51 protein-coding genes and 1 pseudogene (1 of these 52 only partly in view) are annotated in these 56,157 nt (G+C 72.2%); 24 read left to right on the forward strand and 28 right to left on the reverse strand.

Going from position 1 to position 56,157, the window contains the following annotated elements; genetic code table 11:
• Window positions 1–130: 130 nt before the first annotated feature.
• The 6 genes from AB0F18_RS02520 to AB0F18_RS02545 form a co-directional block, all read right to left on the reverse strand.
• Window positions 131–670 carry a bacterial proteasome activator family protein gene (locus AB0F18_RS02520; RefSeq protein ID WP_362053993.1) on the reverse strand — a complete coding sequence of 180 codons (540 nt, stop codon included), beginning with the start codon at window positions 668–670 and terminating at the stop codon, window positions 131–133.
• Between the two features lie 82 nt (window positions 671–752).
• Window positions 753–3,509: an ABC transporter permease gene (locus tag AB0F18_RS02525; protein WP_362054379.1), complete on the reverse strand. Its 2,757-nt coding sequence runs from the start codon at window positions 3,507–3,509 to the stop codon at window positions 753–755.
• 101 nt (window positions 3,510–3,610) lie between these two features.
• A complete protein-coding gene (locus tag AB0F18_RS02530; protein ID WP_362053996.1) occupies window positions 3,611–4,393 on the reverse strand; it encodes an ABC transporter ATP-binding protein in 783 nt (260 codons plus the stop codon).
• 26 nt (window positions 4,394–4,419) lie between these two features.
• On the reverse strand, window positions 4,420–5,085 hold the full coding sequence (locus tag AB0F18_RS02535) for a PadR family transcriptional regulator (protein ID WP_362054000.1): 666 nt from the start codon (window positions 5,083–5,085) through the stop codon (window positions 4,420–4,422).
• A gap of 95 nt (window positions 5,086–5,180) precedes the next feature.
• A complete protein-coding gene (locus AB0F18_RS02540; RefSeq protein ID WP_362054003.1) occupies window positions 5,181–5,678 on the reverse strand; it encodes a hypothetical protein in 498 nt (165 codons plus the stop codon).
• 141 nt (window positions 5,679–5,819) lie between these two features.
• Complete coding sequence (locus AB0F18_RS02545) at window positions 5,820–7,475, reverse strand: protein kinase (RefSeq protein WP_362054006.1); 1,656 nt, start codon at window positions 7,473–7,475, stop codon at window positions 5,820–5,822.
• 226 nt (window positions 7,476–7,701) lie between these two features.
• On the opposite strand from AB0F18_RS02545, the gene AB0F18_RS02550 reads away from it, so the two are divergent.
• Window positions 7,702–9,321, forward strand: a complete 1,620-nt coding sequence (locus AB0F18_RS02550; RefSeq protein ID WP_362054009.1) for a protein kinase — start codon at window positions 7,702–7,704, stop codon at window positions 9,319–9,321.
• 3 nt (window positions 9,322–9,324) lie between these two features.
• Here the strand turns inward: AB0F18_RS02550 and AB0F18_RS02555 are convergent, their stop codons facing one another.
• Together AB0F18_RS02555 and AB0F18_RS02560 are read right to left on the reverse strand one after the other, a co-directional pair.
• Entirely contained in the window at window positions 9,325–9,744 is a 420-nt protein-coding gene (locus tag AB0F18_RS02555) for a pyridoxamine 5'-phosphate oxidase family protein (protein ID WP_362054012.1), read from the reverse strand.
• A gap of 164 nt (window positions 9,745–9,908) precedes the next feature.
• Complete coding sequence (locus tag AB0F18_RS02560) at window positions 9,909–10,568, reverse strand: response regulator transcription factor (RefSeq protein ID WP_362054015.1); 660 nt, start codon at window positions 10,566–10,568, stop codon at window positions 9,909–9,911.
• A gap of 325 nt (window positions 10,569–10,893) precedes the next feature.
• Between AB0F18_RS02560 and pdhA the strand changes: the two genes are divergently transcribed.
• The 6 genes from pdhA to AB0F18_RS02590 all read left to right on the forward strand — a co-directional run bounded on the left by pdhA (window position 10,894) and on the right by AB0F18_RS02590 (window position 16,996).
• Window positions 10,894–12,108, forward strand: a complete 1,215-nt coding sequence (pdhA, locus tag AB0F18_RS02565; RefSeq protein WP_362054018.1) for a pyruvate dehydrogenase (acetyl-transferring) E1 component subunit alpha — start codon at window positions 10,894–10,896, stop codon at window positions 12,106–12,108.
• A complete protein-coding gene (locus AB0F18_RS02570) occupies window positions 12,108–13,088 on the forward strand; it encodes an alpha-ketoacid dehydrogenase subunit beta (RefSeq protein ID WP_362054021.1) in 981 nt (326 codons plus the stop codon). The genes pdhA and AB0F18_RS02570 overlap by 1 nt, the downstream gene beginning before the upstream one ends.
• Before the next feature lie 13 nt (window positions 13,089–13,101).
• Window positions 13,102–14,556 (forward strand): dihydrolipoamide acetyltransferase family protein, encoded by a 1,455-nt coding sequence (locus AB0F18_RS02575; RefSeq protein WP_362054024.1) that lies wholly within the window; start codon window positions 13,102–13,104, stop codon window positions 14,554–14,556.
• 116 nt (window positions 14,557–14,672) lie between these two features.
• Window positions 14,673–15,638 (forward strand): GNAT family N-acetyltransferase, encoded by a 966-nt coding sequence (locus AB0F18_RS02580; protein ID WP_362054027.1) that lies wholly within the window; start codon window positions 14,673–14,675, stop codon window positions 15,636–15,638.
• A gap of 18 nt (window positions 15,639–15,656) precedes the next feature.
• Window positions 15,657–16,421, forward strand: a complete 765-nt coding sequence (locus AB0F18_RS02585) for a hypothetical protein (protein ID WP_362054029.1) — start codon at window positions 15,657–15,659, stop codon at window positions 16,419–16,421.
• Between the two features lie 41 nt (window positions 16,422–16,462).
• Window positions 16,463–16,996, forward strand: coding sequence for a YcxB family protein (locus AB0F18_RS02590; RefSeq protein WP_362054032.1), 534 nt, complete (start codon window positions 16,463–16,465; stop codon window positions 16,994–16,996).
• Between the two features lie 7 nt (window positions 16,997–17,003).
• On the opposite strand, the gene AB0F18_RS02595 is transcribed toward AB0F18_RS02590, so the two are convergent.
• Window positions 17,004–17,693 carry a TetR/AcrR family transcriptional regulator gene (locus tag AB0F18_RS02595; protein ID WP_362054035.1) on the reverse strand — a complete coding sequence of 230 codons (690 nt, stop codon included), beginning with the start codon at window positions 17,691–17,693 and terminating at the stop codon, window positions 17,004–17,006.
• Window positions 17,694–17,818: 125 nt separating this feature from the next.
• Here AB0F18_RS02595 and AB0F18_RS02600 point away from each other — a divergent pair, with 125 nt between their 5' ends.
• Window positions 17,819–18,430 (forward strand): NAD(P)H-dependent oxidoreductase, encoded by a 612-nt coding sequence (locus tag AB0F18_RS02600; RefSeq protein ID WP_362054038.1) that lies wholly within the window; start codon window positions 17,819–17,821, stop codon window positions 18,428–18,430.
• Between the two features lie 94 nt (window positions 18,431–18,524).
• Complete coding sequence (locus tag AB0F18_RS02605) at window positions 18,525–19,865, forward strand: DHA2 family efflux MFS transporter permease subunit (RefSeq protein ID WP_362054041.1); 1,341 nt, start codon at window positions 18,525–18,527, stop codon at window positions 19,863–19,865.
• A gap of 57 nt (window positions 19,866–19,922) precedes the next feature.
• Here the strand turns inward: AB0F18_RS02605 and AB0F18_RS02610 are convergent, their stop codons facing one another.
• From AB0F18_RS02610 to AB0F18_RS02640, 7 genes are all read right to left on the reverse strand, one after another.
• Entirely contained in the window at window positions 19,923–21,356 is a 1,434-nt protein-coding gene (locus tag AB0F18_RS02610; protein ID WP_362054044.1) for a hypothetical protein, read from the reverse strand.
• 68 nt (window positions 21,357–21,424) lie between these two features.
• Window positions 21,425–21,574, reverse strand: a complete 150-nt coding sequence (locus AB0F18_RS02615) for a hypothetical protein (protein ID WP_362054047.1) — start codon at window positions 21,572–21,574, stop codon at window positions 21,425–21,427.
• Window positions 21,575–21,933: 359 nt separating this feature from the next.
• Entirely contained in the window at window positions 21,934–22,347 is a 414-nt protein-coding gene (locus tag AB0F18_RS02620; RefSeq protein ID WP_362054049.1) for a PPOX class F420-dependent oxidoreductase, read from the reverse strand.
• A 74-nt stretch (window positions 22,348–22,421) separates the two neighbouring features.
• Window positions 22,422–23,624: a DUF1266 domain-containing protein gene (locus AB0F18_RS02625; RefSeq protein WP_362054052.1), complete on the reverse strand. Its 1,203-nt coding sequence runs from the start codon at window positions 23,622–23,624 to the stop codon at window positions 22,422–22,424.
• Between the two features lie 144 nt (window positions 23,625–23,768).
• Complete coding sequence (locus AB0F18_RS02630; RefSeq protein WP_362054055.1) at window positions 23,769–25,010, reverse strand: MFS transporter; 1,242 nt, start codon at window positions 25,008–25,010, stop codon at window positions 23,769–23,771.
• A gap of 52 nt (window positions 25,011–25,062) precedes the next feature.
• On the reverse strand, window positions 25,063–25,749 hold the full coding sequence (locus AB0F18_RS02635) for a hypothetical protein (protein ID WP_362054058.1): 687 nt from the start codon (window positions 25,747–25,749) through the stop codon (window positions 25,063–25,065).
• A gap of 24 nt (window positions 25,750–25,773) precedes the next feature.
• Window positions 25,774–26,085: a hypothetical protein gene (locus AB0F18_RS02640; protein ID WP_362054061.1), complete on the reverse strand. Its 312-nt coding sequence runs from the start codon at window positions 26,083–26,085 to the stop codon at window positions 25,774–25,776.
• A 146-nt stretch (window positions 26,086–26,231) separates the two neighbouring features.
• Here AB0F18_RS02640 and AB0F18_RS02645 point away from each other — a divergent pair, with 146 nt between their 5' ends.
• Window positions 26,232–27,446 (forward strand): FAD-dependent monooxygenase, encoded by a 1,215-nt coding sequence (locus tag AB0F18_RS02645; protein WP_362054064.1) that lies wholly within the window; start codon window positions 26,232–26,234, stop codon window positions 27,444–27,446.
• Window positions 27,447–27,463: 17 nt separating this feature from the next.
• Here the strand turns inward: AB0F18_RS02645 and AB0F18_RS02650 are convergent, their stop codons facing one another.
• Window positions 27,464–28,504, reverse strand: a complete 1,041-nt coding sequence (locus AB0F18_RS02650) for a hypothetical protein (RefSeq protein WP_362054067.1) — start codon at window positions 28,502–28,504, stop codon at window positions 27,464–27,466.
• A gap of 111 nt (window positions 28,505–28,615) precedes the next feature.
• On the opposite strand from AB0F18_RS02650, the gene AB0F18_RS02655 reads away from it, so the two are divergent.
• Together AB0F18_RS02655 and AB0F18_RS02660 are read left to right on the forward strand one after the other, a co-directional pair.
• Window positions 28,616–30,499, forward strand: coding sequence for a C1 family peptidase (locus AB0F18_RS02655; protein ID WP_362054070.1), 1,884 nt, complete (start codon window positions 28,616–28,618; stop codon window positions 30,497–30,499).
• A gap of 16 nt (window positions 30,500–30,515) precedes the next feature.
• Entirely contained in the window at window positions 30,516–30,668 is a 153-nt protein-coding gene (locus AB0F18_RS02660) for a hypothetical protein (RefSeq protein ID WP_362054073.1), read from the forward strand.
• Here AB0F18_RS02660 and AB0F18_RS02665 read toward each other — a convergent pair.
• On the reverse strand, window positions 30,652–31,827 hold the full coding sequence (locus AB0F18_RS02665; RefSeq protein ID WP_362054076.1) for a DUF418 domain-containing protein: 1,176 nt from the start codon (window positions 31,825–31,827) through the stop codon (window positions 30,652–30,654). The genes AB0F18_RS02660 and AB0F18_RS02665 overlap by 17 nt on opposite strands.
• Window positions 31,828–31,973: 146 nt before the next feature.
• On the opposite strand from AB0F18_RS02665, the gene AB0F18_RS02670 reads away from it, so the two are divergent.
• Together AB0F18_RS02670 and AB0F18_RS02675 are read left to right on the forward strand one after the other, a co-directional pair.
• On the forward strand, window positions 31,974–32,627 hold the full coding sequence (locus AB0F18_RS02670; protein WP_362054079.1) for a GntR family transcriptional regulator: 654 nt from the start codon (window positions 31,974–31,976) through the stop codon (window positions 32,625–32,627).
• A complete protein-coding gene (locus tag AB0F18_RS02675; protein ID WP_362054082.1) occupies window positions 32,624–33,967 on the forward strand; it encodes an MFS transporter in 1,344 nt (447 codons plus the stop codon). Before AB0F18_RS02670 ends, AB0F18_RS02675 begins: the two co-directional genes overlap by 4 nt.
• Here the strand turns inward: AB0F18_RS02675 and AB0F18_RS02680 are convergent.
• Window positions 33,909–34,952 (reverse strand): helix-turn-helix domain-containing protein, encoded by a 1,044-nt coding sequence (locus AB0F18_RS02680; RefSeq protein ID WP_362054085.1) that lies wholly within the window; start codon window positions 34,950–34,952, stop codon window positions 33,909–33,911. The genes AB0F18_RS02675 and AB0F18_RS02680 overlap by 59 nt on opposite strands.
• A 103-nt stretch (window positions 34,953–35,055) precedes the next feature.
• Window positions 35,056–35,883, reverse strand: a complete 828-nt coding sequence (locus AB0F18_RS02685; RefSeq protein ID WP_362054088.1) for a maleylpyruvate isomerase family mycothiol-dependent enzyme — start codon at window positions 35,881–35,883, stop codon at window positions 35,056–35,058.
• 139 nt (window positions 35,884–36,022) lie between these two features.
• Here AB0F18_RS02685 and AB0F18_RS02690 point away from each other — a divergent pair, with 139 nt between their 5' ends.
• Window positions 36,023–36,808, forward strand: coding sequence for a carbon-nitrogen family hydrolase (locus AB0F18_RS02690; RefSeq protein ID WP_362054091.1), 786 nt, complete (start codon window positions 36,023–36,025; stop codon window positions 36,806–36,808).
• Window positions 36,809–36,870: 62 nt separating this feature from the next.
• On the opposite strand, the gene AB0F18_RS02695 is transcribed toward AB0F18_RS02690, so the two are convergent.
• Window positions 36,871–37,398 (reverse strand): LURP-one-related family protein, encoded by a 528-nt coding sequence (locus tag AB0F18_RS02695; protein ID WP_362054094.1) that lies wholly within the window; start codon window positions 37,396–37,398, stop codon window positions 36,871–36,873.
• 31 nt (window positions 37,399–37,429) lie between these two features.
• Here AB0F18_RS02695 and AB0F18_RS02700 point away from each other — a divergent pair, with 31 nt between their 5' ends.
• The 5 genes from AB0F18_RS02700 to AB0F18_RS02720 all read left to right on the forward strand — a co-directional run bounded on the left by AB0F18_RS02700 (window position 37,430) and on the right by AB0F18_RS02720 (window position 42,408).
• On the forward strand, window positions 37,430–38,236 hold the full coding sequence (locus tag AB0F18_RS02700) for a hypothetical protein (protein ID WP_362054097.1): 807 nt from the start codon (window positions 37,430–37,432) through the stop codon (window positions 38,234–38,236).
• Window positions 38,237–38,314: 78 nt separating this feature from the next.
• Entirely contained in the window at window positions 38,315–38,461 is a 147-nt protein-coding gene (locus AB0F18_RS02705) for a hypothetical protein (protein WP_362054100.1), read from the forward strand.
• Between the two features lie 57 nt (window positions 38,462–38,518).
• Window positions 38,519–40,066 carry a recombinase family protein gene (locus tag AB0F18_RS02710; RefSeq protein WP_362054103.1) on the forward strand — a complete coding sequence of 516 codons (1,548 nt, stop codon included), beginning with the start codon at window positions 38,519–38,521 and terminating at the stop codon, window positions 40,064–40,066.
• 333 nt (window positions 40,067–40,399) lie between these two features.
• Complete coding sequence (locus tag AB0F18_RS02715) at window positions 40,400–40,546, forward strand: hypothetical protein (RefSeq protein ID WP_362054106.1); 147 nt, start codon at window positions 40,400–40,402, stop codon at window positions 40,544–40,546.
• Entirely contained in the window at window positions 40,543–42,408 is a 1,866-nt protein-coding gene (locus tag AB0F18_RS02720; RefSeq protein ID WP_362054109.1) for an NHL domain-containing thioredoxin family protein, read from the forward strand. The genes AB0F18_RS02715 and AB0F18_RS02720 overlap by 4 nt, the downstream gene beginning before the upstream one ends.
• 33 nt (window positions 42,409–42,441) lie before the next feature.
• Here AB0F18_RS02720 and AB0F18_RS02725 read toward each other — a convergent pair whose 3' ends face one another.
• From AB0F18_RS02725 to AB0F18_RS02735, 3 genes are all read right to left on the reverse strand, one after another.
• Window positions 42,442–44,700, reverse strand: a complete 2,259-nt coding sequence (locus tag AB0F18_RS02725; protein WP_362054112.1) for a hypothetical protein — start codon at window positions 44,698–44,700, stop codon at window positions 42,442–42,444.
• A 241-nt stretch (window positions 44,701–44,941) separates the two neighbouring features.
• Complete coding sequence (locus AB0F18_RS02730; protein WP_362054115.1) at window positions 44,942–45,283, reverse strand: hypothetical protein; 342 nt, start codon at window positions 45,281–45,283, stop codon at window positions 44,942–44,944.
• A gap of 98 nt (window positions 45,284–45,381) precedes the next feature.
• Window positions 45,382–46,677: a M18 family aminopeptidase gene (locus tag AB0F18_RS02735; protein WP_362054118.1), complete on the reverse strand. Its 1,296-nt coding sequence runs from the start codon at window positions 46,675–46,677 to the stop codon at window positions 45,382–45,384.
• Window positions 46,678–46,916: 239 nt separating this feature from the next.
• Here AB0F18_RS02735 and AB0F18_RS02740 point away from each other — a divergent pair.
• Window positions 46,917–47,141 (forward strand): annotated as a pseudogene (locus AB0F18_RS02740) (zinc ribbon domain-containing protein); the annotation flags it as partial.
• 169 nt (window positions 47,142–47,310) lie between these two features.
• Here AB0F18_RS02740 and AB0F18_RS02745 read toward each other — a convergent pair.
• Both AB0F18_RS02745 and AB0F18_RS02750 read right to left on the reverse strand, forming a co-directional pair.
• A complete protein-coding gene (locus tag AB0F18_RS02745; RefSeq protein ID WP_362054121.1) occupies window positions 47,311–48,048 on the reverse strand; it encodes a hypothetical protein in 738 nt (245 codons plus the stop codon).
• A 137-nt stretch (window positions 48,049–48,185) separates the two neighbouring features.
• Entirely contained in the window at window positions 48,186–50,012 is a 1,827-nt protein-coding gene (locus AB0F18_RS02750; protein WP_362054382.1) for an acyl-CoA dehydrogenase, read from the reverse strand.
• A 176-nt stretch (window positions 50,013–50,188) separates the two neighbouring features.
• Here AB0F18_RS02750 and AB0F18_RS02755 point away from each other — a divergent pair, with 176 nt between their 5' ends.
• Together AB0F18_RS02755 and AB0F18_RS02760 are read left to right on the forward strand one after the other, a co-directional pair.
• Window positions 50,189–50,650, forward strand: a complete 462-nt coding sequence (locus AB0F18_RS02755; RefSeq protein WP_042815576.1) for an SseB family protein — start codon at window positions 50,189–50,191, stop codon at window positions 50,648–50,650.
• Between the two features lie 119 nt (window positions 50,651–50,769).
• On the forward strand, window positions 50,770–51,777 hold the full coding sequence (locus tag AB0F18_RS02760; RefSeq protein ID WP_362054124.1) for a pirin family protein: 1,008 nt from the start codon (window positions 50,770–50,772) through the stop codon (window positions 51,775–51,777).
• Window positions 51,778–51,781: 4 nt separating this feature from the next.
• Here AB0F18_RS02760 and AB0F18_RS02765 read toward each other — a convergent pair whose 3' ends face one another.
• Window positions 51,782–52,870: an AI-2E family transporter gene (locus AB0F18_RS02765; protein WP_362054127.1), complete on the reverse strand. Its 1,089-nt coding sequence runs from the start codon at window positions 52,868–52,870 to the stop codon at window positions 51,782–51,784.
• 78 nt (window positions 52,871–52,948) lie between these two features.
• The gene (locus AB0F18_RS02770; protein WP_362054385.1) at window positions 52,949–55,153 is read right to left on the reverse strand and encodes a SpoIIE family protein phosphatase; all 2,205 of its coding nucleotides are present in this window, start codon (window positions 55,151–55,153) and stop codon (window positions 52,949–52,951) included.
• Window positions 55,154–55,300: 147 nt separating this feature from the next.
• Between AB0F18_RS02770 and aspS the strand changes: the two genes are divergently transcribed.
• A protein-coding gene (gene aspS, locus AB0F18_RS02775; RefSeq protein WP_362054130.1) for an aspartate--tRNA ligase crosses the window boundary here: on the forward strand, window positions 55,301–56,157 show its 5' portion. 961 nt of this gene lie beyond the right edge of the window; 857 of the gene's 1,818 nt are visible here — the first part of the coding sequence; the start codon lies at window positions 55,301–55,303; the stop codon falls past the right edge of the window.

Genomic DNA, 56,157 nt, shown 5'->3' on the forward strand with positions numbered 1-56,157 from the left:
CCCCGCCATTTCACCGCTCCCGCCCCCCCCGCGGGGGGGGCTTTAATCCCCCGGGGCCTCCCCCCACGACCCCCCCCAAAAACCGCGGGCGGGGCTGGAATGTGCTGCGCACATCCAGCCCCGCCGGGTGTTACAGGTACGGGCCCGAGCGGATGGCGCCGTGGGGGCCGTCTTCCTCGTCGTCGTGGGGGCCGCCCGGGGGCAATGCGCGGCGCATCTGCTCCAGTTGGGCTCGCGCCGCCATCTGCTGGGCGAACAGGGCCGTCTGGATGCCGTGGAAGAGGCCCTCCAGCCAGCCCACCAACTGTGCCTGTGCGATGCGCAGTTCGGCCTCGGACGGGACGGTCTCCTCCGTGAACGGGAGGGACAGGCGCTCCAGTTCCTCGACCAGCTCGGGGGCCAGGCCGTCTTCGAGCTCCTTCACCGACGCCGCGTGGATGTCCTTGAGACGGACCCGGCTGGCCTCGTCCAGAGGTGCGGCGCGGACCTCTTCCAGAAGTTGCTTGATCATGCTGCCGATCCGCATGACCTTGGCGGGCTGTTCGACCATCTCCGTCACCGGGACCTCGCGCGACTCGTCATCGGCGCCGCCGACCGCCTTCCCGTCCTGTCCCACGATCAGGACGTGCGGGGGACTGTCCTGCGACCGTTCACTCCTCGGCATCTCCATGCCGTCATTCTCTCGCACACCTTCGTTCTCACACGGTGTGCCCCCGCACGGGCGTGATCCACCCTGTGCGGGGGCGGCAACGTCAGCCCGCTGCCCGCCGGGCCAGGGCACCGCTCGATTTCGTGACCAGAGCGGCCAGGAGCGCCGCGCCCAGCGGGACGAGGACCAGGAGGCCGGCCAGGGTGTCCCAGGGAATGGCGATCGGGACGTAGAGGGTCTCGTCCGGCGAGGAGTAGCCCCTCTCGACGGCGTGCAGCAGCAGGCTCCGCTGCTCGCGTTCCTGCGTGAGGCGCAGGCCGACCGCCGGCAGGATGCCCGCCGCCGAGCCGAGGACGACGCCCATCAGGGCGACCACCCCGCACTGGAAGCCGCTGAGGGTGCGCCGCACGCGCGGGGCCGCGCCGACCGCCGCCAGGGTCTTCAGGTCGGCTTCCGAGTCCGCCTGGGCCAGGCCGGTCGCGATGCCGGCCGCGCCGATGGTGACCAGGCCCGCGAAGACGGTGAGGGCCAGCATCCCGATGGTGCTCTCGCTCTGGTAGCCGCGTTCGATCCGGACGCGGACGTCGGCGCCCATCCGGTCGATCTCCCCGTCGAGCCGCTGCCGCTGCTCGGTGGTGGCGGCCGACTCCAGGCTGAAGTACGAGCCCAGCGGGGCCGTGGCGATGCCGGCGGCCTTCGCGGCGGAGGGCGGCAGGACCACCCCCACACCCCAGGACTCGACGCCCGCGGGCGCCTGGTGGACGGCCAGGACCTTGTCCTGGCCGGGCAGTTCGGCGTGGATGGCGGCGGCCTTGTCGGCGGCGACCGTGTCGGTGACGAGCCGGAGGGTGATCTTCCCGTCCTTCACGGGCCGGCGGTCGAAGGCCACCGGCTGACCCGCCCGCAGAGCCGCCGCGGAGCCCGGGTCCGTGATCGCCAGGACCTTGAGGAGCTTCTCGTCCGCCACGAGGGTGTCGAAGGAGTCCATCCTGTGCGGCGTGAGGCAGCGCGGGTCCCGGCGCAGCTTCTTCGCCTCCTCGGGGGCGAAGTCGGCGGGCCCGTGCTCCGACTCCCAGAGCGGGCAGCGCTGTTCCTTCGGGACGATGAGCTCGACCCGTCCGCAGCCCGGGGCCGTGGAGTACGCATCGCAGTTGGGGTTGCCGAGCACCAGGCGGTCGACGTCGGCCCGGACCGCCACCGGGAGGGTCTTGGCGAGGGTCTCGCGCACGGCCGCCACGTCCTTGTGGGCGCTGTTGTCGTTGACGCTCAGCAGTCCAGCGTCGGCCGGGAGTTCGGCGACGTAGTCGTGCCGCGCCTGGACGTCCTGGCTGTGCTGGTACGTGGACACCGCCACGGTTCCGGCGACGGCGGCCAGGACGGCGGCCACGGCGGGCGCCGTACGCCCCCGGTTGCGGACGGCGTCGCGCAGCGCGAGCCGGGGCGACAGCGGCAGCCACCGGCCCAGCCGCCCGAACAGGCCGACCAGCACCGGGGTGAGGGCGACCACGCCCAGCTCGGCGAGGGCGCTGCCGCCCATGACGATGGTCGGGCTGATCCGGTAGTGGGTCCCGTACAGGGCGATGGCGGCCCCGCCGGCGACGGCGAGCAGTCCGACCAGCGGCAGGATCCGGTTGGCGCGGCGGATACCGCGGCGGCCGGTGAGGGAGGCCAGCACGGTCTGCCGGGAGGCGGTGACGGCGGGGACGAGCGCGGCCAGCAGGCCGGTCAGCACGGCGAGCAGGGCGATGCCGAGGAGTTCCAGGGGGCGGAAGTCGAGGGCGCCGAAGCGGCCGCCGATCTTCTCCTCCAGGAGGGGGCGCAGTGCGACGGTGAGGGAGATGCCGACCGCGCAGCCGATGACGGCGGCCACGGCGCCGATGACCAGGCCCCCGGACAGGACGATGGCCCGGATGTGGCGGCGGTCTCCGCCGTTGGCGCCGACCAGCCCCAGCTGGCGGCGCGAGCGCCGGGCGCCGACCGCGAAGGCGGGTCCGGCGAGCAGGCAGACCTCCAGCAGGGCGAGGCCCACGACGGTGGCCACGACGGCCTTCTCGGTGAGCCGGCCGCCGTTCAGGCCCAGCTTGCCGAACTGTGTCTTGGGCTCCTGCGCGTACAGCGGCACCTGGGAGTCGGCGGGCGGGTGCGCCACGACGGCCCGGGAGAGGACGAGGGCGCCCTTGGCGTTGGCCTCCTTGACCATGTTCCACGTGAAACCATCGCCGCCGACCTTCACGAGGAAGGCGTCGGTGACGTTGAGTCCGGGCGCCCCGGTGGCCGACAGCGCCTTGTCGAGCGGGGCGAGCAGGGTGCCGGGCAGGGCGAGCAGTTCGTCGCGTGCCAGCTCGGAGGGCAGCTCGTACGACCCCACGATCTCGTACGGGGCGCCGGTGCCGCGCGGGGTCACGGCGGAGCCGACGTACAGCCCCGAGTGCTTCAGGAAGGCGGCGGTGGCGATGACCTCGCCGGGCCCCTGGGGCAGCCGGCCGCGCAGGGGGGTGAAGATCCCCCGGGAGAACGGGTGGTGCACGTCCAGCTCGCGCAGCTGGGTGTCGAGCAGGCCGTGCCGGGTGTGGACCTTCACACCGGACGAGCTCATCTGGACGGCTTCGGCACCGGCCGGGACCGCGGACTTGAGCGGGGGGCGCTTCTTCTCCGGGTCGGGCCGGTACTTCTCGTAGCCGCCGACGGGCGCGTAGCTCTGCCCGTCGGGGCGCTGGTAGAGCGGGCCGTCCAGGCCCGTCCAGTCGATCCGGGCGTCGGCCGCGCCGATCTGACGGGACAGCGACTGCTGGGGGGTGAGTTCGCCGCTGCGCAGGGTCAGGTCGATGGCGCTGGCCCCGACGACCGGCAGGGCGATCATCGCGAGGACCAGGGCGCTGCGGCCCTTGGCGCGCCAGGCGTCGCGGCGGGCGATGCGCAGGGCCGCGATCCAGGAGTGGTACCAGGAGGCGAGCGGGAAGGTCACAGGCCGGCCGCCCGCCCGGAGAGCAGCGAGTCGGCGTGGCTGCGCAGGGTTTCGTCGACGACGGTGCCGTCCCGCAGGAACACGACCCGGTCCGCCCAGGCGGCGAAGCGGGGTTCGTGCGTGACCAGGACGCCGGCCGCGCCCGCGTCGCAGCGCAGGCGCAGCAGCGCGAGCACGGACTCGCCGGTCTCGGAGTCGAGGGCGCCGGTGGGTTCGTCGGCCAGGACCAGGCGGCGGTCGCCGACCAGGGCGCGGGCGATGGCCACGCGCTGCTGCTGGCCGCCGGACATCTCGTCGGGGAAGCGGTCGGCGAGGGCGCGCAGGCCGATCTCCTCCAGGGCGGCCAGGGCGGCGGCGCGGGCCTTGCGGGCGGAGGTCCCGTCGAGTTCGAGCGGCAGGGCCACGTTCTCGGCCGCGGTGAGGGCCGGTATGAGGTTGTAGTCCTGGAAGACGTAGCCGATGCTGCGGCGGCGCAGCGCGGCCAGGGTGCGGCGGCCGGCGGTGGTGATGTCGACGCCCTCGACCACGACCCGGCCGCTGCTGGGGGTGTCGAGCCCGCCCGCGAGGGTGAGCAGGGTGGACTTGCCGGAGCCGGAGGGGCCCATCACGGCGACGAGTTCGCCGGGGTGGACGGCGAGGTCGATCCCGCGCAGGGCGTGCACCTCGGTGGCGCCGCTGCCGTGCGTGCGGACGAGGTTCTCCAGCCGGAGCACGGGCTGGGAGGAAGAAGAGGGCCGGGCCGGGCCGGCCGGGTGGGAGCTGTGCTGCTGGTCGGGCATGAAGGGTCCCCCTTGGGAAGGGCTGTTCAGCCCCGCCGCGTGCGGGCGGCGGTGCCGGCGGTGCCGTTGGTCGGGCCGGTGGCGGTCGCCTGGGGTGGCGGGGGCCCGGCGGCGGACGAGGAGGCCGGAGCGCCGCCCGCCGTACCGAGCGCGGCCAGCCGGACGAGCCGGGCCTCGCAGTGGTCGAGCCAGCGGGCCTCGGCCTCGGTCTGGAAGATCAGCTGCTCCAGCACCAGCAGCCAGGCCACGTCGTCGCGTTCGTGGGCCCGTCCGCTCTCGATGGCGGCGAGGGCCTGGGCCTTGAGCCGGGTGTAGTCCTGCATCGCCCCGATCGTGGCGTGCCGCTGGGACTGGATGACGGCGCGGATGTCCACGCCGGGGGCGCCGACGGCCATGGCGAGCTTGATGGCCAGCTCGTCGCGGGGCGGGTTGGTGCGGTCCACCGGGCGCTCGTACCACTCGCGCAGTTCGGCGCGCCCGCCGTCGGTGATGGCGTAGAGGGTGTGCCCGGCGGCGTCCTCCCCGTCGGGGGCGACGAGGCCGTCGCGCTCCAGGCGGGCCAGGGTGGTGTACACCTGCCCGACGTTGAGGGGCCAGGTGGCTCCGGTGCGGGATTCGAACTCGGTGCGCAGCTGGGAGCCGTATCGGGGGCCCCGTTCCAGTAGCGCGAGAAGGCCGTGACGGATCGACATACTCAGTATGTATACACGGGCATGCTCGGTATGTATACCGAGTATGCCCGGCCTGGGGGCTCACCAGGAGCCCGCCGGCAGCCCGCCCCAGGTCCCTAACGCCCCCGCCGCAGCCGCGCGCCCATGTACCCCAGCCCGACCCCCATCAGCGCCAGCCCGGTGCCCAGTGGCAGCAGGTGTGCGGCCAGGTCGGCGACCCGCTCGTTGGGCTCGGTGCCCAGTGCGGAGATCGGCGCGGAGCGGCTCGGCGAAGGGCTCGGCGTCGCGGCGGGCCGCTGGTGTTCGGTGCGTTCGCGGCGCTCCTGGCGCGGGGCCGGCCGGACCGGGTGCACCGGCCGGGAGACGGTGGTGACCTCGGGGTCGGCCGGTTCGTTCGCGGGCCGCCCGGGGTGCTCCCGCCCGACCCCTCCGGCGCTTCCGGCGAGTTCCTCGTAGGCCTCTTCGGGTACGGGGTCCCCCGCTTCCGAGTCGGCCCGCACGGCGGCGGCGGGCGTGCGGGGGGAGGTCGCGCTCGCGGGCGCGGTGGCCAGCAGCGCGGCGGCCGCCAGTGCGGCTCCGGCCGTCCAGCGCGGAGCGCGCGGGCGTCGGTCCACGGGTGCCCCTCCCGTTCCGTGCTGCGGCCGGGACCCCGGGGGCCCGGGGTGCACTCAGATTGACACAGGGGGGCAAAACGGGCATCCCGGGACACCCGTCAGGGTGCCCCGGGATGCCCGGGTGTCAGTCGCGCGTGCGCGCTACGACGGGTTGCCCGTCGAGACGATCAGCGTGAACTCCGTGCCGTCCTTGGCCACGTCGGTCCCGGCCTCGGGCAGCTGCTCCAGCACGGTGTCCTGGCCGTAGACGGTCTCGTCGCGTTCCGTGATCTTGTACCGCCAGCCGGCCGCCTGGATGCACTGCTTGATCGACAGCAGGTTCTTGTACCGGAAGTCCGGAGCCACGACCTTCGTCGCGTCCTTGAAGGACTTCGACGGGCTCTTGCACTTCTCCGCCTCGATCGTGCGCGAGGGGTCCGGCCCCTTGTGCCCCGCCTTGGCCGAGGCGGACGCGGACGAGGAGGCGGCCGGGCTCGCGGTCTTCTTGTCGTCGTCCTCGCCCGAGTTCAGGACGGCGATCAGCCCGCCGATGGCCAGCAGGGCCACCGCGATCGCGCCGACCACCACCGGCATGTTCTTCTTCCCGCCGCCCGAGGAGGCCGCCGGGGCGGGCGCCGAAGCGGGCGAGATGGTGAACGGCGGCGGGGTCTGGGGCGCGTACTGCTGCTGCGGGGCCTGCGCCGTGTGCGGGTACGCGTAGCCGCCCTGCTGCCGCGTCGGGGCCGGCTGCGCGTACGGGGACGGCGGCGGGGTCTGCGGGGCCTGGTACGGCTGCTGCAGCGACTGCGGCGGCGGCGCCTGGAAGCCGGCGTCCACCGGCGGGAACACGGTCGAGCCCACGCCCGCCCCGCTGCCGCCCGTGGCCGCGCCCGGCACGATGGCCGGGGCGCCGGTGTGGCCGGCCGACATGACCCGCATGATCTCGTCCCGCATGGCCGCGGCCGTGGGGTAGCGCTCGTTCGGGTTCTTCTTCAGCGCCCGCGCCACCAGCGCGTCCATCGCCGGCGTGATCGACCGGTTGATGGAGGACGGGGCCACCGGCTCCTCCTGGACGTGCGCGTACGCGATCGCCAGCGGGGAGTCGGCCTCGAAGGGGATGCGGCCCGTCAGCAGCTGGAACAGCATGATGCCGACCGAATACAGGTCGGAACGGGCGTCCACGCCGCGCCCCAGCGCCTGCTCCGGCGACAGGTACTGCGGGGTGCCGACGACCATGCCGGTCTGCGTCATCGAGGTGACCCCCGACTGCATGGCCCGGGCGATGCCGAAGTCCATGACCTTGACCACGCCGCGCTTGGTCATCATCACGTTGCCGGGCTTGATGTCGCGGTGGACCAGGCCCATCTCGTGGCTGGTCTCCAGCGCGGCCAGCACGTCGGCCGTCACCTTCAGCGCCTTGTCCGCCGGCATGGCCCCGTACTGGCGCACGTCCGCGTCGAGGACCGAGCCCAGCGGCTGGCCCTCCACGTACTCCATGACGATGTACGGCATGACCGCCTCGTCGCCTCCGCCGGCGCCGAAGGTGACGGTTCCCTCGCCCGTGTCGAAGACCGAGACGATGTTGGTGTGCGACAGTTTCGCAACAGCCTGCGCCTCGCGCCGGAAGCGCTCGCGGAAGGACGCCTCGCGCCCCAGTTCACTGTGCAGCGTCTTGATGGCGACCTGGCGGTCGAGTGCGGAGTCGTACGCGAGGTAGACCGAGGCCATGCCCCCCTCGCCCAGCAAATCCCTTAGCTGGTAACGGCCACCGGCCAGGGAGCCGCCTGCGTACCGGCCCTGTGTGCCGTCCTGGCTCATGACTGTTGCTTCCCCTCGGGCTGTGTTGCTACGCGTCTGGCTGAGCGCATGTCGCGCCCAGTCTGCCGGAGGGCAAGCACACGTCAAGCCGGTGCCCGCTGCGTGACCACGGGCCTACGCGGTGTCTGTAGCCGAACGGTGACCGGTTCGGAGGCTGTAGCGTTCACCGGAGCACCCGAAGAGGCCCCACCGCTAGAGCGGACGAGAGAGACGACGGCGAGGACTGATGGCACCCGAACCCGAGGGAAACGGCGCCGGGATGACCGACGGTCCTGAGCACTGGGGCGCGGGCGGCCTCGTGGGGGACGGCCGTTACCGGCTGACCCACCGCCTGGGCCGCGGCGGCATGGCCGAGGTCTTCGCGGCCGAGGACGTCCGGCTGGGCCGCACCGTGGCCGTGAAGCTGCTGCGCGCCGACCTGGCCGAGGACCCGGTGTCCAAGGCCCGCTTCACCCGTGAGGCACAGTCGGTCGCCGGGCTCAACCACCACGCCGTCGTCGCCGTGTACGACTCCGGCGAGGACCGGGTCGGCCCGAACGTCGTCCCGTACATCGTGATGGAGCTGGTCGAGGGCCGCACCATCCGCGAGCTGCTGCTCAGCGCGGAGGCCCCGGGGCCCGACCAGGCGCTCATCATCGTCTCGGGCGTGCTCGAAGCGCTCGCGTACTCGCACCAGCACGGCATCGTGCACCGTGACATCAAGCCCGCCAACGTCATCATCACCAACGCGGGCGCGGTGAAGGTGATGGACTTCGGCATCGCCCGCGCCCTGCACGGCGCGCAGTCCACCATGACCCAGACCGGCATGGTGATGGGCACCCCGCAGTACCTGTCGCCGGAACAGGCCCTCGGCAAGGCCGTGGACCACCGCAGCGACCTGTACGCGACCGGCTGCCTGCTGTACGAACTGCTCGCGCTGCGTCCCCCCTTCACCGGCGAGACCCCGCTGTCGGTGGTCTACCAGCACGTCCAGGACGCCCCGGTGCCTCCCTCGCAGCTGCCCGAGGGACACCACATCCCGCAGGAGCTCGACGGCCTCGTCATGCGGTCGCTCGCCAAGGACCCGGACGACCGGTTCCAGAGCGCCGAGGAGATGCGCGGGCTCGTCCAGTACGCCCTCCAGATGCTCCAGGACCAGGGCCCGAACACCGGCACCTGGAACACCGGCCCGGTCGCGATGGCGCTCCCGCACGGCCAGCCGGGCGGCGCGCAGACCTCGGTGATGCCGGCGGGCCCGGGCGGCGGCCCCCGGCCCGGATACCCCTCGCACGCCACGACCTCGCAGTTCCAGCAGCCGATGGTGCCCCCGCTGAACCCGGACGACGGCACGGCCTTCCCCGGCGGCGGCCACGGCCGCCCCGGCGGTCCGGGCGGCCACGGCGGGTACGACGGCTACGACGGGTACGACGGGTACGAGAGCCGGCCCAGCGGGAAGTGGAAGGTCTGGCTCTTCGCGCTGCTCGCGGTGCTGGCCATCGCCGGCGGTGTCGCGTACGCGGTCAAGTCCGGCAGTCTCGCCGGTGGCGGCGGCAACAAGCCGAAGACCAGCGTGAGCACCCCGGGCACCGCGCAGAGCAGTCCGGGCTCGCAGGACAGCCCGGCGGCCTCGCCGAGCCCGGAGTCGAGCCGCTCGCACGACGAGGACACCTTCACGCCCGCCCCGAGCCGCAGCAAGTTCACCCAGAGCCCCAGCCCGTCGTTCTCCTCGGGCAGCTCGCCGTCGGCGGAGACCAAGAACCCGACGACCCCGCCGCCGAAGACCACCCCGCCGACCGAGCCGTCCACGAAGCCGACCCCGCCCAGCGGGAGCGGCGGCAGCCCGGCGGGCGCCGAGGGCAGTGACTAGGTGTCAGAGCGCGTGCCGGCACAGCCGGTCCGGATCGTCGGACCCGAGGGTGTGCACGGTGACGAGCTGGGGTTCGATGCGCATGTAGACGGGGTCGAACACGGCCCCGTCCACGAAATGCGGCCCCGGACCGAATAGTTCCAGTTCCGTGGTGGTGGGCTCGGTGAGTTCCGCCGTACCGGTGACCTGCACCGACCAGAGCGCCGGTTCCCCGGAATTGAAGTTGTCGGCCCCGTAGGAGACCACGCTGCCGTTGCAGGCCTGGTGGTAGCCGAAACCGGCGTGCATTCTCAGTACGACCCGGCCGTCCGGCACGATGTGCCGGGCGACGGCGAGGAAGGGGAGCGCACGCATGCTGGTGGCGACCCGGCCGTAGGGCACGCGGCGCAGCAATTCGACGGCCTGGATTTCCTCTGGGGACATGCGGGACATGCGCCCACTTTCGGGCACCGGCACGGGGTCGGGAAAGAGGATCCCGCCCCTCTGTCCGAGGACGTTGGTCCCGAATCGAACCGTGCGCGACGGGGCATCGCGCGACCACGCGGCGTCACGCTCGCGAGCCGCTCAAAACCCCGTCCACAGCCGGTCTAGCGGCGCTCCGCCTGGAGCCGGGCGACGTACGCGGCGGCCTGGGAGCGGCGCTCCATGCCCAGCTTCGAGAGCAGGCTGGAGACGTAGTTCTTGATGGTCTTCTCGGCCAGGTGGAGCCGCTCGCCGATCACCCGGTTGGTCAGGCCCTCGCCGATCAGGTCGAGGATCTTGCGCTCCTGCTCGGTGAGGTTCGCGAGGCGGTCGTCGCCCTTGCCGTTCTTGCCGTCGCGCAGCCGCTCCAGCACCCGCGCGGTCGCCACCGGGTCCAGCAGCGACTTGCCGGCCGCCACGTCACGCACCGCGCTGAGCAGCTCGTTCCCGCGGATCGCCTTGAGGACGTAGCCCGAGGCGCCCGCCATGATGGCGTCGAACAGCGCCTCGTCGTCGGCGAACGAGGTCAGCATCAGGCATTTGATGTCCTCGTTCAGGGAGCGGACCTCGCGGCACACCTCGACGCCGCTGCCGTCCGGCAGGCGCACGTCGAGGACGGCCACGTCGGGGCGGGTCGCCGGGATGCGCACCAGGGCGTCCGCGGCGGTACCGGCTTCGCCGACGATCTCGATGTCCTCTTCGACCGACAAAAGCTCATGAACGCCCCGACGTACTACTTCGTGGTCGTCCAGGAGAAATACTTTGATTTTTCCGTTTTCGCGCACAAGCTCATCTTCACACACTCACCTCTTCCCTGCCGGAGTTACCCGGGATAACGTGCCGTTGTTCCGGCCCCCTGCAAGGCTGTGACCAGTGGTTGTTCCCGCTGCGCTCGATTTACTTGGATATCCAAGCAAAATCGCAGGTCAAACGGGGTTTCGCAGTTATGCGTCGCACTGGGTAACGTGCTGTGCGCAGGGCACTCGCCGGGGCACCTGTCACGCCTGAATCCCATACATGCCGTGCACCCACCCCGTGTGCGGGTACGGATACAGGTGAGCCGCACTGGTCCCCGGAGAACCCGGGTGCCGGACCGACGGAGGAGCACACGTGACCGTGGAGAGCACTGCCGCGCGCAAGCCGCGACGCAGCAGCGGCACCAAGCGGGCGGCAGGCGCGGCGAGCGCCCGCAAGACCGCCGCTGCCACCGCACAGCCGCACGACGCCGAGCCTCAGCTCGTACAACTGCTGACGCCCGAGGGTGAACGGGTCGAGGTCAAGGACAACACCGACGTCGCGGAATTCGCGCCGTTCGTGGAGGACATCACCACCGAGGACCTGCGCGGGCTCTACCGCGACATGGTCCTGACCCGTCGCTTCGACGGTGAGGCGACCGCCCTCCAGCGCCAGGGCGAGCTGGGCCTGTGGGCCTCGCTGCTGGGCCAGGAGGCCGCCCAGATCGGCTCCGGCCGGGCACTCCGCGACGACGACTACGTCTTCCCGACCTACCGCGAGCACGGCGTGGCCTGGTGCCGCGGCGTCGACCCGACGAACCTGCTCGGCATGTTCCGCGGCGTGAACCACGGCGGCTGGGACCCGAACAGCAACAACTTCCACCTGTACACGATCGTCATCGGCTCGCAGACGCTGCACGCCACCGGCTACGCCATGGGCGTGGCCAAGGACGGCGCGGACTCCGCGGTCATCGCCTACTTCGGCGACGGCGCGTCCAGCCAGGGCGACGTGATGGAGGCGTTCAACTTCTCCGCCGTCTACAACTCCCCCGTGGTGTTCTTCTGCCAGAACAACCAGTGGGCGATCTCCGAGCCGACCGAGCGCCAGATGCGCGTGCCGCTCTACCAGCGCGCCCAGGGCTTCGGCTTCCCGGGCATCCGCGTCGACGGCAACGACGTCCTGGCCTGCCTCGCGGTCACCCGCTGGGCCCTGGACCGCGCCCGCCGCGGCGAGGGTCCGGCCCTGATCGAGGCGTTCACGTACCGCATGGGCGCCCACACCACCTCCGACGACCCGACCAAGTACCGCCTGGACGAGGAGACGGCCTCCTGGGAGGCGAAGGACCCGATCCTGCGCCTGAAGGCCCACCTGCTGGCCTCCGGGGGCGCCGACGAGGCGTTCTTCGAGGAGCTGGAGGCGGAGAGCGAGGCCCTCGGCAAGCGGGTCCGCGAGGTCGTGCGCGCCATGCCCGACCCCGACACCATGGCGATCTTCGAGAACGTCTACGCGGACGGGCACGCGCTCGTCGACGAGGAGCGCGCCCAGTTCGCCGCCTACCTCGCATCCTTCGAGGCCGAGGAGGGTCACTGATGGCTGTCGAGAAGATGTCGATCGCGAAGGCGCTCAACGAGTCGCTCCGCAAGGCCATGGAGACCGACCCCAAGGTCCTGATCATGGGCGAGGACGTCGGCAAGCTCGGTGGTGTCTTCCGCATCACCGACGGGCTCCAGAAGGACTTCGGCGAGGAGCGGGTCATCGACACCCCGCTCGCCGAGTCGGGCATCGTCGGCACCGCCATCGGCCTGGCCCTGCGCGGCTACCGGCCGGTCGTGGAGATCCAGTTCGACGGGTTCGTCTTCCCCGCGTACGACCAGATCGTCACGCAGCTCGCGAAGATGCACGCGCGTGCCCTCGGCAAGATCAAGCTCCCGGTCGTCGTCCGCATCCCGTACGGCGGCGCGATCGGCGCGGTCGAGCACCACAGTGAGTCCCCCGAGACGCTCTTCGCGCACGTCGCGGGCCTGAAGGTGGTCTCCCCGTCGAACGCCAGCGACGCTTACTGGATGCTCCAGCAGGCCATCCTCAGCGACGACCCGGTGATCTTCTTCGAGCCGAAGCGCCGCTACTGGGACAAGGGCGAGGTCGACGTCGAGGCCATCCCCGGCGAGCTGCACAAGTCGCGGGTGGTCCGCGAGGGCGCCGACCTCACGCTGGCCGCCTACGGCCCGATGGTGAAGGTCTGCCTGGAGGCGGCCGCCGCGGCCGCCGAGGAGGGCAAGTCGATCGAGGTCCTGGACCTGCGCTCGATGTCGCCGATCGACTTCGACGGGATCCAGGCGTCGGTGGAGAAGACCCGCCGCCTGGTCGTCGTCCACGAGGCCCCGGTCTTCCTGGGCACGGGTTCCGAGATCGCCGCTCGCATCACGGAGCGGTGCTTCTACCACCTGGAGGCCCCGGTGCTGCGCGTCGGCGGCTTCCACGCCCCGTACCCGCCGGCCCGCCTGGAGGACGAGTACCTGCCGGGCCTGGACCGCGTGCTCGACGCCGTCGACCGCTCGCTGGCGTTCTGAGGAGAACCGCGCCATGACGATCCGCGAATTCAAGATGCCCGACGTGGGCGAGGGCCTGACCGAGGCCGAGATCCTCAAGTGGTACGTCCAGCCGGGTGACACGGTCACCGACGGTCAGGTCGTCTGCGAGGTCGAGACGGCGAAGGCGGCCGTGGAGCTGCCGATCCCCTTCGACGGGGTGGTGCACGCGCTGCTCTTCGAGGAGGGCGTGACGGTCGACGTCGGCCAGGTCATCATCTCCGTCGAGACCGGCGGGGCCGGTGCCGCCGAGGCCCCGGCCGTCGCCGCTGCCCCCGCCGCCGCCCCGGCGGGCTCGGAGGCCGCCGAGGAGCCGGCGCCCGAGGGCCGCCAGCCCGTGCTGGTGGGCTACGGGGTGTCCCAGGCCTCGACCAAGCGCCGCCCCCGCAAGGCGGTGGCGGGTGCCCCCGTCGCGGCCGCCCCCGCCCCCGTCGTGCCGGCGCCCGCCGCGCCCGCCCCGGCGGCGCAGAACGGCACCGCGTACGCCAACGGCAACGGTGCGGCCACCGCCGAGCGTCCGCTCGCCAAGCCGCCCGTGCGCAAGCTCGCCAAGGACCTCGGCATCGACCTGGCCTCGGTGGTCCCCACCGGTGAGGGCGGGGTCGTGACCCGCGAGGACGTGCACGCCGCCGCCGCGGCCGCGCTCGCCCCGCAGGCTCCCGTCCAGGCCCCGGCGGCTCCGGCGGCCGCGCCCGTCCAGGCCGCCGCCCCCGTCGAGGCGGTCCCGGCCGTCGCCGCGGTGCCGGGCGCGCGGGAGACCCGTATCCCGGTCAAGGGCGTCCGCAAGGTCACCGCCCAGGCCATGGTCGGCTCCGCCTTCACCGCGCCGCACGTCACCGAGTTCATCACCCTCGACGTGACGCGCACGATGAAGCTGGTCCAGGAGCTCAAGGACGACCCGGACCTCGCGGGGCTCCGGATCAACCCGCTGCTGCTGATCGCCAAGGCGGTCCTCGTGGCCATCCGCCGCAACCCGGACGTCAACGCGTCCTGGGACGAGGCGGCCCAGGAGATCGTGCTCAAGCACTACGTCAACCTGGGCATCGCGGCGGCCACCCCGCGCGGCCTGATCGTCCCGAACATCAAGGACGCCCACGCCAAGACGCTGGCCGAGCTGTCGACCTCGCTGTCGGACCTGGTGGGCACCGCCCGCGAGGGCAAGACCTCTCCGGCCGACATGCAGAACGGCACGATCACCATCACCAACGTCGGCGTCTTCGGCGTCGACACCGGTACGCCCATCCTGAACCCCGGCGAGTCCGCGATCCTCGCGGTCGGTGCGATCAAGCTCCAGCCGTGGGTCCACAAGGGCAAGGTGAAGCCGCGCCAGGTCACCACCCTGGCCCTGTCGTTCGACCACCGCCTCATCGACGGCGAGCTGGGCTCCAAGTTCCTCGCGGACATCGCGGCGGTCCTGGAGCACCCGCGCCGGCTGGTCACCTGGTCGTAGCGGCCCCCGCAGCACCGCCCGATGGCCGGTCCCCCCTTCCGGGAGGGGCCGGCCATCGGCGTTCCCCGGGGGAAAACCCCTGGCCGGCGCCGGCTCTCGGGGTGATCATCGGCCTGATGAGATTCCGTGCCGCCTTCGCAGACCCCGCCGGCCTCGACCGCGCCCTGGCCTGGCAGGCCGAGGGCCCCGTCGCGCCGCTTCCCGCCGACCGCGTCCGCGAGGAGTTCGCCGCCCGGCGCATGCGCCCCGAGTGGACCTGGTTCGCCGAGGACGGGGACGGGCGGGTGCTGGCCCGCGCGCTGTGGTGGGGCCGCGCCGACAGCGAGCGGCCGATCGCGCTCGACTGCCTCCAGGTCGGCTCCCGCGTGGCCGACCCGGCCGCCCTGGCCGCCGCCCTGCTGGGGGCCGGCCATGCCGCCTTCGGCAAGCGCCCCGGCTACAACCTCTCCCTGCCCCGGGGCTGGCGCGAGGACGGCGCCCTCGCCGGGGCGGTCGCCTGGCGCCGGGAGGCCGCCTCGCGGGCCGGCCTGACCCGCGAGATCGAGCGCCTGCGCTACGAGTGGACGCCCCCGCAGCCACCGCCGGGGACACCCCCGGCCGCCGGCACCCCCGCCCCCCAGGGGACGCTCGTCTTCCGCGAGGGCACCGACGAGGAGTTCCTCGACGCCTTCGCCCGCCTCTCGCGCGGCAGCCTCGACCTCGCCACCCGGCACGAGCTGGACTCGATGTCCGAGGAGGAACTCGCCCGTGAGGACCTTGCGTTCTACCGCGACTGCCCGGGCGAACGCTCCTGGTGGCGCCTCGCCCACCTCCCCGACGGCACCCTCGCGGGCATGGCGATCCCCTCGGCGACCCCGTACCACCGCAACGTCGGCTACCTGGGCGTGGTCCCCGAGCTGCGCGGCAGGGGCCTGATCGACGAGATCCTCGCCGAGATCACCCGATTCCACGCCTCCGAGGGCGCCGTGCGGATCACGGCGACCACCGATACCGTCAACGTCCCGATGGCCGCCGCCTTCGACCGGGCCGGCTACGAGGTCACCGAGATCCGCCTCGTCCTGGAGGCCCCGCCGGCCGTGTGAGGCGGTAGCCTCCCCGCCATGCCCATCGCCGAGTTGCAGGTGTATTCCGTGGAGGAGGCCGATGTCACCGGCGGGGTGTGCCGCGTCAGGTGCGTCGGCGGCACGGCCCGGGCCGGGCAGGTGTACGCGGCCGGGGAGTCGCGCGTCTGGCTGCGCGGCATAGAGCGGTACGGGCGCACCGTCGACTCCTTCGACGCCGGCCACGCCGCCCGGGTCCGCCTCGCCGGGGCGGTGGTCGCGCTGCTCAGCCGGGGTCAGCTGCTGACCTCCGTACCGCCCGACGGGCACGGCCTCGCGGAACTGGAGGCCTGGCTGGCCACCGGGCCCCCGCTCTCGGACGAGCCCCTGCCGCGGACCCTGCGCGCCCTGGCCGTCGGCGGGATGCAGGACGAGCGGCTGCCGGACGGGGTGCGGCTGCGCTGGGGCCGGGTGGCGCAGGCGGCGGCGTACCGCTGCGCGGCGGCCGAGGGGGCGTCGGACCTGGTGCGGGGGATCGAGCTGGCCTTCGTACGGGCCTACCTGCTGCGGGAGTTCGGCCCCGGGCGGGGCGGCGACCCGGCCGTCCTGTGCCGGGAGTCCCTCGCGCTGATCGACCTCACGCCGGCCCAGGCGGCCGCGCGGGCCCTGGCCTGGCGCGAGCTGCCCCGGGAGCGGATCGTGCACCTGAGGCTGATCAGGAACCTGCTGCGCTGGACGGGCGCGGCCAGGCCGTACCTGGCCCCCGGGGACCCGCTGGCCGCGGCCGTCGACGCCTGGTCACAGGTCGGCAGACGACTGCCCTGAGATCTTTTCCGGCCGCTGTGGCTGATATACGCTCCGCTGCCATGCAGACAGGCGGGGACACCAGCGGCACCACCACCATCGAGTTCGTGTACGACCCCACCCCGGAGGACTACCGGACGGCGTTCCGGCGCTTCACGTACGGGACCTGGCCGGGCCGCGGCACCGTCCTGCTGACCGGGCCCCTCGTGGGCCTCGGGCTGGGTGGTTCGATCTCCTGGCTGAGGGGGTTCTCGCCGAACCAGACGCTGTTCGTGCTGGTCGCGGTGACCCTCGCGCTGTGCGTGATGCTCCCGCGCGTCAACGCCCGCAAGGCGCGCGAGCAGTACGAGCACATGGAGGCGTACGGCACCTGCCGGACGGCGGTCGGCGAGGACGGCCTGACCACCACCGGCGGGGAGCTGAGCAGCACCGTCGACTGGCACGGCTTCCCCCGGTACTTCGAGACCGACCAGCTGTTCGTGCTCACGACCAAGCGCACCGGGATGTTCTTCGCCCTGCCCAAGCGGGGCGCCCAGGACCCGGCCGACGTCGACCGGGTGCGCGCGGTCCTCGACCGGCACCTGAAGCGGCTGTGACGGGACCTCAGCCGGCCCGGTAGGCGCGCAGGAAGGCCGCCACACCGCCCCGGACGAGGCGGTCGGTCTCCGCCTCCGGCAGGGGCAGGACCCCGTAGTGGGAGAGCTGGACGACGGAGTTCAGGGACAGCGCCGTGAAGTGGGAGCCCGCCAGTGCCGCGTCCCCGTGCACGTCGAGCAGCCCGGCGTCGGCGAGGCCCGCCAGGGCGCCGGCGAGCGCTTCGGCCACCGGGCCGGGGCCCGCGGCCTTCCAGGCGGCCAGCACGTCGGGCGGCACGTGGTCGGCCTCGGCGTGGACGTGGCGGACCAGTGCGAAGTGGTCGGGGTGCTTGGCCATCGCGTCGATCAACGCGTGGGCCAGGGCGGCCAGATCGCGTTCCAGGTCGTCCGGGTGCGGCGGGCGCGCGGGGTCCAGCAGGGCGCGCACGGTGGCCACGTGGGCGTCCCGCACCTCGCCCGAGCTCCAGGTGACGACGGCCCGGAAGAGCTCCGCCTTGCCGCCGGGGAAGTGGTTGTAGAGCGTCCGCGTGGAGACGCCGGCCGCGTCGGCCAGGGCGTCCACGGAGGCGCGCGCGTACCCCTCGCGGCCGAACACCCCGCAGGTGGCGCGCACGAGGGCGAGCCGTTTCGCCAGCTTCCGGGGCGGGAGCGCGTCCTGCGCCGTCCCGCCGGACGTCCCCTCCGGGGCCTCCTCCATCACTCCTCCAGCATTCCTTGAGTCATCCTCGACAATGATCGTTGTGGTTTTTACAACGCTCGTTGTAGTTTACCGGAGGGCCGGGAGCACGGGCCCACCGAGTCACCGCCCAGAGGGGGATACCCATGTCCGTCACCGAAGCCGCCGCAGAGACGCCGCTGCGCGTCGCCGTCATCATCGGCAGCGTCCGCGAGAACCGCCGCGGGCCCGCCGTCACCGAATGGTTCCTGCGCGCCGCCGAGGGCCACACGGGCCTGGAGTTCGACGTCATCGACCTCGCCGACTTCCCCCTCCCGCTGACCCTGCCCGACTGGGGCAACTCCCCGGACGCCGCGACCGCCGCCGTCCTGGAGCGGGTCACCCCGCGCCTCGCCGACGCCGACGCGTACATCGTGGTCACCCCCGAGTACAACCACAGCTACCCGGCCGCGCTGAAGAACCTCATCGACTGGCACCGCCCGCAGTGGCAGGCCAAGCCGGTCGGCTTCGTCTCGTACGGCGGCGTCAGCGGCGGCCTGCGCGCCGTCGAGCAGCTGCGGCTGGTCTTCGCCGAGATGCACGCCGTGACCGTCCGCGACTCCGTCAGCCTGCACGGCCCGTGGAACGGGCTCGGCCCGGACGGCGAGCCGCTGGAGACGGTGGTGCTGGAAAGCGTCACCAAGAACCTCCTCGGCCAGCTCGACTGGTGGGGCCGGGCCCTGCGCACCGCCCGCACGGTCCACCCGTACGAGGTCTGAGGGCCGGCGCGCGATGGCGACCGCACACACCGCCGAGGACGCACCGCCGGCGTTAGGGGCCGCGTCCGGAGCACTCGGGCGCATCCTCACCGTCGTGATCACCGGCGCTGTCATGTCGGTCCTCGACATGACCATCGTCAACGTGGCGCTCGACCGGCTCTCCGCGTCCTTCGGGTCGCCGCTGGAGACCATCCAGTGGACCGCCACCGCCTACACCCTGGCCCTGGCGGCCGTCATCCCGACGGCGGCTTGGGCGATGAGCCGGATCGGCGCGAAGCGCACGTACCTCACGGCCCTGACCCTCTTCACCCTCGGCTCCCTGCTCGCCGCGTGCGCGTGGAGCGCCGGCAGCCTGATCGCCTTCCGCGCCGTCCAGGGGCTGGGCGGCGGGCTGCTGATGCCGGTCGGCATGACCATGGTGATGCGGGCCGCCGACCGCGAGCGGCTCGGGCGGGCCATGGCCCTGCTGGGGCTGCCCGTGCTGGTCGGCCCGGTGGCCGGGCCGATGCTCGGCGGCTGGCTGATCGACACCGCCTCCTGGCGGTGGATCTTCCTGGTGAACCTGCCCGTCGGAGCGGTCGCCCTGATACTCGCGGCGAAGCTGCTGCGCCCGGATTCCCCCCCGGGCGCGGCGGCTTCGCCGCGGCTCGACGTCCCGGGGCTGCTGAGCCTCTCCCCGGGCCTCGCACTGCTGCTCTACGGGCTGTCGCGGGGCGGTGAGGGCGGCGACTTCGGCTCCGCCGGGGTGCTGCTGCCCCTGCTGGGCGGCGCCGTCCTCGTCGCGGCCTTCGTACGGCGCGCGCTGCGCGTGCCGGAGCCGCTGCTCGACCTGCGGCTGCTGCGCGACCGCACCTTCGCCGCCGCCGTCGGCACCCTCGCCCCGTTCACCTGCGGCTACTTCGGCTCGATGCTGCTGGCGCCGGTGTACTGGCAGCAGGCGCGCGGGCTGAGCGCGAGCGCGGCGGGGCTGCTGGTGGCGCCCGTCGGCATCGCCGTCGGGGTGACCATGCAGATCGCCTCCCGGCGCGTGGACACGGTCGCCCCGCGCCGGCTGATCCCGGCGGGCGTGGTGATCGCGGCCCTCGGGATGCTGCTCAGCGGCCTGCGGGCCGGCACCGAGGGGGTGCCGGGCTGGCAGGTGGTGGGCTCGCTGATGGTGATGGGCGTCGGCGCCGGGATGGTGCTGATGCCGACGATGACCACCGCGAGCCGTGACCTGCCCGCCGCGCGCATGGCGGCGGCGAGCACGGCCCTCAGCATCAACTCACAGCTGTGCGCCTCGGTCGGGACGGCCCTGACCTCCGTGGTCCTGGGCGCCTCGGGCACCGGCCCGGCCGGCTTCCGCACCGCCTACGCGGTGGCGGCGGGGCTGATCGCCCTGTCCCTCCTGGCCGCCCTCCGGCTGCCGGGGCGGCGCCGGATGCCGAAGGGTTAGCGGTGGGGCTTGCGCCCGCCCCTAGTAGGCGGGCGCACGGTGGCGGCGGTGGAGGGACTACTTCTCCGAGGAGAGGAGCCGGTCTGATTCACCCTTGATCCGGCCTTGTTGAAGCAGGTAATCCAGTACGTCTTCCACGTGGTCGGTCTGCTGGACTCCGCGACCGCCGAGCAGGGCACCGGCGAGGTGGACGATATCGTCAGGCGTGACGTCTTGGCAGGTGCGTACGACCTCGTAGATCATCTCCGCGTCGAAGGTGATCTTGATGTTCTCCGGGAACGGATATCGCACCGGCGCCTGTCGGGTGGCCCAGATCGATGCATCGCTGGGCAGTGGCTTGCCGTCGCTGCCCAGCGTAAGTTCCGTCCGGCTGATGACCTGCACTACGAAGTTTTCCAGGCCGCGCCAGTCGTACTTGTCCTTGGGCAGATCATCCCCGTTGCGTCGGGGGAAGTGGTCCGGGGCTTTCTGGCGGGTGGCGGTGACTGCCTGCCGGGCCAGTGCGCGCACGGTGAGTACAGGGGATTCGGTGCGGCCGTTGAGGGCGGCCACATCGGCGATTTCCTCGTAGAGGATGTGCCGCACTTCGGGGTATGGGCCGAGCCTTCGCTGCCGCAGAACATCCGCGAATTCCCAGGAGCGTGAGGGTGTCGTGCTGACACGGGTGAGTTCCGGGACTGGCTTGGAAGAGTGCGCTTGCGCCGGAACATTGATGGTGACCGCCGCTGTAGCGGAGGGTGCCACCGCTGGCGCTGGTACGGGTGCCACGGCCTGGATGGCAAACTCTTCTGGCTGCGGTACGGAGGCAGGACGCGCGGCGGTGGAAGGGCCAACACTTTCGCCGAGGGCGATGCTGATCTGAGGCTCGCGCCCGAACTGCCGGATCATCCCGCGCTCCTGTGCCTCGTGCAGCAGGATCGAGATGAGCCGAGGAGTCCCCGCCAAGGGGTACATGTCCTTGTCAAACCGCGGTTCGACCATCGTCAGCAGGGTGCGAAGCTCGGTTTTGAGGACGGCGCGTCGATGCCCGGGGCGCTCCTGGCCTCGTCGGAGCGCCTTTTCGAGGGCGTCCAAGGCGTCCTCAAGCGGCATGAGTTGCGTGGGCCAGGCAGAATTCGACTGTCCAGCTCGTTGGGGAACATGCTCGCGGAGGCTCCGTGTAACGATCAATTGTCCGAGCTGGGCGAGGTCGCCGTCTTTCGCGAGCACTCGCCGATGGAATGAGTAGACAATAAAAGCGACATCGGGTAGTTCGGCTGAAATTCCCCGAATGAACTCCGCTACGGCTGCGGCGGCATCCAGGTCGCCGGGGAGTCCGGGCAGGGATTTTACTGCGGCATCGGAAGGCAGTTGGTCGAGCTCCCCATCCTGGTCCGCCCGTGTCACGAAGGCCAGTCGCTCGGGATTCGGGAAGCTGGCGAGTACCGAATTTGTGATGTCGGCTGCCGTTCCGTTGATGGCGCGCGTCGTGTCGACGATCAGGACATCCAATGAAGCCCCCCGGGGGAATGGCTAGGTTGGGTGGTACGGGGCCGCCGCAGAGCGGCGGCCCCGTAGCGCTATCGGTCGATGTTGTTAGACATGAGGTGCTTCACGCAGACCTCGGTGACCACAGCGCAGACGATGCCCAGGCCGAACTCGGCGGACAGCGCGAATGAAATGGAAATCATCAGCACAAGGGTGCAGATGGCGATCCACTTGTCGCTCATGGCTTACTCCAATTTTTAGAAGAATGTCGTTATTTGGAGTGCGGATGCCATGGATGTCTGCTGTGGGATGCGAAAGATGGCGTGATGTTTTTACGCTGATGGACGTGATACCCGACGGAATTTTTCGCAAGGATGTGCGACGAGGATTTGCTGCTGGATGGAGGGTGGGGAGATGAAAGATGAGGCGGAAAGTCCGCCGAAGTGGAGCTTAGGGGTCCATCGCGGAGGCAACAAGCGGATGTCCCAACGAGCGTGAATTTGTATCAAGCTCTGGGTGAATTCCGGACATCGTGGCCGATATCTGCGGTCCGGGTTGAGGCTGGCGGGGCAAGCCTGTCGAACTTGAACTGGGTTTGCTCTCAGTCCTTGGTGGCGTTGCCGAGCACCTTGGACGGGGTGATGCGCACGACGACGCGCACCGCCCCGTCGGAGGCGTCCCCGTATTCCTTGCCGGCGCCCGGACCCAGGTACTCCTCGGCGATGCGCACGGCCACGGCCCGGCCGGTGTCCTCGCTGATGGTGGCGGTGCCGCGGATCTCGGCGTAGAGGTAGGGGTTGGCGAGGTCGAACACGGTCAGTCCGACCCGCCCGTCCCGGACCATGTTCCGCTCCTTGCGGCGGCCGCGCTCGGTGGAGACGAGGACGTCGTCGCCGTCGCGGGTCACCCAGACCACGGAACTCTGCGGGCTCCCGTCCGGGTTGAGGGTGGAGAGCACGGCGGGGTGGGGAGAGTCGAGCAGCTGCCGCACGGTGTCGTTGAGTGCAATCGTCATACGGGAGAGGCTAGTTGTCTCCCGGCTCGGCCGCCCCGGCGCCCCGGCGGCAGCCGGGGACTACCCGAAGTCGGTCATTCCCAGGGGATGTTGAGGAAGGGGCTGGCCGGGTCGGTGGTCAGGGTCAGGTGGGTGGCGAGGGAGGACGCGTACCAGCTCCCGAACTCCTCCTCGTCGAAGTGCAGGCACCGCGCGAGCGCGTACCCGGCGGAGAACTCCGCCCACGACCGGTACGTCCCCTGCACCTGCTCGCCCGCGCGGAGCACGGCGCGCTCGGCGTCCTGGACGGTGCCGTAGCGGGCGGCGACGCCCCAGCGGGCCATCTGCGAGGCGCGCCCGTGGTCCCACCCCTCGACGGAACGCACCCAGCCCTCCTCGGGCAGCAGCCCGTCGGCACGGAACCGCTGCTCGTAGCGGTGGATCCGGCCGATGAGCCGCCGGACCCCGGCGATCTCGCCCTCGACCTCGGCGGCGGGGCGCGGCTGGGCGACGGTGACCCCGTCGGGGGTCAGACGAGGCTGGGCGGCCTGCTCGGCGCTGTGCCGCAGCCCGGTCTCGGCGGCGTGCCGCCAGTGCTCGACGTCGACCGGCCCGGCGAAGTCGGAGGCGAGGACGCGGCGCACGCGGAGCGCGAACTCCCAGACGGGGCTGACGATGTCGGCGTCCAGCATCCGCTGGAGGAGGTCGAACCAGCCGACGGCGTCGGTGACGTCCCACATCTTGCGCAGGCGCTCGCGCTCACGGGTGTAGCCGTCGCCGTGGTAGGCGAGGGCGTTCCAGAACTCCCCGTTGGAGACGGCGAGGTGCGCCCCGACGGCCAGCCCGCGGGCCACGGGCCCGTGCAGCGGGCCGCCGGAGTGGAGGGCGTGCACGGCGCCGGGGGCCAGCCCCCAGGAGGGGGCCGCGTCCCAGTGCGCCCGCCAGCGGGCGAGGTCGGCGGGGGTGGTGGTGAGGTACGCCTCGACGGGGCTGCCGGGGTTCACCGCGAGGTGGGAGGGGTCCCGGTGGTCCCAGGCGTTCGCGAACCAGGCGAGGCTCTGGCGGAGGAAGACGGTGTGGGCGTCGGGGGCGGGCAGCATGCCCCGGGTGTAGACGGCGAGGGTGTCGTGGACGGGGTGGAAGCGGGCCCTGCCGGGGTCGGCGTCGACCTGTGCGCGGGGCTGCGGCAGGAACAGCTCGGCCCGGGCGAGCGCGTCCATGTACCCGTTCCAGTCCCCGCGCGTCTTCGCCTCGTACAGCTCCCGCTCGATCACACTCGGCGGCGTCCAGTCATCCACACGGGGACCCTATACGGGGCCCCGGCCGCCCTGGACGGGCCCCGCAAGGGCGCACTCGGCCCAGGCGCCCCCCACCGCTGCGGGCGGCGGCCGGCGCCGCGGGGAGGCCCCGTCACCCGGTCGCCGCCCCCGCCTGGGCGGAGTTCACGAGGACCTGCTGACCGGCATCCGGTTGACGCGGTACACGTCCGGGACGCAGAGGTTGACGGCGGCCGCGGCGGCGATCAGGGCGGCGCAGGTCAGGAGGACGGCGCGGCCGTCCCAGGCGTGCGCCGCCAGGGCGGTGATCAGGTAGCCGAGCGGGATGGCCAGGCGTTCGCCGACGCCGTTGAAGGCGCTCATGCGGCCCTGCTCCGCCTGCGGCACGTGCTGCTGGAACGCCGTGCTCCAGGCGACGATCGCGACGTCGAGCCCGATCCCCGCCAGCAGGGCGGCCGCCAGCACCAGGGCCAGCGGCAGGCCGGCGGCCATGGCGGCCAGGGGGAGCGCCAGGGCGGCGGACGTGGCCACCGCGACCGCCAGCAGCCGGTACGGCTTCCAGCGCAGGCAGACCAGGGTTCCCGCGAGGAGGCCGCAGGAGAACGCCGCCTGGATCAGGCCCCAGTCGCGCGCCCCGGCGTAGTGCCGCGCGGCGACCAGGGGGCCCAGGAGCTGGAAGCCCGCCAGCCAGGCCGCGACGAGGACCGTACCGGCGGCCGTGTAGGTCCACAGCCAGGTACGGGACCGGAAGCCCGCCCAACCGGCCCGCAGGTCCGCGAGGACGCCCTCGGTCCGGGCGGGCGGGGCGTCCAGGCGCAGACCGAGGAGAAGGACGGCGGCGACGGCGAACGTGCACGCGTCCCAGGCCAGCGCCCAGGCCGCGTCGCTCGCGGCGACGACGAACCCGCCGGCCACGGGGGCGAGCACCTTGACCGCGTTGCCGGGCAGCCTGAGCAGCGCGTTGGCCCGCTGGAGCTGCTCCTCGGGAACGATCTGCGCCACGGCCCCCTGCATCGCCGGGACGATGAACGACGCCGCCGTTCCGGAGACGAGCCCGCAGGCGGCGATGGACGCCGTCGTCGCGTGTCCCGTGGCCACGGTGATGGCGAGCGCCCCCTGTGCGCCGGCGGCGACGAGGTTCCCGAGGAAGAGGATCCGGCTCCGGGAGAGGCGGTCCGCGTAGATGCCGCCCACGAGGAGGAAGACGACCGTGGGGAGGGTGTTCGTGGCGAGGACCAGGCCGAGGGAGCCGGCTCCTCCGCCCTGCTCGATGACGGAGTAGGCCAGCGCGAGCGGGGCCATCGCCGAGCCCGCCGTCGAGATGAGGTTGGCCGAAACGAACCGCCGGAAGGCCGCGATCCTCCAGGGTGTACCAGCAGTCTGTGGTGGCTCGGTCGCGGTTTTCACGGTCCCCCTCGGTTTCGGCGCAGCGAGCACCCTAATGCAGCGGTGCCGGGCGTCAGCGGCCGATGGTGGTGCACCAGGCCAGGGTGGAGACGAGCTCGGCGCTGAACGTCTCGCAGAGCGCGAGCGCCTCCCGGCCGGCGGCGGTGCCGGGCAGGCCCGCGCCCGGCGGCAGGGCGGCGGTGAGGTCGCGGCAGGCGGCCTCGACGGCGCGGTTGCGGGCCTCGTGGTAGCCGGATCCGGCCGGCGCGGTCGCGAGGTGGCGGGCGTGGGCGTGCGCGGCCGGGTGGTCCCACGGGGAGTCCTCGGTGATGCGGTCGAGGGTCCGGGACAGCTCCCGGGGGAGGCGGATGATCCGCTCGGTCTCCTCGGGGCCGAGCCCGCCCGCGTTCCGCCAGGCCGCCAGCTCCGCCAGGGTCTCCAGCCGCACCTCCGCGAGGGCCCCGTCCGGCTCCCCCTCCTCGGGGTCGGTGAAGAACGGCGTACCGAGCAGCTCCGCGACCGCGTCCGCGTCCTCCCCCGCACGGCCGGCTTCCTCGCCCGGGGTGAGGAGCACCGCCCGGAAGACGGCCTCCAGGAGCGTGCGGTGCAGCCCCTGGCGGGGGTCGGGCGGGAGCATCAGCAGCGGTGCCCGCAGCCGCCACAGCGCCAGTGCGGCCGCATGCCGCCGCAGGCCGGGGGCCATGCCGCGGCACAGCTCCGCGAGCGCTTCGTCCTCGTCGAGCCCACCGGGTGCATCCATGGCCCCGACCCTATGGCGCCGCCCTCAGTCCGGGCCCACCTGGGCGGTGAGGTGGACCGCGACCTCGAAGACCGCCAGGGCGGGCTCGGCGCCCACGTCACGGAAGAGGCGGGGCGCCGGGGCGCCGCCCGGGGCCGCGCGTACGGCCTCCAGGGCGGCCCGGTCCCGCCAGAGCGTCTGGATGCGCCACTGGCCGTCCGGGCCGGACAGCAGCTCCGTCCGTACCAGCCCGTCGGGCAGCGGACGGGCCACGAGCTCGCGGTACGCCGTGACGAGGTCGGCCTCGCGCCCGGCGGCGACGACCCCGCTGACCTCGCTCAGCACCTGTCCGGTCATGCGCCTCATCTCCTCGCCCCCTTCCACGCTACGCGCGGGGCGACGGGTCGGCGCGGGCGGCCGGATCCGTCGCGTTGCCCCGGGGCGGGGCGACCGCGTCAGTAGGCTGGCCGGTCAGGGCAACTCGGCGGCGGGTGGAGGGCGTTATGCGGGGCGGGAAGGTCGCGGTGGTCGGCGGGAGCATCGCCGGGTGTGCGTTCGCTTCGGCCGCGGTGCGGGCGGGGGCCGGGGAGGTCGTCGTACTGGAGCGGACCGGTGGGCGGCTGGAGGACCGGGGGGTCGGGCTGTGCGTCCACGACGACCGGGCCGCCGAGCTGGTGGCGGCCGGGGCGCTGCCCCCGGGGATCGCCGCGCACCGGCTGGAGCGGCGGCGGTGGGTGGTCCGGGACCCCGCGGCGGGGGCCGGGGGGCGGCTGTTCTGGGAGCAGCCGTTCCCGTTCCACTCGTACCACTGGGGGCTGCTGTGGCGGGGGCTGCGGGCGGCGGTGCCGGGGGCGGTGGACTACCGGCAGGGCGTGGCCGTAGCGGGAGTGGAGGGGGCCGGCGACGGGGCCGGCGTGCGGTTCGCGGGCGGGGCCGCCGAGCGGTACGACCTCGTCGTGGGGGCCGACGGGTACCGGTCGGTGGTGCGGGAGGCGGTGTCGCCGGGGGCGAGCCCGCAGTACGCCGGGTACGTGTGCTGGCGGGGGAACTTCGACGCCGGGCTGCTGGAGGGGCTGGAGGGGGCGGAGTCGCATCCCGGGGCGGTGACCACCGTCTGCTTCCCCGGCGGGAGTTGTGTGATCTACCGGATCCCCGGGCCGCAGGGGCTGCGGGTGAACTGGGTGCTGTACGCGGCGCCGCCGCGGGGGGCGGGCCTGCGGTTCGACGATCCGACGAGCTTTCCGCCCGGGGCGCTCGGGGAGGAGCTGGCGGGACATCTGCGGGCCCTGCTGGAGCGGGAGTTCCCGGAGTACTGGGGGCGGGCGCTGGCGCTGACCGCGCCCGGGGACAGGTTCGTGCAGCCCATCTACGACCTGGTGACGGAGCCCACGGCGGCGGGCCGGATGCTGCTGGCCGGGGACGCGGCGACCGTGGTGCGGCCGCACAACACCAGTGGGGCGGCGAAGGCGTTGCAGGACGCGACCGCCTTCGGTGCCGCCTGGGGGCGGGCGGGGTCCTGGGAGGACCTCGTCGCCGGCTACCAGGCGGCGCGGGGGCCGGCCGGGCGGGATCTCGTCGGACTGGCACGCCGGTTGGGGCGGGCGCAGGTGGAGGAGACCCCGGTGTGGAGGGAGATGAGCGCCGCGGATGTCGCCGGGTGGTGGGAACGGCAGCTGGCCGGGGCCGCGGGGATCGGGGGCCAGGCCATGTCCTCGTAGGGACGGGCCGGGGCGGCTCAGTCGTCGGCCGCCACCAGGAGGGTCAGGTGGCCCCGTACCCGGTCGATCAGGACCAGTTCGTGGAACTCGCCGTGTACGCCGCCCCAGTCGTGGAAGTCGTCCACCCCGACCCCCGTCAGGTGGTGGACCGTCGTGGCCGAGGTCAGGCGGGCGAACACCTCCCGCCGCAGGTCCGCCTCCAGATCGGCGGGGACCGGGTCGTACTGGTCCGCCCAGGTGCGCAGGAGGTGTGCCGCGTCGTCCGGGGTGATCGGCTCGTACGCGGCCGGGGTGATCAGCCTGCGCCAGAACGAGCCGTGGCGTCTGCCCAGGGGGAGGACGCCGCTGCCCGCGTAGTCGTCCCGGAACTGTTCGTGGGAGATGAGGGCGGCCAGGAGGGCCGTGTCCCCGGGCGGGGCGGCCGGCAGGCGGAAGTACTTGGCGTCCAGCCAGCGGAAGCAGTGGGACCAGCCGTCCCCGGGGCCGTAACTGCCGAAGTTCAGGAAGGCGTCGCCCTCGTGGACGAGGGTCTCGTCCGTGGCGTTCAGCGCCGCCAGGGCCGCCTCCAGGCGGGCCACGTCCACCGCGTCCTTCTCGCGGCGCGGGCGTTCCGGGACCCACACCGGCATCATCCGCTTGATCTCGATCTGGGCCTCCGGTGACGCCACCGGGCACTCCAGTCCGCGCAGGCGCCCCGGCTCGACCCCGTCCAGGATCCCCGCCGGCCACGGCGTCCCCGCCCAGGGGCCGCCCGCGACGAGGACCCGGCCGTCCGCCCGGCGCCGGGTGACGAACGCGAAGCTGTGCTCCTCGCCGTCACGTACGAGGTCCAGCTGCTGGTCGTCCGCGTGCCGGACCTCGTACCCGCGGGCCGTCAGCAGCTCCCGCAGCCGCTCCGCGTCCTCGGCCCAGGCGAACCAGTCGACGTCCTCGTGCTCGCGGGTGATCTCGCCCAGCCAGAAGTCCATCGCCCAGCCGCCCCGCAGCCAGACCTCCGGCCCGAGGGCGCAGACCTCCTCGATCATCGAGAGCTGGCGTTCGGTGCGCTGTGCGTCCATCCCGTCACCGTACGACCCCCGTGCGACCGCGCGACCGCGCGGCCCCCCTTGACGGGGGTCGGTGGCGGGGAGACGCTCCCGGGGCTTGCACACGAGGGCTGGGGGGCCGGGATGCCGGAGGAGTCTGTCCAGACGGTGGGGGAGCTGCGGGCGCAGCTCGCGGAGCACGGGGCGCGGTGGTCGGTCAGCGAGCACCTCGCCGACGAGGACCCCGTCCCGAGGCCCTCGCTCGGTCTGGAGCCGGGGCTGAACCTGACGCCCGCCGCCGAGGCGGGGACGGTCGACCTGCGGGCGCTCGTGGGGCGCGAGAGCGGGAACCCGCACCTGACGCGGCGGCGGGCCGCCCACGGGCTGATCGAGGGGACGGTGCGCGGCGCCGGGCGGCCCGTGGCCGTGGACTGGCGCGGCCGCTGGGGGTGGCCGTGGCTGACGAAGGTCAAGGACCAGAACCCGTGCGGGTCCTGCTGGGCCTTCGGGGCGGCCGGGCTCGTCGAGTCGATGGCCCGCATCGAGCACGACGTGTGGGCGGTGCGCTCCGAGGGGGACGTCCACGACGGGCTCAAGTCCGCCTGCGGACAGGGCGGCAACCCGGAGACCGCCCTCGACTGGATCAAGGAGAACGGCGGCCTCGCCGACCCCGGCTGCCGGCCGTACAGCACCCCGCCGCCCGGGCTGCCCGCCGAGCGGCGCGACGCCTGGCGGGCCGAGTACACGCCCAGCTGGGACCGCTCGGGCCGGACGGTCCGGATCACCGACTACGTACGTCTCGGCGACGTCGAGCAGCAGAAGGTCTGGCTGGACACGGTCGGGCCGCTGACCGCCTGTTTCGACGTGTACGACGACTTCTTCGGGCTCGGCGCCGGGGTGTACCACCGCACCAGCGACCGGCTCGCCGGCGGGCACTGCGTGCTGGTGGTGGGCTACGACGACGCGGCCGGCTGCTGGCTGTTCAAGAACTCCTGGGGGACCGGCTACCACGTCGGCGGCTACGGCCGGATCGCCTACGGCGAGGTCAACATCGACTACTGGGCCAAGTGCGGCCTGCGCGGCACCAACATCGACCCCTGGAGCAAGCGCCGCCTGCACGCGGGCAGCGTCTACGAGAGCGGCAACGGCCGGGCCCACCGCAACTTCGAGATGGCCGCGACCGCCGGCGGCGGCCGGCTCCAGCACTGGTGGCGCGAGGGCGACGCCCCCTTCGGCTGGACCCGCGCCGAGACCTTCGCCGCCGACGCCTCCGGCCAGCCCGCCTTCACCGGCACCACCTACAACCGGAACATGGAGTCCCTGCACGTCACCACCGGCGGCCGGCTCCGCCACTGGTACTACGAGCAGGCCGTCGGCGTCTGGCGCGACGGCGGCGCCTTCGGGCCGGGGGACGCGGCCATCGGCTCGACCCCGGCGTTCATCCAGAGCGACTACGGTCAGCCGGGCAACTTCGAGGTGGTCGTCCGCACCGCCGACGGCCACCTCAACCACTGGTGGCGGATCAACGGCGCCCCCTGGACCTGGAACGACGGCGGCCGCTTCGGCTCCGGCATCGCCCACTACGGCCCCGCCCTCGTCCAGACCCGCGCCCGCACCCTCGACCTGGTCGCCGCCCGCACCGACGGCCGCATGCAGCTGTGGTGGCGGGACGACCCGAACGGCTTCGCCTGGCGGGCCGGGGAGGTCTTCGGCAGCGGGGCGACCTCCGCGCCCTGCCTGATCGAGGGGCAGTACGGGGCCGTGGACGAGGACACCGCCGGGAACTACGAGCTGTGCGTGGCCGTCGCCGGCGGGCGGATCGAGCACTGGTGGCGGGGGAACGCCGTCGGCGCCCCCTGGACCCGCGGCGCCGTCTTCGGGCACGACGCGCTCAGCGTCACCGGGATGCTCCAGGGCAGCTTCGGGTTCAATCTGGAAGTCGTCGTCCTGCGCACCGACCGCCTGCTCCAGCACTACTGGCGCGACGGCGCGGGCTGGCACGAGGGGGCGGTCATCGGCCCGGCGTGAACCAGGAGGTCCCACGGTGGAGGTGCGCCGGATCGTCCTCGGCGCCGGGGAGTCGTACGAGCTGCGGCTGACCGGGCGCGGGGCGCGCGGGTACGTGTGGACCTGGCAGGTGTCCGGGAACGCCGACGAGTTCGTGCTGGACGTGGAGGTGGTCACCGGCGGGGCCTGAGCGCCCAGTGCTGCACGGCCTCCAGCGGCCCCCGCTCGAAGCGGCGCAGCCAGAGCCGGGACGCGGCGACCAGGGTCAGGCTCACCGCCGCCCACAGGCCCATCACCCACCAGGGGCCGGACCCGGCGAACCGGTCGGCGAGCCCGAGGCCGATCCCGTAGCAGAGCAGGACGCACAGCAGGTTCTGGCCGACGTAGCAGGACAGGGCGGTGCGGCCGACGGAGCCGAGCGCGCGGGCCGCGGGGCCGGCGCAGCGGTCCAGGGCCCAGCCGATCAGCCCGGCGTACCCGAGGGCGATCAGCGGGGCGATGCCGTAGCGGCCGAGGACGAAGAAGTCGTGGCCGCCGAGCGTGGCGGCGGCGCCCAGCGGCAGGCCGAGGCCGAGCCCCCAGGCGGCCATCCGGCCCCGGATCCGGCGCCCGGCTTCGGTCGGGGCGAAGGCGCCGGCGCGGTGGAGGCGGACACCGAGGAGGAAGAGGAAGACGAGCAGCCCGAAGGAGAACACGGGCTCGATGCGCAGCGCGAGGGCGTGGTCGAGCCGGAAGCCGATCTGCTCGGCCCAGCCGCCGTGCGCGTACAGCCGGACGGCCCGCGGGTCGGGGCCCTCGGGCGCGGAGTCCGGGGTGAGGACCTCGCCCAGCGTCACCAGGCCGATCAGGGTCAGGTGCAGCCCGCCCGCGCCCCACATGACCACCCGCCGCACCCGCTCGGAGCGGGCCAGCAGCCAGGCGACGAGCAGGGCGGTGACGGCGTACCCCATCAGCACGTCCCAGGCGAAGACGAGGACGAAGTGGACGGTCCCCTCCAGGAAGAGGAACGCGGCCCGCCGCGGGTAGCGGCCAGGCCACCGCTCGCCCCGGCGGGCGGCGGAGTCGTACTGGATGGCCAGGCCCACCCCGAACAGCACCGTCAGCAGCGAGAGGAACTTCCCGTCGGCGAGGAAGCGGAAGGCGGCTTCGGCGACGGTCGCGGCGGACGGGTCGGCGAGCGGGTCGGGCAGGTGCATGCTCCCCCCGAGCACGCTCCATTCGGAGCCGGGGGAGGCGAAGATCCAGACGTTGGTCATGAGCGTGCCGAGGATGGCGGCGCCGCGCAGGACGTCGAGGAGCGGGAGCCGGGTCGCGGTCACCCCGGGGGTGACGAGGGTGGTGTGGGCCATCTCCTCAGCCTCGCGGCGGGCCGGGCCCGGTACGTCCTGCCGGTGGACGAAGCCGCGCTACATCCTTCGGCGGAGCCGCGGGCCGGCGAGGTCCACATCGCGGACGGAGAGAACGGGTGTATCCCTCATGTATCTATCCTGTGCGCATGCCGTCCGCCGCCACCCAGGCCCCCACCGCCGCCGACCGTGTCTACCGGCACGTCAAGCAGGGCGTCCTCGACCGCCGCTACGAGGGCGGGCTGCTCCTCACCGAGGGCGAGCTCGCCGTGGCCGTCGGGGTCTCCCGGACCCCGGTCCGCGAGGCCCTGCTGCGCCTGGAGACCGAGGGGCTGCTCAAGCTGTACCCGAAGAAGGGCGCCCTGGTGCTGCCGGTCTCCGCGCAGGAGATCGCCGACGTCGTCGAAACCCGGCTGCTGGTGGAGGAGTTCACCGTGCGCAAGGCCGTCCCGGCCCCGCCCGCCCTGCTGGAACGGCTCACCGGGCTGCTGGAGGAGCTCCGGCGGTACGCGGCCCGGGGCGACCTCGCCGCGATGATGGCGGCCGACCGGTGCTTCCACGCCGAGATCGTCCGGCACGCAGGCAACCAGATCCTCTCCCGCCTCTACGACCAGCTCCGCGACCGCCAGCTGCGGATGGGCGTGGCCCTGCTGCACGCGCACCCCGAACGGGTGGAGCGCACCCTCGCCGAGCACACCGAGATCCTGGACGCCCTGCGCGCCGGCGACCGGGAGGCCGCCGCGGCGGCCGTGCGCGGGCACATCGGGCGGGTCGAGGCGCTGGTGCGCGGGGCGGACCGATGAGCACCCCGGCCGGCCCGGCGGCCGTCCAGGACCCGCCCGGCGGGCGGCGGGCGGTGGCCGTCTGGTCCATCGGCGTCGCCGTCTACTTCGTCGCCGTGATCTTCCGTACCAGCCTGGGCGTGGCCGGGCTGGAGGCCGCCGACCGCTTCCACGTGAACGCCTCGGCCCTGTCGGCCTTCTCCCTCCTCCAGCTGCTCGTCTACGCGGGCATGCAGGTCCCGGTCGGGCTGATGGTCGACAAGCTGGGCACCAAGAAGGTGCTGACCCTCGGCGCCGTCCTCTTCACCGCCGGCCAGATCGGCTTCGCGCTCTCGCCGACCTACCCGATGGCACTGGCCGCCCGCGCCCTGCTGGGCTGCGGCGACGCGATGACCTTCATCTCCGTGCTGCGGCTCGGCACCCGCTGGTTCCCCGCCCGGCGCGGCCCGCTGATGGCACAGCTGGCCGGGCTGGTCGGAATGGCGGGCAACCTGGTCTCCACGCTCGTCCTGGCGCCCGTCCTGCACTCCGCCGGCTGGGTGCCGGCCTTCGCGGGCAGCGCGCTGGCGGGGCTGGTCGTCCTGGTCCCGCTCACGCTGTTCCTGCGCGACCACCCCGAGGGCCACGCCCTGCCGCCCGCGCCCGCCGGCGGAGGGGGTTTCGTACGCCGTCAGATACGCGAGTCCTGGCGGGAGCCCGGCACCCGGCTGGGGCTGTGGGTGCACTTCACGACGCAGTTCCCGGCGATGGTGTTCCTGCTGCTGTGGGGCATGCCGTTCCTGGTCGAGGCACAGGGGCTGGACCGGGACACCGCCGCCGGGCTGCTCACCCTGATCGTCGCCGCCAACATGGGCTGGGGGCTGGTCTACGGCCAGGTCATCGGCCGCCGCCCGGCCGCCCGGCTGCCGCTGGCCCTGGGCACGGTCGGCGTCACCGCCCTGCTGTGGGCCTCGGTCCTGCTGTACCCGGGCGAGCACGCCCCGATGTGGCTGCTGGGCACGCTGTGCGTGGTGCTGGGCACCTGCGGCCCGGCCTCGATGATCGGCTTCGACTTCGCCCGCCCGGCCAACCCCGCCGAACGGCAGGGCACCGCGTCCGGGATCACCAACATGGGCGGCTTCCTCGCCTCGATGACCACCCTGCTGTCGGTGGGCGTCCTGCTGGACGTCACCGGGGACGACTACCGGATCGCCTTCGCGTCGGTGTTCGTCGTGGAGCTGCTGGGCCTCAGCCAGATCCTCCGCCTGCGCCCCCAGGCCCTCGGCCGCGAGCGTGAACTCCTGGTGTCCGCCTCCGCCCCCGCTACGGCCGTGGGAGGCCCCCGGGCGTCCGCCCCTTCGGCCCCGTCCGCCCCGCGCTGACCCGCGGCGCGAGGGCCTCGCGCACCGCCCGCTCCCGGTACTCGGTGGGGCTCGCCCCGTACGCCTGCCGGAACGTACGGCTGAACACCGACGGGTTGGCGAACCCCCACCGCCGGGCCACCGCGTGCACCGGCCGGCCGGGCAGCCGGGGGTCGGCCAGGTCGGCCCGGCACCGCTCCAGCCGGCGCCGCCGGATCAGCCCGGCCACCGTCTCGTCCCGCTCCCGCAGCAGCTGCTGGAGGCGGCGCAGCGAGACCCCGTGCGCGGCGGCCACGGCGGACGGCGTCAGCTCCGGGTCGCCCAGGTTGTGGTCGATGAACGCGTCGATCCGCTCCAGCAGCGCCCGGTTGCGGGCTTCGGGCGTCAGCTCGTCCTCGGCGCCGAGGCGCCCGGCCAGGCAGGCGCCGACCAGGTCGAGGGCGACCGCCCCGATCCGCTCCAGCTCCGCCGGCCCGCAGTCCGGGGCGTGCGCGGTCAGCGAGCGCAGGTACTGGGTGAGGATCGCCCCCATCCCGTACCCGCCGGGGATGCGCTGCGCGAGCAGCCGCCCGACCCGCTCGGCGCGCAGCGGCATGGCGGCCTTCGGGAAGGACAGCGTCACCGCCCGGATCAGGCCGTCGGCGCCGGGGACGGCGTCCGACTCCATCGGCAGCGAGGTGTCCCAGAGGACCATGTCACCGCTGAACAGGCCCGTGTCGGAGCGGTTCTGGGCCAGCGACATGGAGCCGTGGGCCACCAGACCCAGCTGGTACTGCTCGGGATCGCCGCGCCGGACGTGCGCGGGCGTGCGCCGGGAGCGCAGCGCGGAGAAGTCGAACGTGGACACCTGGACCCGGCCGAGGTCCAGCACCGCGGCCTCCGCCCAGAAGCTCCCCGGGGCCTCGCTGCGGATCGCCGTCGGTACCAGCTCGTGCGCGACGAGATCGGTGAACCAATCCATCCGCTCGGCCGCCGGCACACCGGCGGCCGACAGTCTGGCCCACACCCCTGGAACCCCCCTCGGTCACTGCGCGTTCTTGCTCCCGCTGTGACTGGGACGTGAAACCGCGCGGACCGGTTCTCGCGCCCGCGCGGCAGGACGGCGGCCGCTACGGGGTGACGGCGAAGTTCGCCAGGATCGCGTCCGCCAGCTCCGGGTCGCCGTCCACCTTCACCCGCTCCGCGACCGTGCGCGGCCGTACGCGGCCCGCCGCGAGACGGACGTACGTCTGCCAGTCGAGCGTCAGCGACACCGCCGGGCCCAGCGAGGGCGTCGAGTCGATCGTGGCCCGCCCGGCCTCGTCCACCCGTATCGTCCGCAGGAACTCCAGCTCGCCGTGGACGTCCAGCACCACCGTCGTGTTCGGCGGCGCACCCGCGCCCTTCGCGACCACCTTCGGCAGCCCGGACAGCAGGATGTCCCGCGCCACGTGCGCGCCCGGAGCGTCCCAGTTGCCCGGCACGGCCAGCGCCGCGCGCAGGTCCTGCTCGTGGATCCACACGTCGAACGCCCGCAGCCGCAGCGACAGCTCCAGCGGGATCTGGTCGCCCTTCGGGCCGCGCACCAGGGTGGTGGCCGGATCCCGCTTGTCGTTCCGCAGCTGGCGCTGGCGGCGGATGACGGTGTACTCCAGCTCGGAGGTCATCTCCAGCGCGGTGTGGTGCCGGCGGACGTCGACCGGAACTTCCATGTAGCGGGTGAACTCGTCCACCACGTGCCGCAGGTCGCGCGGCAGCGTGTGGATCGGCCGCGGGTCGCCGAGCTGCTCCAGCTCCAGGCCGATGATGTGCGAGACGACGTCCCGGACGGACCAGCCCGGGCACGGCGTCGGCAGGTTCCACTGGCCCTCCGTCAGGGGGAGGACCAGCTCGGTTATCGCCTCGATCGAGTGTGTCCACGCGTCGGCATAGGGCTCAAGGCTGGGATGGACGGTCAACGGGACCCCTCGCTGGCTGTTCAGTGGCGCGTTGTGGACTATTCCCAAAACTACGCTGCCGATGAGCACCCCGGCAGCGCTTTCGTGTGACGATCGTAGGCCTTGAGTTGACCGGCTGACATGCCAGGACGGTGGTAGTGTGCGCGCCTCGCTGATCCAAATCGCGGTGACCGACGGAGAGTCGACGGCTTCCCGGCGGTCCCGCGCCGCCGAACTCGTCCGGGAGCAGAGCGACTCCGACCTCGTCGTCCTTCCCGAACTGTGGACCGTGGGCGCCTTCGCCTACGAGCAGTTCGAGACGGAGGCCGAGCCGCTGGACGGCCCGACGTACGAGGCGATGTCCAAGGCCGCCCGCGACGCCGGGGTCTGGCTGCACGCCGGCTCGGTGGTGGAGCGGGCGGGCGACGGCTCGCTCTACAACACGGCGCTCGTGCTCTCCCCGGCGGGCGAGCTCGCCGCGAGCTACCGCAAGATCCACCGCTTCGGTTTCGACCAGGGCGAGGCGGTGCTGATGTCGGCCGGCGACTCCCTGACCACGGTGGCCCTGCCGGAACAGACCCTGGGTCTCGCCACCTGCTACGACCTGCGCTTCCCCGAGCTGTTCCGCGGGCTCGTCGACGCGGGCGCCACGACGATGGTCGTCTCGGCGGGCTGGCCGGCCCGGCGGCGCGAGCACTGGACCCTGCTGAACCGGGCCCGGGCGGTGGAGGACCAGTCGTACGTCCTCGCCTGCGCGACGGCCGGCACGCACGCGGGCGTCGAACAGTCCGGGCACAGCCTGGTGGTGGACCCGTGGGGCGAGGTCCTGGCGGAGGCGGGCCCGGGCGAGACGGTCCTGACGGTGGACCTGGACCCGGCGAAGGTCGCGGAAACCCGCGCCCAGTTCCCGGCCCTGAAGGACCGCACCCTGGGCCTGCGGCACTGATCCTGGAAGGCCGGGCAGGGGACCGCTCCGCGCAGCGGCCCCCACCCGGCCCGGGCCGCCCCTCATTCACCGTCGGCGCCGGAGGCCTCCCGCTCCCGTTCCGCCATGCGGATCACGCACACCGCCACCGCCACCATCAGCGCCGCATCCGCCTCCTCCCGCACCACGTCCACCGCATACGTCTCCCGGACCCGGTACCACTGCCGCGAGACCAGCGCGAGCAGCTCCCCCTCGTACTCGACCTTGAACTCCCGGTCCAGCACCCGCCCGCTGACGTCGAGCTCCGTCCCCTCGGACATGGTCACGCGGAAGTGGTTCCGCAGCAGCGACAACCGCTTGCGCCGGATCACCGCCAGCCGCTTCCCGTCCCGCTCCAGCGTCATCGCGTCCCGCAGCCCCGGGAGCCCGAGCCCGCCGAACAGCCGCTCCCGCAGGGTGATCAGGACCCGCCCGTCCGGATCCTCCAGCTCCAGCGTGTCGCGCAGCCGCAGCGCCTTCCCGTCGACGAGGAAGGCGTGCCGGCCGTCCTCGTCCTCGATCCAGTAGTCGTCCCCGATGGCCAGCAGTTTGTCCCGAACGAGGTATTTCATACCGAGATCGTTTCCCGGATAGGTTGCCGCCATGCCCCTTCTCTACGTGACCGACCTGGCCTACCCGGCGCGCGGCCGCCGCTACGGCGACGAGGACGTGTTCCTCAGCGCCCGGCTGCGCGAGCACTTCCCGCTCGCCCTGTGCCACCCGCTGGACGCGCAGGCCCTGATGCCCGGCTTCGACGCGGTGATCGTCCGCAACAGCGGTCCCGTCCTGCACTACCAGGAGGCCTACGACGCCTTCCGCGCGGCCGCGCTCGCCGCCGGGACCCCCGTCTACAACCCGCTCACCGGCCGCGCCGACATGGCGGGCAAGCAGTACCTCCTCGACCTGACGGCCGCCGGCCACCCCGTCATCCCGACCGTCGACGACCCCGCGGACCTCCACCTCCTGCCCGCGACCGACACCTACGCCGTCAAGCCCAAGCAGGGCGCCGACTCCATAGGCCTGACCTTCACCCCGACGCCCGTCGCCCGCCCCGGCGAGTCCCTGATCCAGCCCCGGATCGACTTCGCGTACGAGGTCTCCTTCTACTTCGTCGACGACGCCTTCCAGTACGCCCTGTACGCCCCGGACCCGGCGCGCCGCTGGGAGCTGGTCCCGTACGAGCCCACCGCCGCGGACCTGGCCTTCGCACGCGGCTTCATCGACTGGAACACCCTCGCCCACGGCATCCAGCGCGTGGACGCCTGCCGGGCCCCGTCGGGGGAGCTCCTCCTGGTCGAGCTGGAGGACCTGAACCCCTACCTCTCCCTGGACCTGCTCCCCACCCCCGTCCAGGACTCCTTCATCGAAGCCCTGGCCGCCTCCCTGCGCGGCTTCCTCGCCAAGTCCTGAGGCCCAGCCCGCCCTCGGCCTCGTACCCGAGCTGCCCGGGCTCGGAGAAGAGGGAGGGCGGGATGGCAAGCTTGAAACATGAACGATGCTGCCCCGGCGCCCACCCCCGCGCCCGCACCCCGCAAGCGTGCCCGAGTCCGTGCCCCCGAGCTGATCGGCAAGGGCGGCTGGATCAACACCGGCGGGAAGGACCTGAAGCTCGCCGACTTCCGAGGTCGCACATAGATCCTCGATTTTTGAAAATCGACAACGGACCACCCAACTTGCGTTCACACTGACGGTGTGCACCAAGCCACAATCTGTGACCTCTATCTGCGCCTGTCCCTCGACCGGGACGGCAAGACCGCGATCGAACGGCAGGAAGCCGACTGCCGTGCCTGGGCCGAACGCAACGGACTGACCGTCCGCAAGGTCCACATAGACAGAGGGCGCTCCGGCTACAAGACCGTTGAGCGCAAGGGCTTCGATGCCGCACTGGCGGCAGTTACGGCGGGTGTCGTCGGCACTCTGATCGTCTGGAAACTGGACCGGCTCTCCCGCAAGGGCATCGGCCAAGTGGGCAAGGTGCTGGACGACATCGAGAAGGCCGGCGGCCGTCTCGTCTCAGTTCTGGACGGTCTCGACACTTCGAATGACTCGGCGCGCATGGTCGTCGCGATGCTGGCTGAGCTCGCCCGGTCCGAGTCCAGGAATCTCGGTACGCGCGTCGGCCACGCCAAGCGCTACCTGCGTAGCAAGGGTCAGTGGATCGGCGGCCAGCCACCGTACGGGCTGCTCATCGACCCGAAGAGCAAGAAGCTCATCCACGACCCGGAACACGCCGTCTACGCCCGCCTGATCGCGGATGAAGCGCTTGCCGGGACATCGCTGGTCAAGATCGCCCGACTCCTCAACGAGTACGAGATCCTCTCGCCCCGGGGTGGGCAGTGGAATGCGGCCAGCATCATGCAGCTCCTGCGCTCCCCTGCGTTCGCCGGCCTGATGCCGGAGACCGAAACCGTTGAGACGGACGACGGTGAGCGGAAGTACACGGGCAGGGTCTTTCCGTATCGCGATCCCGAGACGCTCGACACGGTCGAGATCGGCGAGGGGGTCATCACAGTCGGGGAGCGTGAGCAGATCATCCGCACGCTGGAATCCAGGACGTTCGTACACGCAGGAAAGCGGCGGCCGAAGCCCGACGGGACGGCGCTGCTCACGGGACTCGTCTACTGCGCGGTTCCTGACTGCGGTCGCCGGATGCACCGTGTGGGCGTCAGCTACCAGTGCATGGCACGCCGTGCGGGTAACCAGTGCATCGGAGCGTCGGCGCTGGCTGATGCGGTTGACCAGTATGTGACGGAACAGTTCCTCACGAAGCTTCCGGCGCTCGAACCGGACGATCCGCTGCTTGTCGCGATCGCAGATCGCTGGGTGCACCGCGTGGACCCGGAGACCTTCGCGAAACGTGATGCTCTCACTGCGGAGATTCAGGACGAGGAAGCCCGCCTGGCTGATCTGGAGGATGCACGCTACGTGCGTGGTGAGTTCAGTGGCGCGGCTGCCGTGGAGCGCTACAACCGGCTTTCGGAGCGTCTGAGGGGACGAATCGACGGCCTCCGCGGTGATCTTCAGAGGCTTCCCGTGCCGTCCGTGGACGTGTCTCCGATGCTCGACGGCGTCACCCTGCGAGAGGCGTGGGCGGATGCGACCAACGAGGACAGGCGCGAACGCCTGTCGCTCGCCATAGACCGCGTTGAGGTGAGCAAGGGAGTGCGCGGAGAGCGGATCATCCCCGAGCAACGCATCCAGATCCATTGGGCGAAGCTGGGCACCGACACCGCCACCTGACCACCACGGCAAGCCCCCGCTGTCGGCAGCGGACAGGCGTGACGGAGCGACGAAATGACGCTCTTGCCCGGTTACCTCTTACGGAAGTGTTGTTGTCTCCATGAGTGGATCAGAAGTAATCGTCATTCCGTCACTTCGTCACTCGGGATGTCCAAAGTTCAGGTGCAGCCCTCGCAGCGACCCCGGCCCCAGCTCGGAAAGCGCATCCTGGGTGTGGCTGCGTCTTGGGAAGGGCAACCCTTGCGGCTGCTGGGCAAGACCCTCAGCGAGCCCCCGAGAACGACCCCGTCAAGGGGTCGATAGCCCTCAAGAAGGACCACCGAAGCATCCGACATGTGCATCGAGCACACGGGCCGAACCGGTCACATGACCTTCTTGCGGGAGTTCTCGGAAGTTGCCGTGGTGGAGCGCTGCCCTGAGCAGGCGGTTCGCACCGGTGTGATCCTGCGTTCACGGGCGGATGGCAAGCTTGAAACATGAACGATGCTGCCCCGGCGCCCACCCCCGCGCCCGCACCCCGCAAGCGTGCCCGAGTCCGTGCCCCCGAGCTGATCGGCAAGGGCGGCTGGCTGAACACCGGAGGCAAGGAACTTACTCTCGCGGACCTCCGAGGTAAGTGCGTTGTTGTCGATTTTTGGACCTTCTGCTGCATCAACTGCCTGCACGTCCTCGACGAGCTGCGCGAGCTGGAGGAGAAGCACCGCGACACCGTGGTGATCATCGGAGTGCACTCGCCGAAGTTCGTCCACGAGGCCGAGCACGCCGCCGTCGTCGACGCCGTCGAGCGGTACGAGGTGCACCACCCCGTGCTCGACGACCCCGAGCTGGCCACCTGGAAGCAGTACGCCGTGCGGGCCTGGCCCACGCTCGTGGTGATCGACCCCGAGGGGTACGTCGTCGCCCAGCACGCCGGCGAGGGGCACGCGCACGCCATCGCCCGGCTCGTCGAGGAGCTGGAGGCCGAGCACGCGGCCAAGGGGACGCTGCGGCGCGGTGACGGGCCCTACGTGGCGCCCGAGCCCGTCGCCACCGACCTGCGGTTCCCCGGCAAGGCGCTCGTGCTGCCCTCCGGGAACCTGCTCGTCTCCGACTCGACCCGGCACCAGCTGGTGGAGCTCGCCGCCGACGGGGAGACCGTCGTACGGCGCGTCGGCAGCGGGGAGCGCGGGTTCGGGCCGGAGGCCTTCAGCGAGCCGCAGGGGCTGGCGCTGCTGCCCGACGGGCGGGTCGTCGTCGCCGACACCGTCAACCACGCCCTGCGCGTCTTCGACCCGGAGAGCGGCGCCGTCGAGACCGTCGCCGGGACCGGGCGGCAGTGGTGGCAGGGGTCCCCGACCTCGGGGCCGGCCCTGGAGGTGGACCTGTCCTCGCCGTGGGACGTGGCCTGGTGGCAGGGCCGGGTGTGGATCGCCATGGCCGGCGTGCACCAGCTGTGGACGTGGGACCCGGAGGCGGGCACCGTCCAGGTGGCCGCCGGCACCACCAACGAGGGGCTGGTCGACGGCCCCGCCGCCGAGGCCTGGTTCGCGCAGCCCTCCGGGCTCGCGGCCGCCGGCGACCGGCTGTGGATCGCCGACTCCGAGACCAGCGCCCTGCGGTACGTGGAGGAGGAGGGGGACGGGTACGCCGTCCGCTCCGCCGTCGGCACCGGCCTGTTCGACTTCGGCCACCGGGACGGGGACGCCGCCCAGGCACTGCTCCAGCACCCCCTCGGGGTGACCGCCCTGCCGGACGGTTCCGTCGCGGTCTGCGACACGTACAACCACGCCCTGCGCCGCTACGACCCCGCCACCGGCCGGGTCACCACCCTCGCCACCGACCTGCGCGAGCCCAGCGACGCCGTCCTCGTCGGCGAGGACATCGTGGTCGTGGAGTCGGCCCGGCACCGGCTGACCCGGCTGCGGCTGCCGGAGGAGGCCGTACGGGTCGACGCGGTCGCCCACCGCACCCAGCGGGCCGCCACCGAGGTCGCCCCGGGCACGCTCCGCCTGGACGTGGTCTTCCAGGCCCCGGCGGGCCAGAAGCTGGACACCCGCTACGGCCCCTCCACCCGCCTGCTGGTCTCCTCGACCCCGCCCGAGCTGCTGGCGGAAGGAGAGGGCGCCGGGACGGACCTGTTCCGCGACCTGACGCTGAACCCGGCCGTCACCGAGGGCGTCCTGCACGTCTCGGCCATGGCCGCGTCCTGCGACGACGACCCGGCGAACGAATACCCGGCCTGCCACGTCCACCAGCAGGACTGGGGCGTCCCGATCGCCGTCGCCGAGCACGGCACGGCCCGCCTGCCGCTGGTACTGGCGGGCATGGACGCCGTGGAGGAACAGGACGGCCACGGCGCCTAGCGCAGACCTCCCGGAGCAGCCGTCGGCGGGGCGCTACACGACCTCGCCGGCCGGCTCCTCCTCGACCTCCGGGTCCTCCTCCAGCGCGATCCTCCGGCGGAGGTTCTCGATGTCCGTCTGCAGGCCGATCAGCTGCACGTGCAGCTCGTCGAGGACGGTCAGGGAGACGATCGGAGTGTGCCCGCCGACCTCCGGTTCCAGTTGGTGCAGCCGGTCCATGGCATCCCGCGCAGCGGTGACGCTCTGGCGCAGCACGGAACGGTGATCGGCGGCCCGCCGGCTCGCCGGCCGGGTGTCCGCGGTGGCGGTGGGCCAGAGACCGTCCGCGGTGCCCGCCGGGTCCTGCGCACCGGTGGCCTGCTCGGCACGGGGCTCCGGCAGGGGTAGGGGGAGAGCGCGGCCCGCCGGGGAGGGGGTGTTCTTCCGGGCCCGCTCGGGATCCGCCGCCCAGACGACGTCGTACTGGTACAGGAGCTCGGGCACTCCGTCGGCGTCCCGGGCGATCCTGTCCGCGTCGGCCGGATCCACCTTGAAGTGGATGTAGGGGCTGCCGCCCTCGCCTTCGGGCTTCTCCTTGCGGGTCAGGGCGCGCATGGTGACCGCGTTCTCCGGAAGTGCGTCGCTCCGGAACCGGTTCGCGGCACAGGCGAGCGTCCACAGGCCCAGCTCGTTGTCCTGCTGGGAGAGCGCTTCGATGATCTGGTTGACGTCGGCCCGGAAGGGCACACCGCCCTTCTCCTTGGGCGCGTTCAGCGCGGAACCGACGTTGCGGGTCAGCAGCTTGTCGGCGATGAGTGCGACACCGCCGGCCACGGCCAGGGTGCAGCGGGCGTTGGTGTCGCCGGCCAGCGCGGGCGCCACCAGCGTGGTGAAGTCGTCGGTGGGGACGGGGTCCCATTCGCCGATGACGTCGGTGGTGAGGACACCGCCGTTGGTCCAGGCGTTACGGGCCTGCTTGGTGACGAGCTTCTTGTAACTGCGCCAGGGCAGATCGATGATCGGGCCGAGGAGGTCGGCGAAGCCCTTGAGCGCCATGCGCTTGCCGCCCTTGATGGCCTTCGCCTGGTCCTTCAGGCGTTCGCGGAGCTCGGGCCGGGTGAGGGCGTGGACCACGTAGACGCTTCGCCACAGCGGGGTGCCGGGCGGTGGGGTCGAGCCGGGGAAGAGGACGGGGAGGTCGGCCGAGGGCGTCCGGCCGATGGCGAGACCGTAGATGGCCTGGAGGTCGTCCTGGGGGATCAGCGAGTCGCCGAGCTGGATGACCCGCTTGAGGGCCCGGGTGATGACCTCGACGTTCTGGGCCGCGTCGTCCCACTGCTTGAACTCGACGTGGACGCTGGCCAGCACGCTCCTGATGGCGTCGTCGAAGATGTCCTCGGGGGCGAGCAGATGCCCGGGGTGGCCCTCGATGCCGACGGCGATCTGGGCGGGCGCGACGAACGTCTGGCCGATCTGGGCGGCGCGGACACCGGGCTCGGGGACCTCGATGGCCCGCGCGTACTCCTCCCGCAGGGACTGCCGCCACTTCTCGCGGACGGACGCCAGGTGCCGGCCGATCGGTACACCGGACGGGACGGGGGCCTCGGCCTTGCCGAACAGCGCGTTCACGGCCAGGTTGGCGACCTCGTCGCTCTCGGCGCCAGGACCGGCGAGGACGGCCCAGGCGCTGGCGAGGCGGGTGATCCCGTCACGTACCGCCAGGGTGTGGAAGGGGTCCGTGCCGTCCTCGAAGGAGATCTCCACCGGGTGGACGATCAGATTGCGGGTGATCGTCCGGGCGAGGACCGAGCCCACGTAGTTGTTCAGGGACAGGGTGCCGTTGATCGTCTGCCATACGTGATCGCGCAGGTGGGCGACGTCCTTGAAGTGGTACCGGACCGTCGCGCAGGGGCGGCCGTCCTCCGTGACCCCCTGTACCTGGGGGTCCGGGATCTCGGTGGCTTCCATTCCGGTACGCGGCTGGATACCGGGCAGCAGCTCGCTCAGGTAGACCCGGGTGACGAGGGAGCGCAGAGTCGCGCCCTCGACGTTCTCGACCATCAGGACCCCGCCGGGATCCTGACGCGTGGGGTGCAGCTGTACGGCGACACCTTCGGCGTCGATCGCGCCGCGCCCCACGGCGTGCCAGGCGTCTGCCGTCAGCAGGGTCGAGGGGTTCGCGCGGCCCGCCTCGACGACCTTCTGTACGACGTCGTCCGCGGCCGGTGTCGGCAGGCTCCGCCCGGTGTTGGACACCAGGATCTGCTCCGACCCCCAGGTGACTGTGAGTGACCGAGGTGCGTGCTGGGACATCAGTGGTACCTCCGTGACGACGGGGACGTGGATGAATGCATGGGCACGCCGTGAGGAAATGACGGAACGTCAGAAGCGGGTGCGGGTGGCCCCGGGGAACAGCTCGGCGAGGGTGGCGCCAAGGCCCAGGCGCTCACCCCGGGAGTGGCATGGCGCGCCGCTGCAGCCTCATGCGCCTCGTGAGGCTGCAGTGGGAGGAGCGTACCTCGAACTGGCCCTTATTCTCATGTGAGTTAGTGAGTTACGAGACCAACTGTGCCTTGGCCTGCGGGTAGTTCTCGAAAATCCTTGGCAGAGGGTTGGCTCCGACCTCGTCGAGAGCGGCGAGGGAGCCTGCAACGGCGACGACATGGCCGAGCGGGCTCTCCTTCTTGATGACGAAGATGAACTCGTTCTCCGACCTGGGGAGCCGCTTAGGGAGCGTGACAAGTCCGAGTTTATCCAGCTCTTTGGTGATATCCGTGCAGAGTTCGGCACTGAGACGGGTGCGATCCGGGGCGGCGTGCTTCTTGACGAAGGCCATGGACAGCCGCTTGATGCCGTCGTCCGCTTCGACGGCGTGCTTGATGATGGTCAGGTCCATAACTAAGTACATTACTCAGTTAGTTGCTGAGTTGTGAAGGCCCTGCCCGCACCGTGCGGACAGGGCCTTCGGGTCAACTCGCCGCGCTATGCCGGGAGTCAGCCCTCCAGGAAGGACAGGAGGGCGTTGGCCAGGAGGAACGGGTCGTCGGAGCCGCAGAGTTCGCGGGCCGAGTGCATCGACAGGATGGCCACGCCGATGTCCACCGTCTGGATGCCGTGGCGGGCGGCGGTGATCGGGCCGATCGTCGTGCCGCACGGCATGGAGTTGTTGGAGACGAACGTCTGCCACGGCACCCCGGCCCGCTCGCAGGCCGCGGCGAAGACCGCGCGGCCGCTGCCGTCCGTCGCGTAGCGCTGGTTGACGTTGACCTTCAGGATGGGGCCGCCGTTGGCGCGCGGGTGGTGCGAAGGGTCGTGGCGCTCCGCGTAGTTGGGGTGGACCGCGTGCCCGGTGTCCGAGGAGAGGCAGATGGTGCCGGCGAAGGCGCGGGCCTTGTCCTCGTACGCGCCGCCGCGCGAGAAGACTGAACGTTCCAGCACGTTGCCCAGGAGGGGGCCGTCCGCGCCGGTGTCCGACTGGGAGCCGTTCTCCTCGTGGTCGAAGGCCGCCAGGACCGGGATGTGGTCCAGCTTGTCGGAGGAGGCGGAGACCGCGGCGAGCGCCGCGACGCCCGCGTGCACCGAGAGCAGGTTGTCCATGCGCGGGCCGGCCAGGAGTTCGCGGTCGCGGCCCAGGTAGGCCGGGGGCTCGATCGAGTGGACCATCAGGTCCCAGCCGGCCACCGAGCCCTGGGGCAGGCCCTCTTCCTCCTCCAGGAAGGCGATCAGGTCGCCCTCGCGGGCCTCGCCCAGGCCCCAGATCGGCTGCATGTGCCGCTGCTTGTCCAGCTTGAGGCCGTCGGTGTTGACCGAGCGGTCCAGGTGCACGGCGAGCTGGGGCACGCGCAGCAGCGGGCGGTCGATGTTGACCAGCCGGTCGGTGCCGTCCCGCAGCGACAGGCGGCCCGCCAGGCCCAGGTCGCGGTCGAGCCAGGTGTTGAGGAGGGTGCCGCCGTAGATCTCGACGGCGACCTGCCGCCAGCCCTGCGAGCCCGTGTCCGGAACCGGCTTCACCCGGAGGTTGGGGGAGTCGGTGTGCGCCCCGATGATCCGGAAGGGGGTGTGCGCGGCCGCGCCCTCGGGCACGTACCAGGCGATGAGCGCGCCGCCGCGCAGGACGAACCGGCCTCCCGTGCCCGAGTCCCAGGCGTCCGATTCCGACAACTGCCTGAAGCCTGCCTTTTCCAGCCGCTCGGCCGCGTTGGCCACGGCGTGGTACGGCGACGGACTGGCCGTCAGGAAGGTCATCAGATCGTCGGTGTGGCCGCGGTCGAAGCGGACGGGGGTGCTCATCCCAATCTCCTTGCGTGGATATCGCCGGCTTCCGCCGGGGGAGGAAACGCATCCATGGCTCGGAGCCGCGCGGCGGCGGTATGCCGTCGCGTGATGCTGTGACCTGTGCTTGTGTTCGTATCTCGACCGCCCCTGGCGTCCGGGGCGTGGGGACTTCTTCCGCGAAGCGGGCGTTCAAGTACCGGGACAGTGCCACCCTCTCCTCCGGGGAGAAGGTCGAGAATCCGAAGCACGAGCGGTTCCCCAGCACGCACCTGTGCTCGATCTGCGGAGCACTGGCCGGCACGATGCCTCTGAACGTCCGCGAGTGGACGTGCCGTACCTGCGGGACGACCCACGACCGGGACGAGAACGCGGCGATCGATCTTCTGGCCGCCGGGCCGGCGGTCGCTGTCTGCGGAGCGGGTGTCAGACCTCATCGGGAGTCCTCCTCTCGGCCGGGGCGGTCCGTGGTGAAGCAGGAAAGGCCACCCGCGAGGGTGGGAACCCTCTCCCGTCAGGGAGAGGAGGAAGCCAGGCGGTTCACCTTAACGGGACTGTTCATGGTCCCCGACTCGCCGGTAGCGCGCCGCTCCGCCGATAGCCGAGGGGGTCGCCGGAGCGCGGCGTGCGTGGCCCGCGGACTCGTCGGTATCAGCCCGGCGGACGCTCGAATCGGCGCTGCAGCTGCCGCCGCTCGCCCCGCCGGATGCGCGGGAGCATCTCGGGGGTCTGCGGAGGGCGCTGAGCACGTCTTTTGCGTCCGGCGCAGAAGATACAGGCCTCACCGGGCGGGGCATCGGGGTCGATCGGCGCGCCGGGGTGCTCGGCGCATCCCGAGGCGTTGCGCGGCCGAGACAGCTCGCGGGCCACGATGAACGCCCGGTGGAGGTCGTCCGCGAGGCGTACGAAGTCCTGGTCGGGGGAGCCGAGGGTGAGGTGGAAGCGCTGCTCGTCGATGCCGCGCAGGTACCGCCGCAGCACGTCGAGGGTGTACGGGGGCTCCGGCACCGGGTAGCCCAGGCGCCGCTGCTCCACGGGGGCCGCGGGGGCGGCGGGGCGGCCGCCCCGCAGGCGCCGGCCGAGGCGGCGGCGGTCGTTGCAGATCAGGCAGCGGCCCCAGCCCTCGGGGGCCTCGGGGTCGAGGGCGCCGTTGGGGTGCTCGGGGCAGCCGGTGTAGCTCTTGGCGGGGGCGAGGCCCGCGGCCGTCTGGAACGCCACGTACAGGGCGTCGGCCACGGGGTCGTACTCGGCGGGGTGGGCGCCGTCGTAGAGGTCCTTGATCCGGTCGCCGAGCGCGCCCACGGCGGCCTGGAGCTCCTTGAGGGCGTACGGGCGCCCCGTGGGGACCGTGTACCCCCTGCCGCCGTGCTGCTGCTCCTGTCGACTCATGTCTACGAGAGTCCCACGAACCGCTGACAACCGGGGAACCCGGCCGTCGGGCGCGTGCACACACCAGCGGCCGGACCCTCGACAGGAGAGGTCCGGCCACTGGTGCGTACGTACACCGCGTACAGCTGGGGGCTGCCCTAGAAGGCGGCCTCGTCGAGCTCCATGAGGGAGTTGTCGACGGCCTCGGCCAGCGCGCGCTGGACCGAGACGCCCGGCAGGACCTGGGCGGCGAAGAACTTCGCGGCGGCGATCTTGCCGGTGTAGAAGGGCACGTCCTTGGCGGAGGCGGTCGCCAGCTTCTCGGCGGCCACGGCCGCGCCCTTGAGCAGCAGGTAGCCGACGACCACGTCACCGGAGGCCATCAGCAGGCGGGTGGTGTTCTGGCCGACCTTGTAGATGTTCTTGACGTCCTCGCCGGTGGCGGTGAGGTCGACGATCATCTGGCCGACGATGGCCTCCAGGTCCACGGCGGCCTTGGCCAGCGCGTCGCGGGCCGGGGCCAGCTCCTCGCCGCCCACGCCCTCGGCGAGGAACTTCTTGATCGTCTCGGAGAGGATGTTCAGCGAGGCACCCTGGTCACGGACGATCTTGCGGAAGAAGAAGTCCTGGCCCTGGATGGCCGTGGTGCCCTCGTAGAGGGTGTCGATCTTGGCGTCGCGGATGTACTGCTCGATCGGGTACTCCTGCAGGTAGCCGGAGCCACCGAAGGTCTGCAGGGACTCGGCGAGCAGCGCGTACGACTTCTCCGAGCCGTAGCCCTTCACGATCGGCAGGAGCAGGTCGTTGAGGCCGATCTCGGCGGAGGCGTCCTCGCCCGCGGCCTCCTTGAGCTGGATCGCGTCCTGGACGGAGGCGGTGTACAGCACGAGGGCGCGCATGCCCTCGGCGTACGCCTTCTGCGTCATGAGCGAGCGGCGCACGTCGGGGTGGTGCGTGATGGTGACCTTGGGCGCGGTCTTGTCCATGAAGTTCGCCAGGTCCGGGCCCTGCACGCGCTCCTTGGCGTACTCCAGCGCGTTGAGGTAGCCGGTGGAGAGGGTGGCGATGGCCTTCGTGCCGACCATCATGCGGGCGAACTCGATGATCATGAACATCTGGCGGATGCCGTCGTGCTTGTCGCCGATCAGCCAGCCCTTGGCGGGGTGCTGGTCGCCGAAGGTCATCTCGCAGGTGTTGGAGGCCTTCAGGCCCATCTTGTGCTCGACGTTGGTCGCGTAGACGCCGTTGCGCTCGCCCAGCTCGCCGGTCTCCCAGTCGAAGTGGAACTTCGGGACGAGGAAGAGGGACAGGCCCTTGGTGCCCGGGCCGTGGCCCTCGGGGCGGGCGAGGACGTAGTGGAGGATGTTCTCCTCCATGTCGTGCTCACCGGAGGTGATGAAGCGCTTCACGCCCTCGATGTGCCAGGAGCCGTCCTCCTGCTGGATGGCCTTGGTGCGGCCGGCGCCGACGTCCGAACCGGCGTCCGGCTCGGTCAGGACCATGGTGGAGCCCCAGCGCTTCTCGACCGCGATCTGGGCGATCTTCTTCTGCGCCTCGTTGCCCTCGGCGTGCAGGATGCCGGCGAACGCCGGGCCGGAGGAGTACATCCAGATGGCCGGGTTCGAGCCGAGCAGCAGCTCCGCGTAGGCCCAGATGAGGGAGCGCGGCGAGGTGGTGCCGCCGATCTCCTCGGGCAGGCCCAGGCGCCAGTACTCCGAGTCCATGAAGGCCTCGTAGGACTTCTTGAAGGAGGCCGGGACCGGAGCGGTGTTGGTGGCCGGGTCGAAGACCGGCGGGTTGCGGTCGGCGTCCGCGAAGGACTCCGCCAGCTCGTTCTCGGCGAGGCGGGTCAGCTCGGACAGGATGCTCTTGGCGGTCTCGGTGTCCATCTCGCCGAACGGGCCGGTGCCGTACAGCTTTTCGCGGCCGAGCACCTCGAAGAGGTTGAACTCGATGTCGCGGAGATTCGACTTGTAGTGCCCCATGGCGACGGCTCCGTTAAGGCTCGGGGAGACAGATTCCTCGTACATACCAATCGGTAACCTCATGATGCTACCCATCAGTAATAAGAATCAACCCTTCGTTGACGACTGTGACCAGCGTCAAGCCGGTTCCGCTGGAGGGTGCCTGGGGCCGGGGGCCGCTCGGTAGGCTTCGGTGCATGTACGGCTACGACCAGAACGTGAGCGCGGGGCAGCAGCAGTACGCCGCCCCGCAGCAGATGGCCGGCGGGTACGGCGAGCAGCCGCTCTACCCCGAGCCCTCGCCGCCGTCGCTCGCCGACGCGGTCCGGGCCTTCACCACCGGCTCGCTGTCGGCCGAGGACTTCCAGCAGATCTTCGCGACCTCGAAGGTCTACTGCCCGCGCGGCGAGACCCCCGGGTTCCTGGCGCTGCACAACACGCAGCAGCCGGTCATCCCGATGTTCACCACGCTCAAGGAGCTCCGCCGGTACGCCGGCAAGGAGTCCAAGTACTTCGTGATCACCGGCGCCGAGGTGATCGACCTGCTGCCGACCGGGTACGGCTTCGTCCTCGACATGGAGGGCGACCACCGGATGGTGTTCGACGCGAAGGCGGTCGAGCAGATGGTCGACTTCGCGATGCGCCGAATGTATGGCTAGGGCGCGCTGACGTCACGCTTCCGCACCCCCCGGGAATGGTCCCGGGGGGTGCGCTGTTCTGTGCGGGTGGCAGGAAGTTCGAGATTCAACTAAACTTGAGCCAGAAGGAGGTCCTGACCATGCCCGCAGTGACCGTAGAGAACCCGCTCGCGCTGCCGCGCGTCATCGCTCCCGCCGAAGGTGCCCAGACGCGCCCCGTGCTCGGCGTGGTGGACGCGCCCTCCGGCTTCGAGGGCGAGGGATTCCCGGTGCGCCGCGCCTTCGCGGGAATCAAGTACGACTACCTCGACCCGTTCATCATGATGGACCAGATGGGCGAGGTGGACTACGCGGCCGGCGAGCCCAAGGGCACGCCCTGGCACCCGCACCGCGGCTTCGAGACCGTCACGTACATCATCGACGGCACCTTCATCCACCGTGACTCGCACGGCGGCGGCGGAGTCATCACCAACGGCGACACCCAGTGGATGACGGCCGGCTCGGGCCTGCTGCACATCGAGACCCCGCCCGAGGAACTCGTCATGTCCGGCGGCCTCTTCCACGGCCTCCAGCTGTGGGTGAACCTGCCCGCCAAGGACAAGATGATCACCCCGAGGTACCAGGACATCCGCGGCGGCACCGTGAAGCTGCTCGCCTCGCAGGACGGCGGCGCCCTGATCCGCCTGATCGCGGGCGACATCGCGGGCCACGCCGGCCCCGGCGCCACGCACACCCCGATCACGATGATCCACCTGACGGTCAGCCCCGGCGCCGAGGTCACCCTGCCCTGGCGGGCCGACTTCAACGCCCTCGCCTACGGCCTCGCCGGCTCCGGCGCGGCGGGCGCCGAGCGCCGCCCGTTCCGGATGGGCCAGACCGTGGTGTTCGGCTCCGGCGAGGGCCTGACGGTCCGCGCGGACGCCGCGCAGGACTCGCGCAGCGAGAACTTCGAGGTGGTCGTCCTCGGCGGGCTGCCCATCCGCGAGCCGATGGCGCACTACGGTCCGTTCGTCATGAACAGCCACGCCGAGCTCCAGCAGGCCTTCGACGACTTCCAGGCGGGCCGCCTGGGCGTCATCCCCAGCACCGACGTGACCGGCCTCGGCCACCGCGGCGCCGGTGAGGCCGATCCGGAGGAGACGGCCTGACCCCCTAGGCGGAATCTCCCGGGTCCGATTCAGGGCCCGGGGCCGCGTAGCGGGAGCGGAGTTCCGACAGGACCCCGAACGCGGCCGCCGTCAGCGGTACGGCGAGCAGCATGCCGAGGATCCCGGCGACGCTCGCCCCGGCGGTGAGCGCCAGCAGCACCGCCGCCGGGTGCATCTGCACGGTCCGGCTCTGGATCAGGGGCTGGAGCACGTGCCCCTCCAGCACCTGTACGGCCACGACCACGCCCAGCGCCCACAGCCCGATGACCCACCCCCGGTCGGCGAGGGCCACCAGCACGGCGACGGCGCCCGAGACGAAGGCGCCCAGGTACGGGATGTACGCGCCGACGAACACCAGCGAGCCCAGCCCCACGGCCCCCGGCACCCGCAGCACCAGCAGGCCGACGGTGATGCAGACGGCGTCGATCGCGGCGATGAAGGTGGTGCCGCGCATGAACCCCTCGACGGCCCGGTAGGCGCGGCGGGCCATGGCCTCGACGGTGTCCCCGGTGGAGCCCGGGGCCAGCGAGCGCAGGGCGCCGGCGGCCCGGTCGGAGTCCCGCAGGAAGAAGAAGATCAGCAGCAGTGCGAGGACCGCCATGCCGATCATCTCCGCGACCACGCTGAGCCCGCTGATGACGCCGGAGGCGGCCGTCCCGCCGAACTTGGCGAGCAGCCCCTTGGCATGGGCGGCCAGGTCCTGGAGGGAGGTCCCGGCGGCCCCGAAGTGCTCGGCGAGGCCCTGACCGGCCCGCTTGAGGGCGCCGGCGATCTGGTCGCCGGTCTCGATGAGCGCGGCCACGATCACGTACGCGGCCCCGCCGACCACCGCCACCACGGCCAGGCAGGTCAGGGCGGCGGCCAGTGAGCGGTGCAGCCCCATCCGGATCAGCCGCCGGTGCAGCGGGCCCAGCAGGGCGGTGCCGAGCAGGGCCAGCAGCACCGGCGTGACGGCCGTCCTGAACACCATGCAGAGCCAGACGCCGACGGCGACCACGCCGGTCACCAGCAGGACGACGGCGCACCAGGCGGCCAGCCTCCGCGCCGGTTCGGGGAGCAGGGGCCTGGCCGGGGCCGGGGTCCGCCTGGGCATGGCGTCCGCCTTTCGGTCGTCCGGGGCGGCCTTCCGGTTCGGTTCGGCCGGCCGGTTCGTCTTCCGGGTGCCGGGCGGTCAGCCGACGGGCCGGGGGGATTCCCGGTCCTCGTCGCCGTCCGGCTTGGACTGTTCGTACAGCTCGAACCAGATCGACTTGCCCTCGCCGCGCGGATCCACCCCCCAGCTGTCGGCGAGCATCTCCATCAGCAGGACGCCGCGCCCGCTGGAGGCCATCTCCCCGGGGTGGCGCTTGTGCGGCAGCTCGTCGCTGGCGTCGGCCACCTCCACGCGCAGCCGCCGCGCGCCCAGTTCGCCCGCCGCCTCCGCGACCAGCAGCGCGTCGCCGTCGGTGTGCACCAGTACGTTCGTCACCATCTCGGAGACCATCAGCACCGCCGAGTCCACCTGCTCCGCGTCCGCCCAGTCGTGCAGCAGCTCCCGGATCTGCCGGCGGGCGCCCGCGATCCGGGCCGGCTCGGCCTGGGCCACGGTCAGCATCGTGCGCCGGGCGGGCCGTACGGGGTGCCCCGCGGCGGTCCCGCAGCCGCAGCCCGGGCTCTCGCGGCACAGCAGCACCACGGCTATGTCGTCCTCGCGGCGGTCGGCCAGCGGGCCGGTGGTGTGGTGCGAGGAGGGCCCGTGCACGGCCTGGACCAGCAGGTCGGCGAGGCGTTCGAGGTGGTTGTCCTCCGGCGCGCCGTCGGCGGTGCCGGGCCCGTGGGGCACGTCGGACTCCAGGACCGCCCGCAGCCGCGCCCAGCCCGTGTCCAGGTCGTGCCCGCCGGTCTCGATGAGCCCGTCGGTGCACAGCATCATCGTCTCGCCGGGCTCCAGGGCGAAGCGGGTCGTCGGGTAGTCGGTGTCCGGGACGATGCCCAGCGGCAGCCCGCCGGCCGTGGGCCGCATCAGGACCGTGCCGTCGGCCATCCGGACCACCGGGTCGGGGTGCCCGGCCCGGGCGATCTCCAGGGTGCCGGTCTCCGGGTCGCACTCCACGTACAGGCAGGTGGCGAAGCGGGGCCCGGCCGCCTCGGCGTCCTCGGCGTCCTCCTCGCGCACGGAGCACAGCCCGGCCAGGAAGCGGGAGGCCCGCGAGAGCACCGCGTCCGGCCGGTGTCCCTCGGACGCGTAGGCCCGTACGGCGATCCGCAGCTGGCCCATCAGCCCGGCGGCCCGTACGTCGTGCCCCTGGACGTCGCCGATGACCAGGGCGAAGCGGCCCGAGGGCAGCGGGATCATGTCGTACCAGTCGCCGCCGACCTGGAGCCCGCCGCCGGTGGGCACGTAGCGGGCCGCGATGGTCATGCCGGGGATCTCCGGGCCCAGCTGGGGCATCATCGACCGCTGGAGGCCGGTGGTGAGTTCCCGCTCCGATTCGGCCACCCCGGCCCGCTGGAGGGCCTGGGCGAGCATCCGGGCGACCGTCGTCAGCACCGACCGCTCGTCCGGCGAGAAGGTCACCGGGTGCTTGAACGCGGCCATCCAGGCCCCCATGGTCCGCCCGGCCACGATCAGCGGCAGGAAGGCCCAGGAGGCCCGGCCGAAGCGGCGGGCGAGCGGCCAGGTGACCGGGAAGCGCCGTTTGTACTCCTCCGGCGTGGGGAGGTAGATCGCCCGGCCGGTCCGTACGACCTCGGCGGCCGGGTAGTCGGTGTCGAGGGCCATGTCGGAGAAGGGGCCCTCGTCGCCCGGGGCGTGCCCGTGGTGCCCGATGACCGACAGCTGGTCGCCCTCCACCCCGAAGACGGCCAGCCCGTCGGGGCTGAAGCCCGGCATGGACAGCGACGCCGCCACCCGCAGCACCTCCGCGGTGGAGCGCGCCTCGGCCAGCGCCCGGCCGGCGTCCAGCAGGAAGGCCTCGCGGGAGCGCCGCCAGTCGCCGGTGATCGGGGTGTGCGCGGCCGTGGTGCCGGGCTGGGGTTCGGCGATCTCCTGGATGGTGCCGATCAGCTCGTAGTCGACGTGGCCGTCCGCGGTCCGGTTCTCCAGGGGTTTGGAGCGGCTGCGGACGGTGCGCAGCACGCGCCCGTCGACGTCCATGATCCGCAGCCGGGCCTCGGCGAGGGTGCCCTCGGCCACCGCCAGGTTCACGATGCCGTTGATCTCGTTCCAGTCCACCGGGTGGAAGCGCGAGCGGACGGCCGCCTCGGGCAGGACGACCGGTTCCGCGGGCAGCCCGAGCAGCCGGGCGGCCTCGCCATCGAGGGTGACCTTCCCGGAGGCGTTGTCCCATCGCCACAGGCCGGTCGCGATGGCGGCCAGGACGTCCTCGGTGCGCACCTGGTCATCTTTACAGGTCATCCGCCCGGGATGCCTGTTCAGTACCCGCTCCCGGCCCGCTCCGGGCACGCCCGGTGCGTGCGGCTCCCGGACGGTAACCTTGGGACGGTTGAGTCCACCTTGATATCGCGTAGAACTGGATGACTGATGCATCGGTACAGGTCCCACACGTGCGGCGAGCTTCGTGCCTCCGACGTCGCATCCGACGTCCGGCTGAGCGGCTGGGTGCACAATCGTCGAGACCTGGGCGGCATCCTCTTCATCGATCTGCGTGACCACTACGGCATCACGCAGCTCGTGGCCCGCCCCGGCACCGCGGCGAACGAGGCCCTCAGCAGCGTCACCAAGGAGACCGTCGTCCGCGTCGACGGCAAGGTCGTCTCCCGCGGCGCCGACAACGTGAACCCCGAGCTCGCCACCGGTGAGATCGAGATCGAGGTCTCCGAGGTCGAGGTGCTCGGCGCCTCCGCCCCGCTGCCCTTCACGATCAACACCGACGACGGTGTGAACGAGGAGCGGCGCCTGGAGTACCGCTTCCTCGACCTGCGCCGCGAGCGCATGCACCGCAACATCATGCTGCGCTCGGCCGTCATCGCCTCGATCCGCTCGAAGATGGTGGCCCTCGGCTTCAACGAGATGGCGACCCCGATCCTCACCGCGACCTCCCCCGAGGGCGCCCGTGACTTCGTCGTCCCGTCCCGCCTGAACCCGGGCAAGTTCTACGCCCTGCCGCAGGCCCCGCAGCAGTTCAAGCAGCTGCTGATGATCTCCGGCTTCGACCGGTACTTCCAGATCGCGCCCTGCTTCCGCGACGAGGACGCCCGCGCCGACCGTTCGCCGGGCGAGTTCTACCAGCTCGACGTGGAGATGTCCTTCGTCGAGCAGGAGGACGTCTTCCAGCCGATCGAGAAGCTGATGACCGAGCTCTTCACCGAGTTCGGCAACGGCCGCGAGGTCACCTCGCCGTTCCCGCGGATCCCGTTCCGCGAGTCGATGCTGAAGTA

The sequence above is a fragment of the Streptomyces sp. NPDC029216 genome (genome assembly GCF_040648015.1).
GTDB lineage: Bacteria > Actinomycetota > Actinomycetes > Streptomycetales > Streptomycetaceae > Streptomyces.

Bases quoted from the DNA above. Each gene is read 5' to 3' on its own strand.
- AB0F18_RS02620 (WP_362054049.1), bottom strand. From the start codon at position 22,347: ATGACGATTGCACTCAACGACACCGTGCGGCAGCTGCTCGACTCTCCC.
- AB0F18_RS02675 (WP_362054082.1), top strand. From the start codon at position 32,624: ATGAGCACCCCGGCCGGCCCGGCGGCCGTCCAGGACCCGCCCGGCGGG.
- AB0F18_RS02555 (WP_362054012.1), bottom strand. From the start codon at position 9,744: ATGTCCCCAGAGGAAATCCAGGCCGTCGAATTGCTGCGCCGCGTGCCC.
- AB0F18_RS02545 (WP_362054006.1), bottom strand. From the start codon at position 7,475: ATGAGCCAGGACGGCACACAGGGCCGGTACGCAGGCGGCTCCCTGGCC.
- AB0F18_RS02670 (WP_362054079.1), top strand. From the start codon at position 31,974: ATGCCGTCCGCCGCCACCCAGGCCCCCACCGCCGCCGACCGTGTCTAC.
- AB0F18_RS02520 (WP_362053993.1), bottom strand. From the start codon at position 670: ATGGAGATGCCGAGGAGTGAACGGTCGCAGGACAGTCCCCCGCACGTC.
- AB0F18_RS02615 (WP_362054047.1), bottom strand. From the start codon at position 21,574: ATGAGCGACAAGTGGATCGCCATCTGCACCCTTGTGCTGATGATTTCC.
- AB0F18_RS02570 (WP_362054021.1), top strand. From the start codon at position 12,108: ATGGCTGTCGAGAAGATGTCGATCGCGAAGGCGCTCAACGAGTCGCTC.
- AB0F18_RS02580 (WP_362054027.1), top strand. From the start codon at position 14,673: ATGAGATTCCGTGCCGCCTTCGCAGACCCCGCCGGCCTCGACCGCGCC.
- AB0F18_RS02725 (WP_362054112.1), bottom strand. From the start codon at position 44,700: ATGTCCCAGCACGCACCTCGGTCACTCACAGTCACCTGGGGGTCGGAG.
- AB0F18_RS02585 (WP_362054029.1), top strand. From the start codon at position 15,657: ATGCCCATCGCCGAGTTGCAGGTGTATTCCGTGGAGGAGGCCGATGTC.
- AB0F18_RS02530 (WP_362053996.1), bottom strand. From the start codon at position 4,393: ATGCCCGACCAGCAGCACAGCTCCCACCCGGCCGGCCCGGCCCGGCCC.
- AB0F18_RS02550 (WP_362054009.1), top strand. From the start codon at position 7,702: ATGGCACCCGAACCCGAGGGAAACGGCGCCGGGATGACCGACGGTCCT.
- AB0F18_RS02745 (WP_362054121.1), bottom strand. From the start codon at position 48,048: ATGAGTCGACAGGAGCAGCAGCACGGCGGCAGGGGGTACACGGTCCCC.
- AB0F18_RS02665 (WP_362054076.1), bottom strand. From the start codon at position 31,827: ATGGCCCACACCACCCTCGTCACCCCCGGGGTGACCGCGACCCGGCTC.
- AB0F18_RS02635 (WP_362054058.1), bottom strand. From the start codon at position 25,749: ATGGATGCACCCGGTGGGCTCGACGAGGACGAAGCGCTCGCGGAGCTG.
- AB0F18_RS02700 (WP_362054097.1), top strand. From the start codon at position 37,430: ATGCCCCTTCTCTACGTGACCGACCTGGCCTACCCGGCGCGCGGCCGC.
- AB0F18_RS02760 (WP_362054124.1), top strand. From the start codon at position 50,770: ATGCCCGCAGTGACCGTAGAGAACCCGCTCGCGCTGCCGCGCGTCATC.
- AB0F18_RS02640 (WP_362054061.1), bottom strand. From the start codon at position 26,085: ATGACCGGACAGGTGCTGAGCGAGGTCAGCGGGGTCGTCGCCGCCGGG.
- AB0F18_RS02735 (WP_362054118.1), bottom strand. From the start codon at position 46,677: ATGAGCACCCCCGTCCGCTTCGACCGCGGCCACACCGACGATCTGATG.
- AB0F18_RS02590 (WP_362054032.1), top strand. From the start codon at position 16,463: ATGCAGACAGGCGGGGACACCAGCGGCACCACCACCATCGAGTTCGTG.
- AB0F18_RS02730 (WP_362054115.1), bottom strand. From the start codon at position 45,283: ATGGACCTGACCATCATCAAGCACGCCGTCGAAGCGGACGACGGCATC.
- AB0F18_RS02655 (WP_362054070.1), top strand. From the start codon at position 28,616: ATGCCGGAGGAGTCTGTCCAGACGGTGGGGGAGCTGCGGGCGCAGCTC.
- AB0F18_RS02765 (WP_362054127.1), bottom strand. From the start codon at position 52,870: ATGCCCAGGCGGACCCCGGCCCCGGCCAGGCCCCTGCTCCCCGAACCG.
- AB0F18_RS02575 (WP_362054024.1), top strand. From the start codon at position 13,102: ATGACGATCCGCGAATTCAAGATGCCCGACGTGGGCGAGGGCCTGACC.
- AB0F18_RS02535 (WP_362054000.1), bottom strand. From the start codon at position 5,085: ATGTCGATCCGTCACGGCCTTCTCGCGCTACTGGAACGGGGCCCCCGA.
- AB0F18_RS02645 (WP_362054064.1), top strand. From the start codon at position 26,232: ATGCGGGGCGGGAAGGTCGCGGTGGTCGGCGGGAGCATCGCCGGGTGT.
- AB0F18_RS02650 (WP_362054067.1), bottom strand. From the start codon at position 28,504: ATGGACGCACAGCGCACCGAACGCCAGCTCTCGATGATCGAGGAGGTC.
- AB0F18_RS02695 (WP_362054094.1), bottom strand. From the start codon at position 37,398: ATGAAATACCTCGTTCGGGACAAACTGCTGGCCATCGGGGACGACTAC.
- AB0F18_RS02755 (WP_042815576.1), top strand. From the start codon at position 50,189: ATGTACGGCTACGACCAGAACGTGAGCGCGGGGCAGCAGCAGTACGCC.
- AB0F18_RS02595 (WP_362054035.1), bottom strand. From the start codon at position 17,693: ATGGAGGAGGCCCCGGAGGGGACGTCCGGCGGGACGGCGCAGGACGCG.
- AB0F18_RS02720 (WP_362054109.1), top strand. From the start codon at position 40,543: ATGAACGATGCTGCCCCGGCGCCCACCCCCGCGCCCGCACCCCGCAAG.
- AB0F18_RS02705 (WP_362054100.1), top strand. From the start codon at position 38,315: ATGAACGATGCTGCCCCGGCGCCCACCCCCGCGCCCGCACCCCGCAAG.
- AB0F18_RS02525 (WP_362054379.1), bottom strand. From the start codon at position 3,509: ATGATCGCCCTGCCGGTCGTCGGGGCCAGCGCCATCGACCTGACCCTG.
- AB0F18_RS02715 (WP_362054106.1), top strand. From the start codon at position 40,400: ATGTGCATCGAGCACACGGGCCGAACCGGTCACATGACCTTCTTGCGG.
- AB0F18_RS02750 (WP_362054382.1), bottom strand. From the start codon at position 50,012: ATGGGGCACTACAAGTCGAATCTCCGCGACATCGAGTTCAACCTCTTC.
- AB0F18_RS02600 (WP_362054038.1), top strand. From the start codon at position 17,819: ATGTCCGTCACCGAAGCCGCCGCAGAGACGCCGCTGCGCGTCGCCGTC.